This is a genomic window from Methylonatrum kenyense, assembly GCF_023195885.1.
GTDB lineage: Bacteria > Pseudomonadota > Gammaproteobacteria > Nitrococcales > Aquisalimonadaceae > Methylonatrum > Methylonatrum kenyense.
Window position 1 is genome coordinate 115,343 of the sequence record NZ_JALPKO010000002.1, and the last position, 55,606, is coordinate 170,948.

57 protein-coding genes (2 of these 57 cut by a window edge) are annotated in these 55,606 nt (G+C 63.5%); 14 read left to right on the plus strand and 43 right to left on the minus strand.

The annotated features are described in order from the left end of the window. The 21 genes from M0534_RS02675 to rpmH all read right to left on the minus strand — a co-directional run. Nucleotides 1–102, minus strand: the beginning of a protein-coding gene (locus M0534_RS02675) for a universal stress protein (RefSeq protein WP_248566871.1). 735 nt of this gene lie to the left of the window's left edge; 102 of the gene's 837 nt are visible here — the first part of the coding sequence; its start codon is at nt 100–102; its stop codon lies off the left edge, out of view. 156 nt (nt 103–258) lie between these two features. Beyond that, nucleotides 259–1,617 carry a bifunctional UDP-N-acetylglucosamine diphosphorylase/glucosamine-1-phosphate N-acetyltransferase GlmU gene (glmU, locus tag M0534_RS02680; protein ID WP_248566872.1) on the minus strand — a complete coding sequence of 453 codons (1,359 nt, stop codon included), beginning with the start codon at nt 1,615–1,617 and terminating at the stop codon, nt 259–261. Nucleotides 1,618–1,752: 135 nt separating this feature from the next. Beyond that, on the minus strand, nt 1,753–2,184 hold the full coding sequence (locus M0534_RS02685) for a F0F1 ATP synthase subunit epsilon (protein ID WP_248566873.1): 432 nt from the start codon (nt 2,182–2,184) through the stop codon (nt 1,753–1,755). A 24-nt stretch (nt 2,185–2,208) separates the two neighbouring features. Continuing rightward, entirely contained in the window at nt 2,209–3,585 is a 1,377-nt protein-coding gene (gene atpD, locus M0534_RS02690) for a F0F1 ATP synthase subunit beta (protein WP_248566874.1), read from the minus strand. A gap of 61 nt (nt 3,586–3,646) precedes the next feature. Next, a complete protein-coding gene (gene atpG / locus M0534_RS02695; protein WP_248566875.1) occupies nt 3,647–4,516 on the minus strand; it encodes a F0F1 ATP synthase subunit gamma in 870 nt (289 codons plus the stop codon). Between the two features lie 18 nt (nt 4,517–4,534). Beyond that, nucleotides 4,535–6,076: a F0F1 ATP synthase subunit alpha gene (gene atpA / locus M0534_RS02700; RefSeq protein WP_248566876.1), complete on the minus strand. Its 1,542-nt coding sequence runs from the start codon at nt 6,074–6,076 to the stop codon at nt 4,535–4,537. Nucleotides 6,077–6,088: 12 nt separating this feature from the next. Beyond that, nucleotides 6,089–6,625: a F0F1 ATP synthase subunit delta gene (locus M0534_RS02705; RefSeq protein ID WP_248566877.1), complete on the minus strand. Its 537-nt coding sequence runs from the start codon at nt 6,623–6,625 to the stop codon at nt 6,089–6,091. Between the two features lie 11 nt (nt 6,626–6,636). Then, on the minus strand, nt 6,637–7,107 hold the full coding sequence (locus M0534_RS02710; protein WP_248566878.1) for a F0F1 ATP synthase subunit B: 471 nt from the start codon (nt 7,105–7,107) through the stop codon (nt 6,637–6,639). A 43-nt stretch (nt 7,108–7,150) separates the two neighbouring features. After that, a complete protein-coding gene (gene atpE / locus M0534_RS02715; protein ID WP_248566879.1) occupies nt 7,151–7,438 on the minus strand; it encodes a F0F1 ATP synthase subunit C in 288 nt (95 codons plus the stop codon). Nucleotides 7,439–7,505: 67 nt separating this feature from the next. Continuing rightward, on the minus strand, nt 7,506–8,327 hold the full coding sequence (gene atpB / locus M0534_RS02720) for a F0F1 ATP synthase subunit A (RefSeq protein WP_248566880.1): 822 nt from the start codon (nt 8,325–8,327) through the stop codon (nt 7,506–7,508). Next, nucleotides 8,324–8,707, minus strand: coding sequence for an ATP synthase subunit I (locus M0534_RS02725; protein WP_248566881.1), 384 nt, complete (start codon nt 8,705–8,707; stop codon nt 8,324–8,326). The genes atpB and M0534_RS02725 overlap by 4 nt, the downstream gene beginning before the upstream one ends. A 209-nt stretch (nt 8,708–8,916) precedes the next feature. Further along, nucleotides 8,917–9,771 carry a ParB/RepB/Spo0J family partition protein gene (locus M0534_RS02730; protein ID WP_248566882.1) on the minus strand — a complete coding sequence of 285 codons (855 nt, stop codon included), beginning with the start codon at nt 9,769–9,771 and terminating at the stop codon, nt 8,917–8,919. Continuing rightward, entirely contained in the window at nt 9,768–10,550 is a 783-nt protein-coding gene (locus M0534_RS02735) for a ParA family protein (protein ID WP_248566883.1), read from the minus strand. The genes M0534_RS02730 and M0534_RS02735 overlap by 4 nt, the downstream gene beginning before the upstream one ends. A gap of 13 nt (nt 10,551–10,563) precedes the next feature. After that, a complete protein-coding gene (rsmG, locus tag M0534_RS02740; protein WP_248566884.1) occupies nt 10,564–11,211 on the minus strand; it encodes a 16S rRNA (guanine(527)-N(7))-methyltransferase RsmG in 648 nt (215 codons plus the stop codon). Then, nucleotides 11,208–13,106: a tRNA uridine-5-carboxymethylaminomethyl(34) synthesis enzyme MnmG gene (gene mnmG, locus M0534_RS02745; protein ID WP_248566885.1), complete on the minus strand. Its 1,899-nt coding sequence runs from the start codon at nt 13,104–13,106 to the stop codon at nt 11,208–11,210. The genes rsmG and mnmG overlap by 4 nt, the downstream gene beginning before the upstream one ends. A 516-nt stretch (nt 13,107–13,622) precedes the next feature. After that, nucleotides 13,623–14,912 (minus strand): flavohemoglobin expression-modulating QEGLA motif protein, encoded by a 1,290-nt coding sequence (locus M0534_RS02750; RefSeq protein ID WP_248566886.1) that lies wholly within the window; start codon nt 14,910–14,912, stop codon nt 13,623–13,625. 105 nt (nt 14,913–15,017) lie between these two features. Continuing rightward, on the minus strand, nt 15,018–16,367 hold the full coding sequence (mnmE, locus tag M0534_RS02755) for a tRNA uridine-5-carboxymethylaminomethyl(34) synthesis GTPase MnmE (protein ID WP_248566887.1): 1,350 nt from the start codon (nt 16,365–16,367) through the stop codon (nt 15,018–15,020). Between the two features lie 64 nt (nt 16,368–16,431). After that, entirely contained in the window at nt 16,432–18,102 is a 1,671-nt protein-coding gene (gene yidC / locus M0534_RS02760) for a membrane protein insertase YidC (RefSeq protein WP_248566888.1), read from the minus strand. Nucleotides 18,103–18,105: 3 nt separating this feature from the next. Then, complete coding sequence (yidD, locus tag M0534_RS02765) at nt 18,106–18,336, minus strand: membrane protein insertion efficiency factor YidD (protein ID WP_248566889.1); 231 nt, start codon at nt 18,334–18,336, stop codon at nt 18,106–18,108. Then, entirely contained in the window at nt 18,321–18,680 is a 360-nt protein-coding gene (gene rnpA / locus M0534_RS02770) for a ribonuclease P protein component (RefSeq protein WP_248566890.1), read from the minus strand. The genes yidD and rnpA overlap by 16 nt, the downstream gene beginning before the upstream one ends. 19 nt (nt 18,681–18,699) lie before the next feature. Next, entirely contained in the window at nt 18,700–18,834 is a 135-nt protein-coding gene (rpmH, locus tag M0534_RS02775) for a 50S ribosomal protein L34 (protein ID WP_248566891.1), read from the minus strand. Nucleotides 18,835–19,111: 277 nt separating this feature from the next. Between rpmH and dnaA the strand changes: the two genes are divergently transcribed. The 4 genes from dnaA (at nt 19,112) to gyrB (ending at nt 25,387) form a co-directional block, all read left to right on the plus strand. Continuing rightward, nucleotides 19,112–20,455, plus strand: a complete 1,344-nt coding sequence (gene dnaA, locus M0534_RS02780; protein ID WP_248566892.1) for a chromosomal replication initiator protein DnaA — start codon at nt 19,112–19,114, stop codon at nt 20,453–20,455. 237 nt (nt 20,456–20,692) lie between these two features. Next, entirely contained in the window at nt 20,693–21,793 is a 1,101-nt protein-coding gene (dnaN, locus tag M0534_RS02785; RefSeq protein ID WP_248566893.1) for a DNA polymerase III subunit beta, read from the plus strand. An 81-nt stretch (nt 21,794–21,874) separates the two neighbouring features. Then, entirely contained in the window at nt 21,875–22,945 is a 1,071-nt protein-coding gene (gene recF, locus M0534_RS02790; RefSeq protein WP_248566894.1) for a DNA replication/repair protein RecF, read from the plus strand. Nucleotides 22,946–22,969: 24 nt separating this feature from the next. Beyond that, nucleotides 22,970–25,387: a DNA topoisomerase (ATP-hydrolyzing) subunit B gene (gene gyrB / locus M0534_RS02795; protein WP_248566895.1), complete on the plus strand. Its 2,418-nt coding sequence runs from the start codon at nt 22,970–22,972 to the stop codon at nt 25,385–25,387. A gap of 175 nt (nt 25,388–25,562) precedes the next feature. Here the strand turns inward: gyrB and M0534_RS02800 are convergent, their stop codons facing one another. From M0534_RS02800 to glyQ, 4 genes are read right to left on the minus strand one after another with little or no spacing between them, the layout of a single operon-like run. Further along, nucleotides 25,563–26,357 (minus strand): lysophospholipid acyltransferase family protein, encoded by a 795-nt coding sequence (locus M0534_RS02800; protein WP_248566896.1) that lies wholly within the window; start codon nt 26,355–26,357, stop codon nt 25,563–25,565. A gap of 13 nt (nt 26,358–26,370) precedes the next feature. After that, a complete protein-coding gene (gmhB, locus tag M0534_RS02805) occupies nt 26,371–26,946 on the minus strand; it encodes a D-glycero-beta-D-manno-heptose 1,7-bisphosphate 7-phosphatase (protein ID WP_248566897.1) in 576 nt (191 codons plus the stop codon). After that, on the minus strand, nt 26,946–29,063 hold the full coding sequence (gene glyS / locus M0534_RS02810) for a glycine--tRNA ligase subunit beta (RefSeq protein WP_248566898.1): 2,118 nt from the start codon (nt 29,061–29,063) through the stop codon (nt 26,946–26,948). The genes gmhB and glyS overlap by 1 nt, the downstream gene beginning before the upstream one ends. After that, complete coding sequence (gene glyQ, locus M0534_RS02815) at nt 29,056–29,997, minus strand: glycine--tRNA ligase subunit alpha (RefSeq protein WP_248566899.1); 942 nt, start codon at nt 29,995–29,997, stop codon at nt 29,056–29,058. The genes glyS and glyQ overlap by 8 nt, the downstream gene beginning before the upstream one ends. A 262-nt stretch (nt 29,998–30,259) precedes the next feature. Here glyQ and M0534_RS02820 point away from each other — a divergent pair, with 262 nt between their 5' ends. The 5 genes from M0534_RS02820 to glnG all read left to right on the plus strand — a co-directional run bounded on the left by M0534_RS02820 (nt 30,260) and on the right by glnG (nt 35,968). Beyond that, a complete protein-coding gene (locus M0534_RS02820; protein WP_248566900.1) occupies nt 30,260–30,832 on the plus strand; it encodes a hypothetical protein in 573 nt (190 codons plus the stop codon). A 372-nt stretch (nt 30,833–31,204) separates the two neighbouring features. Beyond that, the gene (glnA, locus tag M0534_RS02825) at nt 31,205–32,620 is read left to right on the plus strand and encodes a glutamate--ammonia ligase (RefSeq protein ID WP_248566901.1); all 1,416 of its coding nucleotides are present in this window, start codon (nt 31,205–31,207) and stop codon (nt 32,618–32,620) included. Nucleotides 32,621–32,747: 127 nt separating this feature from the next. Then, nucleotides 32,748–33,320 (plus strand): DUF4124 domain-containing protein, encoded by a 573-nt coding sequence (locus M0534_RS02830; RefSeq protein WP_248566902.1) that lies wholly within the window; start codon nt 32,748–32,750, stop codon nt 33,318–33,320. A gap of 187 nt (nt 33,321–33,507) precedes the next feature. Further along, nucleotides 33,508–34,578 (plus strand): nitrogen regulation protein NR(II), encoded by a 1,071-nt coding sequence (gene glnL / locus M0534_RS02835; RefSeq protein ID WP_248566903.1) that lies wholly within the window; start codon nt 33,508–33,510, stop codon nt 34,576–34,578. Beyond that, nucleotides 34,568–35,968: a nitrogen regulation protein NR(I) gene (gene glnG, locus M0534_RS02840; protein ID WP_248566904.1), complete on the plus strand. Its 1,401-nt coding sequence runs from the start codon at nt 34,568–34,570 to the stop codon at nt 35,966–35,968. Before glnL ends, glnG begins: the two co-directional genes overlap by 11 nt. Nucleotides 35,969–36,041: 73 nt before the next feature. Here glnG and M0534_RS02845 read toward each other — a convergent pair whose 3' ends face one another. Further along, nucleotides 36,042–36,569, minus strand: a complete 528-nt coding sequence (locus M0534_RS02845; protein ID WP_248566905.1) for a hypothetical protein — start codon at nt 36,567–36,569, stop codon at nt 36,042–36,044. An 8-nt stretch (nt 36,570–36,577) separates the two neighbouring features. Then, entirely contained in the window at nt 36,578–37,324 is a 747-nt protein-coding gene (gene fabG, locus M0534_RS02850) for a 3-oxoacyl-[acyl-carrier-protein] reductase (protein WP_248566906.1), read from the minus strand. Between the two features lie 250 nt (nt 37,325–37,574). On the opposite strand from fabG, the gene M0534_RS02855 reads away from it, so the two are divergent. Further along, on the plus strand, nt 37,575–38,042 hold the full coding sequence (locus M0534_RS02855; RefSeq protein WP_248566907.1) for a tRNA (cytidine(34)-2'-O)-methyltransferase: 468 nt from the start codon (nt 37,575–37,577) through the stop codon (nt 38,040–38,042). Between the two features lie 10 nt (nt 38,043–38,052). Here M0534_RS02855 and M0534_RS02860 read toward each other — a convergent pair whose 3' ends face one another. The 3 genes from M0534_RS02860 to M0534_RS02870 are packed head-to-tail and all read right to left on the minus strand — an operon-like array spanning nt 38,053 to nt 40,066. Then, the gene (locus tag M0534_RS02860; protein ID WP_248566908.1) at nt 38,053–39,072 is read right to left on the minus strand and encodes an NAD(P)H-dependent glycerol-3-phosphate dehydrogenase; all 1,020 of its coding nucleotides are present in this window, start codon (nt 39,070–39,072) and stop codon (nt 38,053–38,055) included. 13 nt (nt 39,073–39,085) lie between these two features. After that, complete coding sequence (gene secB / locus M0534_RS02865) at nt 39,086–39,598, minus strand: protein-export chaperone SecB (RefSeq protein ID WP_248566909.1); 513 nt, start codon at nt 39,596–39,598, stop codon at nt 39,086–39,088. A 54-nt stretch (nt 39,599–39,652) separates the two neighbouring features. Next, on the minus strand, nt 39,653–40,066 hold the full coding sequence (locus tag M0534_RS02870) for a rhodanese-like domain-containing protein (RefSeq protein ID WP_248566910.1): 414 nt from the start codon (nt 40,064–40,066) through the stop codon (nt 39,653–39,655). Between the two features lie 251 nt (nt 40,067–40,317). On the opposite strand from M0534_RS02870, the gene M0534_RS02875 reads away from it, so the two are divergent. Genes M0534_RS02875 through M0534_RS02885 form a run of 3 tightly spaced genes read left to right on the plus strand, consistent with a single transcriptional unit; the run spans nt 40,318 to nt 43,059 of the window. Continuing rightward, on the plus strand, nt 40,318–41,475 hold the full coding sequence (locus tag M0534_RS02875) for a murein hydrolase activator EnvC family protein (protein WP_248566911.1): 1,158 nt from the start codon (nt 40,318–40,320) through the stop codon (nt 41,473–41,475). A gap of 31 nt (nt 41,476–41,506) precedes the next feature. After that, complete coding sequence (locus tag M0534_RS02880; RefSeq protein WP_248566912.1) at nt 41,507–42,802, plus strand: S41 family peptidase; 1,296 nt, start codon at nt 41,507–41,509, stop codon at nt 42,800–42,802. 2 nt (nt 42,803–42,804) lie between these two features. Continuing rightward, entirely contained in the window at nt 42,805–43,059 is a 255-nt protein-coding gene (locus M0534_RS02885) for a YcgL domain-containing protein (protein WP_248566913.1), read from the plus strand. Between the two features lie 16 nt (nt 43,060–43,075). On the opposite strand, the gene M0534_RS02890 is transcribed toward M0534_RS02885, so the two are convergent. From M0534_RS02890 to lptM, 12 genes are all read right to left on the minus strand, one after another. Then, nucleotides 43,076–43,963, minus strand: a complete 888-nt coding sequence (locus M0534_RS02890; protein WP_248566914.1) for an acyl-CoA thioesterase — start codon at nt 43,961–43,963, stop codon at nt 43,076–43,078. Between the two features lie 347 nt (nt 43,964–44,310). Beyond that, complete coding sequence (gene ubiB / locus M0534_RS02895) at nt 44,311–45,978, minus strand: ubiquinone biosynthesis regulatory protein kinase UbiB (RefSeq protein WP_248566915.1); 1,668 nt, start codon at nt 45,976–45,978, stop codon at nt 44,311–44,313. Further along, nucleotides 45,975–46,592 carry a ubiquinone biosynthesis accessory factor UbiJ gene (locus M0534_RS02900; protein ID WP_248566916.1) on the minus strand — a complete coding sequence of 206 codons (618 nt, stop codon included), beginning with the start codon at nt 46,590–46,592 and terminating at the stop codon, nt 45,975–45,977. Before M0534_RS02900 ends, ubiB begins: the two co-directional genes overlap by 4 nt. A 15-nt stretch (nt 46,593–46,607) precedes the next feature. Next, nucleotides 46,608–47,354 carry a bifunctional demethylmenaquinone methyltransferase/2-methoxy-6-polyprenyl-1,4-benzoquinol methylase UbiE gene (ubiE, locus tag M0534_RS02905; RefSeq protein WP_248566917.1) on the minus strand — a complete coding sequence of 249 codons (747 nt, stop codon included), beginning with the start codon at nt 47,352–47,354 and terminating at the stop codon, nt 46,608–46,610. Further along, on the minus strand, nt 47,351–47,725 hold the full coding sequence (locus M0534_RS02910) for a gamma-butyrobetaine hydroxylase family protein (protein WP_248566918.1): 375 nt from the start codon (nt 47,723–47,725) through the stop codon (nt 47,351–47,353). The genes ubiE and M0534_RS02910 overlap by 4 nt, the downstream gene beginning before the upstream one ends. 161 nt (nt 47,726–47,886) lie before the next feature. Further along, nucleotides 47,887–49,230: an ATP-dependent protease ATPase subunit HslU gene (gene hslU, locus M0534_RS02915; RefSeq protein WP_248566919.1), complete on the minus strand. Its 1,344-nt coding sequence runs from the start codon at nt 49,228–49,230 to the stop codon at nt 47,887–47,889. Nucleotides 49,231–49,242: 12 nt separating this feature from the next. Continuing rightward, the gene (gene hslV, locus M0534_RS02920; protein WP_248566920.1) at nt 49,243–49,788 is read right to left on the minus strand and encodes an ATP-dependent protease subunit HslV; all 546 of its coding nucleotides are present in this window, start codon (nt 49,786–49,788) and stop codon (nt 49,243–49,245) included. A 162-nt stretch (nt 49,789–49,950) separates the two neighbouring features. Then, complete coding sequence (gene xerC, locus M0534_RS02925) at nt 49,951–50,859, minus strand: tyrosine recombinase XerC (protein ID WP_248566921.1); 909 nt, start codon at nt 50,857–50,859, stop codon at nt 49,951–49,953. Between the two features lie 3 nt (nt 50,860–50,862). Further along, complete coding sequence (locus M0534_RS02930) at nt 50,863–51,558, minus strand: DUF484 family protein (protein ID WP_248566922.1); 696 nt, start codon at nt 51,556–51,558, stop codon at nt 50,863–50,865. Nucleotides 51,559–51,605: 47 nt separating this feature from the next. Next, the gene (gene dapF, locus M0534_RS02935; protein ID WP_248566923.1) at nt 51,606–52,475 is read right to left on the minus strand and encodes a diaminopimelate epimerase; all 870 of its coding nucleotides are present in this window, start codon (nt 52,473–52,475) and stop codon (nt 51,606–51,608) included. After that, on the minus strand, nt 52,472–53,737 hold the full coding sequence (gene lysA / locus M0534_RS02940; protein WP_248566924.1) for a diaminopimelate decarboxylase: 1,266 nt from the start codon (nt 53,735–53,737) through the stop codon (nt 52,472–52,474). The genes dapF and lysA overlap by 4 nt, the downstream gene beginning before the upstream one ends. A 25-nt stretch (nt 53,738–53,762) precedes the next feature. After that, nucleotides 53,763–53,900 carry an LPS translocon maturation chaperone LptM gene (lptM, locus tag M0534_RS02945; protein ID WP_248566925.1) on the minus strand — a complete coding sequence of 46 codons (138 nt, stop codon included), beginning with the start codon at nt 53,898–53,900 and terminating at the stop codon, nt 53,763–53,765. 89 nt (nt 53,901–53,989) lie between these two features. Here lptM and M0534_RS02950 point away from each other — a divergent pair, with 89 nt between their 5' ends. Continuing rightward, the gene (locus tag M0534_RS02950) at nt 53,990–54,661 is read left to right on the plus strand and encodes an alpha/beta hydrolase (protein ID WP_248566926.1); all 672 of its coding nucleotides are present in this window, start codon (nt 53,990–53,992) and stop codon (nt 54,659–54,661) included. 102 nt (nt 54,662–54,763) lie between these two features. Here M0534_RS02950 and argH read toward each other — a convergent pair whose 3' ends face one another. Next, nucleotides 54,764–55,606, minus strand: partial view of an argininosuccinate lyase gene (argH, locus tag M0534_RS02955; protein WP_248566927.1) — the 3' portion only. Its footprint extends 555 nt past the window's final position; the window shows 843 of its 1,398 coding nt (coding positions 556–1,398); the start codon falls outside the window, past its right edge; its stop codon occupies nt 54,764–54,766.

Consider the following 55,606-nt stretch of genomic DNA (forward strand, 5'->3'; position numbering starts at 1 on the left):
CGTGATCTCGCGCATGCCTCGTTGCTTCAATTGCTCGATACTGCGCAGGTTGATCGGATTTGCGGATCCGAAGTGCGCCGCGACTACTACATGCTCGAACATCGACAGCCTCCTTTCTCTCGGTAATCTGTAGACGGCGCTGGCCAAATCCGATCAGCGCAGCCATTGTCACGTGGCGGAGCGGCTTTCGCGGCCCGCGAAACCCATTGCAACTCTCACCGGCCCTGCCTCTTATCATTGAGGCGGCCGTGCTTGCGGTCAACCGCGGCGCCGGCTTCGCCAGCCCGCCACCTCACTCTGCCGTGCCCGGCTCGTTGCAAGACTGTCGGGGGAAACGTCCCGCGTCACCGTGGTGCCGGCGCCGATCACGGCGCCCCGGCCAACCGTGACCGGGGCGATCAGTTGCGTATCCGAACCGATGAATGCGCCGTCCTCGATGACCGTCTGGTGCTTGTTGACCCCGTCATAGTTGCAGGTAATGGTGCCGGCCCCGATGTTGACCCCGGCCCCGACGCTGGCGTCACCGATGTAACTCAGATGATTCGCCTTGCTGCCCTCACCGAGCCGGGCCTTCTTGATTTCGACGAAATTACCCACCTTGCTGTTGTCGGCCAGGTCAGTGCCGGGCCGGAGCCGCGCGAAGGGGCCGACCTGCACGCCGCTACCAATGACTGCCTGCTCGAGGACGCTGTTGGCCTCGACCACGGTATTCGGACCCAAATCACTCTCCCGAACGAGACAGTTCGGCCCGATGCGCACCCCTTCAGCAAGACGGACCCGCCCCTCGAAGACGCAGTTGACGTCGATGAAGACATCGGTGCCACAACTCAGGGCGCCACGGACATCGATGCGCTCGGGATCGGCGACGGTAACACCTGCGCGCATCAGGTCTTCCGCCTGGCGCCGCTGGTAAGCGCGCTCCATGGCCGCGAGTTGCACGCGATCGTTGATCCCGGTTACCTCCGTGGAGTCGCTGGCCACCACCGCCGACACCGGGAGGCCATCGGCGACAGCCAGGCCGATCACGTCGGTCAGGTAGTATTCCCCCTGGGCATTGTCGTTGCTGCAACGTCCCAGGCAGGAGCGGAGGATCCCCGCCGGGCAGGCCAGCAGGCCGCTGTTGGTCTCGCGGATATCCAGCTGTTCCGGGGTCGCATCCTTGTGTTCGACGATGCCGAGCAGTCCGCCATCGGGCGCGCGCAGGATGCGGCCGTAGCCTGAGGGATTCGACAGGAAGACGCTGAGCAAGGCAGGGCCATCGGTGGCGGCCGCCAATAGCAACCGCATCGTCGCGGGGCGAACCAGCGGGACATCACCGTACAGCACCAGGACCGTGGCATCGTCGGGCACCGCAGGCAGCGCCTGCATGACGGCGTGGCCCGTGCCCAGCTGTTCGGGCTGCTCCACCCACTGCAGCCGCTCATCGGCGATCGCATCGCGGACACGGGTGCCACCATAGCCGATCACCACGTGCAGCGCATCCACGCCTGCGTCTCTGGCGCCGTCGAGTACGTGCTGCAGCAGGGGGCGGCCGGCAAGTTCGTGCAGGACCTTTGGCAACCGGGAGCGCATTCGCGTGCCCTGCCCGGCAGCTAGGACAATGGCATGGATCGACATGAAATCCCTCTTCGTTCAGCGTGCCGAAATCAGCATCCGTTCAGCCCGCAGTGTACTGGCTGGGCGCGACAGCCATAAAAAAACCGCCGCTGCCCGAGGGCAGAGACGGTTTCCTGGACGCTGGGCAGATGGCGCTTATTTGCCCATGCCGCGCTTCTTCTTGAGACTCTGGATGGCCCGGATCTGCGCCGCGGCGGCCGCCAGTTCCGTCTGGGCCTTGGCATAGTCCATTTCGCCGGTGCGGTTGCGAATTGCTTCCTCGGCTCGCTTGCGCGCTTCTTCTGCAGCCGCCTCGTCCAGATCCTTGGCCCGCGCCGCCGTGTCGGCGAGCAAGGTCACGGTCTTCGGCTGGACTTCCAGCATGCCGCCGGAGACGTAGAAGAACTGCTCTTCGCCACCGGCCAGGGTAACCCGGACTTCGCCGGGCTGCAGCTTGGCCAGGAATGGCGTGTGACGAGCCATGATACCGACTTCGCCTTCGACGGTGCGCGCAACGATGAACTCAATCTCGCCGGAGAAGATTGCTTCTTCGGCGCTGACCACGTCCAGATGCATTGTCGTTGCCATGGGGAACCCCCTATCTGGTCCGTGTTACAGGTTCTTCGCCTTTTCCACGGCCTCTTCGATGGTGCCGACCATGTAGAAGGCCTGCTCCGGCAGCTCGTCGTACTCGCCGTCGACGATGCCCTTGAAGCCGCGGATGGTGTCCTTCAGCGAGACGTACTTGCCCGGCGCACCGGTGAACACCTCGGCAACGAAGAACGGCTGCGACAGGAAGCGCTGGATCTTGCGCGCCCGGGCCACGGTCCGCTTGTCCTCTTCGGACAGCTCGTCCATACCCAGGATGGCGATGATGTCCTTCAGTTCCTTGTAGCGCTGCAGGGTACCCTGCACGGCGCGGGCCACCTCGTAGTGCTCGTCACCGATGACCAACGGATCAAGCTGGCGGCTGGTGGAGTCCAGTGGATCCACGGCCGGGTAGATACCCAGCGAGGCGATGTCACGGGACAGCACCACGGTGGCGTCCAGGTGGGCAAAGGTGGTTGCCGGGGACGGGTCGGTCAGGTCATCCGCAGGCACGTACACGGCCTGGATCGAGGTGATCGAACCGGTCTTGGTAGAGGTGATGCGTTCCTGCAGCACGCCCATTTCCTCGGCCAGGGTCGGCTGGTAGCCCACCGCCGACGGCATACGGCCGAGCAGCGCGGACACCTCGGTACCGGCCAGGGTGTAACGATAGATGTTGTCGACAAACAGCAGCACGTCCCGGCCTTCGTCGCGGAAGTACTCGGCCATGGTCAGGCCGGTCAGCGCGACGCGCAGGCGGTTGCCCGGCGGTTCGTTCATCTGGCCGTAGACCAGGGCCACCTTGTCGAGCACGTTGGAGTCGGTCATTTCATGGTAGAAGTCGTTCCCTTCACGGGTCCGCTCACCCACGCCGGCAAACACCGAGTAGCCGCTGTGCTCGATGGCGATGTTACGGATCAGTTCCATCATGTTGACGGTCTTGCCGACACCGGCGCCGCCGAACAGGCCGACCTTGCCGCCCTTGGCGAACGGGCAGATCAGGTCGATAACCTTGATACCCGTTTCCAGCAGTTCCTGGCTGGCCGACAGTTCCTCGAAGGTCGGTGCCTTGCGATGGATCTCCCAACTGTCATCGGAGCCGATGTCACCCTTTTCGTCGATCGGCCGACCGAGCACGTCCATGATCCGGCCCAGGGTCTTCTGACCCACCGGCACGGAGATGGCCTTGCCGGTGCCTGCGACTTCCAGGCCGCGGCTGAGACCGTCGGTGGTACCCATGGCGATGCAGCGAACCACGCCGTCACCGATCTGCTGCTGGACCTCCATCGTCAGGTCCTTGTCCTCGATGCGCAGGGCCTCGTAGACATGGGGCACGCTGTCACGCGGGAATTCCACGTCGACCACCGCCCCGATGATCTGAACAATCTTTCCTGAGCTCATACCCAGTTCCTCTCCAAGCAATTCCAGAAAACAGCGTTGTTCCGCTGGGGCAGCGCGCCGGTCATACCGCGGCTGCGCCGGACACGATTTCGGTCAGCTCCGTCGTGATCGCCGCCTGGCGGGCCTTGTTGTAGACCAGATTCAGGTCGTCAATCATGGAGCCGGCGTTATCGGAGGCACTCTTCATGGCCACCATCCGGGCCGCCTGCTCGCTGGCGATGTTATCCACCACCGCCTGGTAGACCAGTGATTCCACGTACCGCTGAAGCAGATCGTCCAGCACCTGTTCGGCACTGGGCTCGTAGATGTAATCCCAGGAGTGCTCCTGGGTTTCACCGTCGCCATCGGCCATGCCGGAGAGCGGCAACAGCGTTTCCAGCCGCGGCTCCTGGGACATGGTGTTGATGAAGCGGTTGTACACCAGCACCAGCTGATCCAACTCGCCGGAGCGATAGGCATCCAGCATGACCTTGATGGTGCCCAGCAGGTCGGCGATGTGCGGGCTGTCACCGAGGTGCGTCGCCTGCGCCACCAGATTGGCCTTCAGGCGCGAGACAAACTGCACACCTTTGTTGCCGACGGCGCAGACGTCCATCTCCAGACCCTGCTTCTCGCACTCGCTGAGCTTCGGCAGCAGCATGCGGAACAGGTTGCTGTTCAGGCCGCCGCAAAGACCACGGTCCGAGGTAATCACGACGAAGCCAATCCGCTTGACCTCACGCTCGGCCATGAACGGGTGCCGGTACTCCGGATCCGCCTTGGCGAGGTTCGCGATCACGCTCCGAATCTTGTCGGAGTAAGGCCGCGCTTCCGCCATCCGCTGCTGTGCCGAACGCATCTTGCTCGCAGCCACCATTTCCATGGCGCTGGTGATCTTCTGCGTGTTCTGCACGCTCTTGATCTTCGTGCGTATTTCTTTGGCGCCGGACATGCCGTTACCTCAGTTCGCTTACCAGGTACCCTGCGACTTGTACTCGTCGAGCAGCTTGCGCAGGCCGGATTCGATCTCGTCGTTCAGGTCACCCGTTTCGTTGATGGTGTCCATGAGATCGCCGTAGTTGGATTTGAAGTGCTGATGCAGGCCGGCTTCAAAGGAACCGATCTTGTCCAGCTCCAGGTCGTCGAGGTAGCCCTCGTTGACCGCGAACAGGGTTGCAGCAGTCTCGGCGACGGACAGCGGCGAATACTGCTTCTGCTTCATCAGTTCGGTAACCCGCTGACCACGTTCGAGCTGCTTCCGCGTGGCTTCGTCCAGGTCGGAAGCGAACTGGGCGAAGGCCGCCAGTTCCCGATACTGGGCAAGCGCCAGCCGGATACCGCCGCCGAGCTTCTTGATGATCTTGGTCTGGGCCGAACCACCCACGCGGGAAACCGAGATACCGGCGTTGATCGCCGGACGGATGCCGCTGTTGAACAGGTCCGATTCCAGGAAGATCTGGCCGTCGGTGATCGAGATCACGTTGGTCGGCACGAAAGCGGACACGTCACCGGCCTGGGTTTCGATAATCGGCAGCGCAGTCAGCGAACCGGTCTTGCCCTTCACCTTGCCGCCGCTGATCTGCTCGACGTGATCGGCATTGATGCGCGAGGCGCGCTCGAGCAGCCGGGAGTGGAGGTAGAAGACATCACCCGGGAAGGCTTCGCGGCCCGGCGGACGACGCAGCAGCAGGGACACCTGGCGGTAAGCCTGGGCCTGCTTGGTCAGATCGTCGAATACGATCAAGGCGTCTTCGCCCTTGTCCATGAAATATTCACCCATGGAGCAACCGGAGTATGGCGCGATGAACTGCATCGCAGCGGAGATCGAGGCCGGGGCTGCGACGACGATGGTGTTCTGCAGCGCGCCGTGCTCTTCCAGCTTGGCCACCACGTTGGCGATACTGGAGGCCTTCTGACCGATAGCCACATAAACGCATTTAATGCCGCTATTCTTCTGGTTGATGATGGCGTCGATGGCGACCGCGGTCTTGCCGGTCTGCCGGTCGCCGATGATCAGCTCGCGCTGACCGCGGCCGATCGGGATCATCGAGTCGATGGACTTGATCCCGGTCTGGACCGGCTGATCGACTGACTGCCGGGCGATAACGCCAGGTGCCACCTTTTCCACCGGCGCGCTGTGGTCGGTTTCCACCGGACCCTTGCCGTCCAGCGGGTTGCCCAGCGAATCGACCACGCGGCCCAGCAGGGCCTCGCCGACCGGCACTTCCAGGATACGACCGGTGCACTTGACCGGATCGCCTTCCGAGATCTGTTCGTAGTCACCCAGCACCACGACACCAACCGAGTCGCGTTCCAGGTTAAGCGCCATGCCATAGACATTGCCGGGGAATTCCAGCATTTCCCCCTGCATGACATCGGCCAGACCGGCAACGCGGACGATGCCGTCCTGAACGGACACGGCCGTGCCCTCGTTGCGGGCTTCGGCCACCGCATCGAATTTCTCGATGCGCTGCTTGATCAGATCGCTTATTTCCGAAGCTTTGAGTTGCATTGGAATCACCCCTTAGCGGTTCAGGTTCGTGGTCAGGCGATTGAGCCGACCCCGCACCGAACCGTCGATAACCAAATCGCCTGCGCGAATCACGGCACCACCGAGCAGCGCTTCATCCACTTCCGGCTGCAGGCTGACCTTGCGCTTGAGGCGCTTGCCCAGTGCCTCCGCGACTGCATCGCGCAACGCGTCGTCAACCGGCTTTGCCGAAATCAGACGGGCCTGCAGCGTGCCTTCCTCGGCCGCGCGCAGGGCTTCGTACTGAGCCGCCACGTCCGGCAGGGCAATCAGCCGCCTGTTCTCGGCGAGCAGGGCGACAAAATTCTTGCCACCCTCGTCCAGATACTCGCCACACAGGTCGAGCATCAGGTCACGCTGCTGATTCGGCGACAGTCGCGGGCTGGCAAGAATGGCTTGCATCTGCACATCCCTGACCACGGCCGCGAGCGCGCCGAGCTGATCAGACCATGCGGCCAGGGCGTTCTTCTCCCTGGCCAACTTGAAGGCAGCCTGCGCGTAAGGACGGGCGATGGTGTTGAAATCCGCCATCGGTTTGTGCCTCAGAGCTGCTTGGCGAGATCACTGAGCAGATCGTTGTGCGCCTTCGCATCAACCTCCCGCTCGAGAACGCGTGTCGCGCCCGTGATCGCCAGAGTGACAACCTGCTCCCGAAGCTCAGTCTTGGCCTGATTGATTTCCTGCTCAATCTGGGCCTGCGCGGCAGCCAGCTGGCGCTCGCCTTCGGCGCGCGCAGTGGACTTGGCTTCCTCGATCACTTCGTTGGAGCGCTTGTTGGCCTTGTCAATGATTTCGCCGGCCTTCTGACGGGCCTCGCGCAGGATCTCATCCGCCTTTTCATTGGCGGTTTCCAGATCCTTGCGGCCCCGTTCAGCGGCGGCCAAGCCGTCGCTGATGTTGTCCTGGCGGGCCTGCATGGCCTTGGACACACTTGGCCAGACGAACTTCATCGTGAACCAGACGAATATGCCAAAGGCAATCATCTGGCCTAAGAGCGTGGCATTGATCTCCATGCCATCACCTCCAGTGCCTGGGTTTGTGGATTTGCGTCAGCGCTTAGGATCCAGCGGCGGCGGTGACGGCACCCACGAACGGGTTGGCGAAGGTGAAGAACAGGGCCAGACCCACACCGATCATGGACACGGCATCGAGCAGACCGGCCAGCAGGAACATACGACCCTGCAGCATCGGAGCAAGCTCCGGCTGACGGGCGATGCTTTCGAGGAATTTGCCACCCATGATGGCAAAACCGAGAGCGGTGCCGATGGCGCCGGAAGCCAGGATGATGGCAACGGCGATGACGGTCATGCCCTGAACACTGGCGATCAGGCTAGCGAGTTCCATTGGTTACCTCCAAGTAGGTCATCAGTCGAAGAAAGAAAACATTCAGTGAATCAATACACTGTCCGGCCTAGTGCGATTCCGCCGCCATGCTCAGATAGACCATGGTCAACATCATGAAGATGAAGGCCTGCAACGGAATCACGAGAATATGGAATATGGCCCAGATCGTTGCCAGGATGATCTGGCCGATCAGCAGGAAGATACCGCCAAGGCTGGTAAACACCTCGAACAGCCCGTAGCTGAGCGTCAGGGTCGCGATCAGGATGAAGATCAGTTCCGCAGCGTACAGGTTGCCGAACAACCGCAGCGACAGCGAGACCGGCTTGGCGAACAACTCGACGAAGTTCAGCGCGAAGTTGAACGGCGCCAGGGACCAGTGATTGAACGGATGGAAGAAGAGCTCGTGCAGGTAACCCTTCGGGCCCTTGTACTTGATGCTGTAGATGATGATCAGCGCGAGCACCGACAGCGACAGGCCGAAGGTGACGTTCATGTTAACGGTCGGCAGGATCTTGAAGTAATCCCAACCCAAAGCCTCCATGGTGCTGGGCGCGAGGTCGATCGGCACCAGGTCCATGAGGTTCATCAGGAAGATCCAGCAGAACAGGGTCAGCGCCAGCGGAGCGGCAAGCGGATTGTGGCCATGGAACGTCTCCTTGGCCAGCTTGTTCATCCCCTCGATCATCATCTCGACGAAATTCTGCAGGCCGCCCGGGACACCCTCGGTGGCCTTGCGCGACGCGGCCCAGAATATCCAGCAGAACAGGGAGCCAAGCAGAATGGAGACGATCAGAGAGTCAGCGTGAATGGTCCAGAAACCCTCACCGATGCTCCAGTGGGTCAGGTGATGGTTAATGTAATACGTGACGCCGCCCGAGTTGTCGCTCATCGCTGTCTCACCGCTGGTTCGGCCGCGCCCACACGGAACGCAACCCAGAAAACAAGAATTGTCAGGATATAAGTCACTATCAGGGGGGCGAAGTGGTCAGCAAACCATTGCAGCGCGACAATGAACAGCACCACGGTCAGACCAAACTTCAGCGCCTCGCCTTTGTAGAACGCACCTATTATCTGTTTCGGCGGCGCATCCGGCCGAACCGAGAAGACTTTCATTGCCAGGTAGGCCCCTGGAATGATCGCAATCAGTCCGCCGACCAGTGCCGCGGCGCCGTGCTCCGGACCTTGCAACAGCAACCAGAGCAGAGCGCATGTGCCCGCCACCACAAGCTGACCGAAAAAAACGAACCTGACCGGCGAACGGGCGGGCATGTTGTCACCCCCCTGGGTCGTCGAACAGGATCATGACACCTGCGCCTGAAACGAATGTGACGGCGGCATTGGTGCGGTCGTGCAACAGGTCTTATTGTGCCCACGCACCGACCATCCGGGCCGGCACGAGCGGCGGAGTATAAAGACTCGCCCCTGGAGGGTCAACGCGGCTGCGGGCCTCATGGGAACGCTGACTGATCCCGGTCTGCCTAGCCGATGTGCTGCAGGATACCGTCCAGCTCGTCCAGGCTGCCGTAATTGATCACCAGTTTGCCCTTGCCCTGGCGTCCCTGCTGGATTGTGACCGTGGCACCCAGGCGCTCGGACAACTCCGTCTGCAGGCGGCGCACGTCAGGGTCCATGCGGCTGTTGCGCGGCGGCCGCTGTTCGCCGGCCAGGGCCTGTTGCACCAGCCGTTCTGTGGCACGCACCGACAGCTCGCGGCGAACCACTTCGGCAGCCACCGCGCTCTGCTGATGACCCTTGAGCCCGAGCAGGGCGCGGGCATGCCCCATCTCGAGTTCTCCCCGGGCGAGGCGCTCCCGCACGTCGTCGTTCAGATCCAGCAGGCGCAGCAGATTGCTGACCGAAACCCGTGACCGGCCAACCGTTTCTGCCGCCTGCTGGTGGGTCAATCCGAATTCCTCCACCAGCCGGGCGATGGCCATGGCCTCTTCCAGCGGGTTCAGGTTCTCGCGCTGGATGTTCTCGATCAGGGCCAGCGCCAGCGCCACCTGGTCGGTGATGCCACGGACAATGGCCGGCACGGTCTCCAGACCCGCCAGCTGGGCCGCACGCCAGCGACGCTCGCCGGCGATGATCTCGAACCGCTGGTCGCTCAGCGGCCGCACCACCAGTGGCTGAACGACGCCCTGGGTCCGGATCGAATCGGACAGCTCCTGCAAGGCGGTTGGATCCATGTCGCGCCGCGGCTGATAGCTGCCGCGCTGCAACCACTCCAAAGGCAGATCGCGCAGGTGCCCACTGTCGTCCGGCTCGGTCCGCGTCGCGCCGAGCAGGACATCGAAACCCTTGCTGCCAAGTCCCCGCTTCTTCGCCGTCATGATGCTGTCGCCGCCTGCATATCGCGTCGAATCACTTCGCTGGCCAGGGCCATGTAGGCCAGCGCCCCCCGTGAGTATCGATCGTACTGGATTGCCGTCCGGCCGTGGCTGGGCGCCTCGGCCAGCCGCACATTGCGCGGTATCTGGGTGCTGTAGACCTGTTTCGGGAAATGCTGCATCAGCTGCGCCGCCACCTGATTGGCAAGATTGTTCCGTGGATCGTACATGGTCCTGAGCAGACCGTTGATACGCAGCTCCGGATTGGCCCGCTCCTGCACTCGCGCGATGGTATTGAGTAACGCGGTCAGTCCTTCCAGCGCATAATATTCGCACTGGATCGGAATCAGCACGCCGCGGGCCGCCACCAGTGCATTCAGGGTCAGGATGTTCAGCGCCGGCGGACAGTCGATCAGGATGTAGTCATAATCATCCTTCAACCGCGCCAGTTGCCGACGCAGTTGCTGTTCGCGGGCCTCGCTTTCCAGCAGCTGGACCTCGGCCGCGGTCAGGTCGGAGTTGCCGGGTACCAGGTCATAGCCGGCATCCGGCAGCTCGATGATTGCCTCGCGTACGCTGACCTGCTGCATCAGCACGTCATAGCCGGTGTGCTCCGGACTGTCCTTGTCCACGCCGGAGCCCACCGTGGCATTGCCCTGCGGATCCAGGTCCACCAGCAGGACACGGCGGCGATTCATGGCAAGGGCCGCCGCCAGGTTGACGCTGGTGGTGGTCTTGCCGACTCCGCCTTTCTGGTTTGCGACAGCTATGGTGTGCGCCATGGCATCTCCGGTGTCAGTCGTCGGCGCGGCGCAGACGCACCACGGTGCGCTGGGCGTCCAGCCCGGGAACCGAGAGCGGCAGGATGTCGGTCTGCCAACCGCGGTCCAGCTCGCGCAACTCCTCGCCGGCATCGAAACGCGCCTTCATCGCCAGCATGACGCCGCCCGGGGCGAGATGCGCGGCGGCGGCCTTGACGAACGTGTCGGTGCGGGCAAAGGCGCGGGAACAAATCGTGGCGAACGGCGCCGCGGGCCGGAAGGCCTCGACGCGCTGATGCACCACGGCAAGCCCGGTCAGCCCGAGCTGCAGTCGCACCTGCTGCATGAAGCGGGTCTTCTTGCCGTTGCTGTCCAGCACGGTCACCGCCATCTGCGGCCGGCAGATGGCCAGCGGAATCCCCGGCAGGCCGGCACCACTGCCCACATCAAGCAGTGAAGGCTGTTCAAGATAGGGAAGCAGACTCAGGCTGTCCAGCAGATGCAGCGGCACCATGTCCAGCGGATCGCGTACCGCCGACAGGTTGAAGGCGCGGTTCCAGCGATGCAGCAGCTCCAGGTAATCGAGCAGCGGCTCGACCGGCACCGTGCCGCCCTCCGGCAGCACGGCGAGACCGTCCTGCAACCGCTGCCGAACCGGTTGCCGCGGGAACGGCTCGGTCATGCGCTGTGGCGGGTAGCCGCCTGCTCGCTGCCGCGGCGCAGATGCACCAGCAGCAGCGACACCGCCGCTGGCGTGACGCCGGCAATCCGCCCGGCCTGGGCCACGGTCGCCGGCCGATGCTGCTGCAGCAACTGCCGCACCTCGTTGGACAGACCCCGCACCTCGGCATAATCCAGCGCGTCCGGAATCTGCAGATGCTCCAGCCGGCGGCCGCGGGCCACCTCATCCTGCTGGCGTTCCAGATAGCCCGAATAGCGGGCCTGGATTTCCACCTGTTCGGCCACCTGCGGATCATCCACACCGGGGCCGGCCGCCGGCACGGACATCAGGTCCGGGTAGCTGACCTGTGGCCGACGCAGCAGTTGGTCCAGATGCTGTTCGCGCTTCAGCGGCCCACCGAAAACCCGCTGCGCCGTGGCCGGGTCGAGATCCGACGGCCGCAGCAGGGTGTCCTGCAGTCGCTGCTGTTCACGGGCGATGGCCTCGCGCTTGCGCTCGAAGGCCTGCCACTGGTCATCGTCCAGCAGCCCCAATTCGTGCGCCACCGGGGTCAGGCGCAGGTCGGCATTGTCCTCGCGCAGCATCAGGCGGTATTCGGCCCGGCTGGTGAACATGCGATAGGGTTCGCGGGTGCCGCGGGTAATCAGGTCGTCAATCAGCACCCCGATATAGGCCTCGTCCCGGCGCGGCGTCCAGGCCTCCTCGTCGCGCACCTGGCGGGCGGCGTTAATGCCCGCCACCAGGCCCTGGGCGGCGGCCTCCTCGTAGCCGGTGGTGCCATTGATCTGGCCGGCGAAGAACAGACCCCGAATGCATCGCGTCTCCAGGCTCGGCCGCAGATCCCGGGGATCGAAGTAATCGTATTCGATGGCATAGCCGGGCCGGGTGACATGCGCCTGCTCAAGGCCGACGCAGGACCGCACCAGCTCGATCTGCACATCGAACGGCAGGCTGGTGGAGATGCCGTTCGGGTAGACCTCGTGAGTCTCCAGGCCTTCGGGTTCGATGAAGATCTGGTGCGCGTCCTTGTCGGCAAAGCGGACCACCTTGTCTTCCACCGACGGGCAGTAACGCGGGCCGACCCCCTCGATTTCGCCGGCATACATCGGCGAGCGATCCAGCGAGCCGCGGATGATGTCATGGGTACGGCTGTTGGTATGGCTGATCCAGCAGCTCACCTGGCGCGGATGCATGCCGCGGTCGCCGCGCAGGCTGAATACCGGCTCGGGTGAATCACCGGGCTGTTCCTGCAGGCGGGAGAAATCGATCGTGCGGCCATCGATGCGCGGCGGCGTGCCGGTTTTCAGGCGACCGACGCGGAACGGGCGCTCGCGCAAGGTCCGCGCCAGCGCGTTGGACGGCTGGTCGCCGGCGCGCCCGCCCTGGTAGTTGTCCATGCCGATATGGATGCGGCCGCCGAGAAACGTGCCCACGGTGAGCACCACGCTGGGCGCACGGAAGCGCAGGCCCATCTGGGTGACCACGCCGGCGACCTGATCCTGTTCGATCAGCAGATCGTCCACCGCCTGCTGGAACACGAACAGGTTCGGCTGGTTCTCCACCGCCTGCCGCACCGCGGCCTTGTACAACACGCGGTCGGCCTGGGCCCGGGTGGCGCGCACCGCCGGCCCCTTGCGACTGTTCAGGGTACGAAACTGGATGCCGCCGCGATCCGCGGCCAGCGCCATCAGGCCCCCCATGGCATCGACCTCGCGCACCAGATGGCCCTTGCCGATGCCACCGATGGCCGGATTGCAGCTCATCTGGCCGATGGTCTCGACATTGTGCGTCAGCAGCAGTGTCCGGCGGCCCATGCGCGCAGCGGCCAGCGCGGCCTCGGTGCCGGCATGGCCGCCACCCACCACGATAACCTCGAACGATTCACGGTAATCCATCGGAACACCCCGGGAAATTCAACAGGAGCGGTAGTTTAGGGAAATTGTGCGGCGCATTCCATGTTCCTGGTTGCACGCCTTATCGGTTGAGCCTGCCCGCGGGGACGAGAGGAGACCAACTGCGCCGCGGGACGACGGCCGCATGGACGCGGCCGTCGAGCACCGGAGGGCACCATGGACATAATTTCACATCTGCGCCCGAGACCGGTTTTGGTCATCTGGCAAGGCGCGGTGCCGGTTCGGTAGCCGTAGCTACCGGGCCGGTGACGCAACACAGCCAGGGGCCAAAACCGGCCGGGCCCTTCGGGTTGGGCCGCATTTTTCCCGATTGCTGTGTTGCGCTGCTTGACCGCAGAATGACTGCGGCGCTGCGCAGCGCGCCTTGCCTCGGAAAAAATGCGACTCCAAGGCAGATGCGAAATTATGTCCATGGTGCCCTACCAGGGTTTACAGCGTTCCCGCGGCGCAGTTGGTCTCCTCTCGCCTGTGCCGGATTTGGCATTTAGCGCAGCTAGCTCAGACGAGGTGCGCGTAATCCGCCTCGATGCGATCCAGGCTCAAGCGGTTGAGGAAGCCGGAGTAGGCCATCCAGGCAGCCAGTGCGCTCAGATCACTGAATTGCGGTGGCAGGAAGCGCGGCGGGTTGACCAGGCCTTCCTCGACCAGGTGCGCCAGCACCGGGATATCCTCCAGCGTGACCTTGCCGCAAAACAGCAGCGGCACCCGATCCAGACGGCCATGGCGAACCGCCAGCTGGATGAAGTTGTAGACCATGATGAAGCCCTTGCTGTAGCTCAGGTCCTTGGTGAACGGTCCGTAGGTCGGCCCACTGCCGCGGAACACGCGGGAGGCGTGGTTGAAGGACTCGTCGTCGCTCAGACCCTGCTCACGGAAAAAGCCGAACACATCGAGGAAGGTGGCGCCCTGCTCGGCCATGGAGACCGCCCGGATCCGGTTGCCGAGCTTGCGCAGTCGCTCCGGGTAGGACGTAAAGGCGATGATCTCCATCAGGATGGCCAGGCCCTCCTGGGTCACCGTGGCCGATGGCGGCCCCTTGCTGAGGAAGGTACAGACCGGCTGGTCCTGACCGTTCAGCGTCGTGCCCAGATGAACCCAACCCTCATGCACCTCCAGCATGCGGATGTCGCGGTTACGAAAGCGCGCGTCGTCACGGATCTTCAGGTAGTCGGCACCGGCGGCCGCATCGGCCACGATGCCGTCGTCGAGAAACACACGCACCGAGGAATCCGCCTCGGCGAAGGCCGCGGACAGGCGTTGCTGCAGCATCCGCACCGCCTCCTCGGCGGGGATCTCCCGCGGTTCCGCGGACAGGTCACTCTCCCGGTCGATATTGCCCAGCGTCTCGGCCAGCATCGCGCCAAGGTCGGCGATCGACGGATCGCCGGCATGGAAGGCATCCGAGGCGGCGCCGTAGAGCTGTTGCGACAGGTCGCTGAACGCCGGCGTGCCGCGGGCCTGTAGCATGCGGATCGCCATCTGATACTCGCGGCACATGCGGCCCATCATCTTGCCAACCGGATTGAACTGGCCGAGCTGGCGGACGATGTCGCGCTCGATGGCGTGCAACTCGTGGCCGAGTTCCTCGACATCGAAGCCCAGAGGACGATCACGGTAGTAAGCGGCATCGACCGCCGGCTGCTGACGACAGCCGCTGGCGAAGAACGCCTGCTTGACCGAGGCATCCCACTTGATCGCATCGAGGATACGGATCGGCTTCTGCGCCGCGACAATGCGGTCAGACAGGTTCCGAACGGTGTCGCGGTAGGCGTCGTTGTTATCGGCCAAGGGTCGCTCAGGCTCCCGTTTTATGTTTAACGTTTGACGTTTTAAGCAAACATCAACCTAAAACGTGAAACATTAAACCTTAAACGCGGCCGCAACGGCGGCCGCCTATTTCCCAATACAAAAACTGGAGAAGATCTCGCCGAGCAGATCCTCGCTGCTGAAGGCGCCGGTGATCGCGCCCAGGTGCTGTTGCGCCTGGCGCAGTTCCTCAGCCATCAGTTCGCCGGCCGCCGCTGCGTGCAGTTGTTCATGGGCCGCGCTCAGGTGTTCGGCGGTGCGGCGCAGGGCATCGAGGTGTCGGCGGCGGGCAATGAAACCGTCCTCGCCGCCACTGAATCCGATGGCCTGCTTTAGATGCTGGCGCAGCAGGTCGACGCCGGCGCCGGTCAGGGCACTGAGCCGAATCTCCGGCTTTCCGGCCACTTCCTCGACGCCCGGAACCCGGCCACTGAGGTCGATCTTGTTGCGAACCACCGTCACCGGCAGGTCCTCGGGCAGATCAGCCAGGCTGGCCTGTTCCACCAGTCCGACACCGACCGCGTCCTCCACCACCAGCAGAATACGATCCGCGGACTGCATGGCCTGCCGCGCCCGGCGCACGCCTTCCTGTTCCACCGGATCGTCGGAATCACGCAGGCCGGCGGTGTCGATGATATGCAGCGGCATGCCGTCAATCTGGATCTGTTCCCGCAGCACATCCCGGGTGGTGCCGGCGATCGCCGTGACGATGGCGCTGTCACTGCCGGCGAGCTGGTTCAGCAGACTGGACTTGCCGGCATTGGGCGGGCCGGCGATGACCACGGTCATGCCATCACGCAGGATCTGTCCCTGGCGCGCGGTGGCCAGCACCACATCCAGTTCGGTGCGAACCGCGCGCAGCTTGGCGGCAACCTCGCCGTCGGCGAGGAAATCGATCTCCTCCTCGGGGAAATCAATGGCCGCCTCCACATGCACGCGCAGTTCGGTCAATGCCTGCAGCAGGGCCGTGACACGGCGGGAGAACTCCCCGGACATGGAACGCATGGCTGCGCGCGCGCCCTGTTCGGAGCCGGCTGCAATCAGGTCGGCAATGGCTTCGGCCTGGGCCAGGTCCAGTCGACCGTTAAGGAAGGCACGTTCGGAGAATTCGCCGGGACGGGCCGGGCGGGCGCCCAGTTCGGTCAGGCGCCGCATCAGCCGGTCAAGCACCACCGGCCCACCGTGGCCGTGGAATTCGACCACATCCTCGCCGGTAAAACTGCCCGGGCCCGGCAACCAGAGCAACAGGCCCTGGTCCAGGCTCTGGCCCCCGGCATCAGTAAATTGCCGGAAAACCGCGCGCCGCGGTTCGGGAAGTCGGCCAGCCACCCGACTGGCGTAGCGGCCGGCTTCCGGCCCGGACAGGCGGACCACACCGATGCCGCCACGTCCCGGTGGCGTGGCAATCGCGCAGATGGTGTCGGGCAAGGGCTGCACGAACACACCTCCCTGGGAGCGCCGAACCCGGACCGGCCGCATGACCGGATCGCCTCGGCCGATGCTACTTCTCTTCGCCCTTTTCGATCCGTCGCGTGATGAACCACTGCTGGGCAATGGACAGCACGTTGTTGACCACCCAGTAGAGCACCAGCCCAGCCGGGAAGAAGGCAAAGAAGATCGTGAACACGAATGGCAGCGCCATCATGATCCGCTGCTGAATCGGGTCCAGCGGCGCCGGGTTCAGCTTCTGCTGCACGAACATGCTGACACCCATCAGCAGCGGCAACACGAAGAACGGATCCGGCGACGACAGGTCATTGATCCAGAGCATGAAGTCCGCATGACGCAGTTCCACGCTCTCCAGTAGCACCCAGTACAGGGCAATGAACACCGGGATCTGCACCAGGATTGGCAGACAGCCACCCAGCGGATTGATCTTCTCTTCCTTGTACAGCTTCATCATCGCCTGGTTCATGGCCTGGCGATCGTCGCCGTAGCGCTCCTTGATCGCTTTCATCCGCGGATGCACCTTGCGCATCCTTGCCATGGACCGGAAGCTGGTTTCGGAAAGCTTGTAGAACACCAGCTTGATCAGCAGCGTGACGATGATAATCGCCACGCCCCAGTTGCCGACGATGGAGTGAATCCATTCCAGGACGATGAACAGCGGCCGCGAGATGATCGTCAGCCAGCCATAGTCGACGGTCAGGTCGAGGGCATCGGCGGCGGCGGCCAGTCGCCGGTATTCCTTCGGGCCGACGTAGAGCTGGGTGGAGAATTCGCCGATCTCACCGTCCGCTACGCCACGCCAGAAGGTGTTCATGCCAAGGTCGTAGACGTTGTTGTCCCGTTCCTGGCTCCAGTAGCGACGCTCCTCGCCTTCGGGAGGTATCCAGGCACCGATGAAGTAGTGCTGAATCATCGCCAGCCAGCCGTCGCGGACGTTCTCGTCCAGGCGGTCGGAGCCACCCATGTCGGAGAACGAGAGCTTGGTGTAGCGATCGTCCGGCGTGTGCAACACGCCGCCGGTGAAGGTGTAGATGAACCAGGAGGTACCGTCACCGTGGTCGGCACTGCGCCGCAGGTAGGTCTGCTGCGAGGCGCGCACCTCGTCACCGGTGGCGTTCTCCACCTCGTGTTCGACGTCGATCAGATAGCTGTCGCGGTGGAAGGTGTAGCGCTTGGTGACACGCAGACCATCCGCACCTTCCCAGACCAGCGGGACGGTCAGGCTGTCGGCATCATCCTCAAGGCTGAAGCTGTCCTGATCGACCTTGTAGATGCCCCGGCTGCCCGGACCCTGGGCGGCATTCTGGGTCACGATCCCGGCGCGCGCGATGAACAGGCGGCTCGGCTCGTCACTCATCAAACGCAGCGGGGTCTGGTCGTCGGTCGAAACCGGGTAGTCCAGCAGATCCACGCGCCGCAGTTCCCCGCCGCGGGTGCTGATCACCACGTCCAGCAGATCGGTGGTGATGCGGACGTCGCGCACCTCGGTGTCCTCGTCGGCCGCATCCGGCCGAACACCGTCCTCTTTGGTGGTGGTGTCGCGGTCGGGCCCCTCGGCATCCAGATCGTCCGGCACGAACTGCTCGTCACCGGTTTCATCCTGCTCCTCGGCGACTTCCTCTTCGGTGGGCGGCGGAGCGCGGTGTTCGCGTTCCCAGGCTCCCCAGATCAGAAGCAGCAGGAGGCCGAGGGCAAAGAACTGGATCAGGCGTTGCGTTTCCATGAATTACCGCTGGTCAGTACGTGAAGGTGGGACCGGATCGACGCCGCCCGGGTGCCAGGGGTGGCAGCGTAACACGCGTTTCAGGCTCAGCCAGGAACCTCGCAGGGCCCCGTGCTGCTGGATCGCTTCGCAGGCATATGCAGAACAACTGGGGTAGAACCGGCAACACGGACCGATCAACGGGCTGATAAGATACTGGTAGCCGCGTAAGAGCAGTATCAGCAGTCGCCGCATCGCTTGATCAACCTTTGCCAGAGGGCGTCCAGCTTGCGCCGGAGCTGCGCCCGGTCCAGGCGCCGCGCCGGTGACCGCGCCAGCAGGATCACGTCCCGTGCCGGCAATGCCATCCGTTGCTGGCGGAACGCTTCCCGACTAATCCGCTTGATGCGATTGCGATCCACGGCCCGCGGCACATGACGCTTGGAGATTGCCATACCCAGGCGCGGCTGCTCGTGCTCACCGCCCTTCGCGAGTAACGTGAACGCGTCATCCGAGACGCGACAGGGTCCACTCGAAAAAACCCGCCGGAATTGGCTGGGCCGGAGAAGCCTTGCGTCGCGCGGGAATCTGTTACGCACCGAATGTCAGGGCAACACCTCAGGGCGCCAGGCGGGCACGCCCCTTCGCACGACGCGCCTTGATCACGCGGCGGCCACTCTTGGTCGCCATCCGGGCCCGAAAGCCGTGGGTCCGCTTGCACTTGATGACGCTGGGTTGAAATGTCCGCTTCATGACTGAGCTCGCTCGATTCGTCGACTGGGTAAGGGGCTGACCGGAGCCCGCACAAAATAAGCCCGCGAATGTACCGCCGCGGCTGCTCGACTGTCAACGCTGACGGCATCTTACCGCCTGTGGATAACACCGACTTTGGGGTATAGACTCGGCGGTCCACCGATCAAACCAGAGAAGCCTTGGCGACCGGTCAGAAGCAATGACCGGAACTCGCATGCCTGGCCCGGTCCGGTCGCGTCGTTCGATTTGTAGCTATTGCCTAATCTGGGGGTTCCGCTTGGACAGCTCCGTCTGGAAACATTGCCTGAATCGCCTTGAGGCCGAGATCCCCGAGCAGCAGCTCAATACCTGGATCCGTCCGCTGCAGGCGGTGGAAGGCGACCAGCGGTTGCGGCTATTGGCGCCGAACCGTTTTGTTCTGGATTGGGTCAAGGAACATTTTTTCGATCGTATCCAGGAACTCGCCGAGCAGCACCGCGACCGGCCCAATGTGGTACTGGAAATCGGCAGCAGCCTGCCGCCGGAGCCAGGCAGCGCACAGCCGCCGGCACAAACCGGACGGCCGGAACAGCGAACACGCCACGAGGCCCGTGCCTCCGGCGGAAGTAACATCAATCCCCGGTTCACCTTTGACAGCTTCGTCGAGGGCAAATCCAACCAGTTGGCACGCGCGGCCTGCACCCAGGTGGCGGAGAATTCCGGTGGCGCCTACAACCCGCTTTTCCTGTATGGCGGCGTCGGCCTGGGCAAAACCCACCTGATGCACGCGATCGGTAATCTCATGCTGCGCAATAACCCGCGCGCCAAGGTGCTATATCTTCATTCGGAACGTTTTGTCGGCGATATGGTGAAAGCGCTGCAACATAATGCGATCAACGAGTTCAAGCGGCATTACCGGACGGCGGATGCGCTGCTGATCGACGATATCCAGTTCTTTGCCGGCAAGGAACGATCACAGGAAGAGTTTTTCCACACCTTCAATGCCTTGCTCGAAGGACAGCAGCAGGTAGTCCTGACCTGTGACCGCTATCCCAAGGAAGTCGATGGCCTGGAGGAACGCCTGAAATCACGATTCGGCTGGGGGCTGACCGTGGCCATTGAGCCACCGGAACTGGAGACTCGGGTCGCAATCCTGATGAGCAAGGCATCGCAGGAGGGGATCGACCTGCCTCACGAGGTGGCTTTCTTCATCGCCAAGCGGATCTGGTCGAATATCCGGGAACTGGAAGGCGCCCTGCGCCGCGTGTTCGCCAACGCGCAATTCACTGGAAGTCCAATCACCGTCGATTTCACCAAGGAGGCGTTGAAGGATCTTCTCGCGCTGCAGGACAAGCTGGTGACCATCGAGAACATCCAGAAGACGGTGGCCGACTATTACAAGATCCGGGTGGCAGACCTGCATTCCAAACGTCGCAGCCGCTCGATTACCCGACCGCGACAGATGGCCATGGCATTGGCGAAGGAACTGACCAGCCACAGCCTGCCGGAAATTGGCGATGCCTTCGGGGGTCGGGACCACACCACGGTACTGCACGCCTGTCGAAAAGTGGTGGAGCTACGCGAGGCGGATGCCAGGTTGGCCGAAGACTATGCCAATCTGTTGAGAACGCTGACCACATGATGTGCGGAAGCTGTGGACAAAATGGCGGGTCCAACACGTCCACGATTTGTCCACAGCTTCTCCTCGGTACATACCGGAAAGGTACCGCTGCTTTCACACAGGGAAAAATTCAAATAGATAGCTGTTTTTAAAGGATAAATAAAAGATTTCCACAGCTGATCTGGAAGTCAGTAATAACCACAAGTCTTTTAAAAGATAAAACACTAGTAATTAAGGAAGCGCTCAAAAGGCAGGCTTATGAAGATTGAAATCAAGCGGGAGACGCTGCTTCGGCCACTGCAGTCCATCATTGGGGTCGTCGAACGGCGGCAAACGCTGCCGGTGCTCGCGAATGTTCTGCTGGTGGCAGATGACCAGGGGCTTGGACTGACGGCTACGGACCTGGAAGTCGAGATTGCGGCACGGGTGGATGTACCGATAGCAGAGGCCGGGCAGATAACGGTACCGGCTCGAAAAATGATGGATATCGTGCGCAATCTGCCCGAGGGCAGCGACATTACGGTGGCCGTGGATCAGGATCGTGCCCTGGTCACTTCGGAGCGCAGCCGTTTCACGCTGACGACGCTGCCGGCCACCGAATTCCCGACCGTCGAAGACATCGGCGAGAGCCAGCCGCTGTTGCTGTCGCAGGGAAGCCTGCGTCGGTTGATCGAGAAAACGCAATTCTCCATGGCCTTGCAGGATGTCCGGTATTACCTCAACGGTCTGTTGCTGGAGCTTGATCCGGATCGACTTCGGGCGGTGGCCACCGATGGTCATCGGCTTGCTTTGGGCGAAGTCCCCGGTGCCGTGGATGTGTCAGAGAGCAAGCAGGTCATTGTGCCGCGCAAGGGCGTGCAGGAATTGCTGCGTCTTCTCGGTGACGACGACAGCGAAGTTCGCGTGGAATTGGGCAGCAATCACCTTCGGGTGACCCTGACCGACTTGCGGTTTACCTCCAAGCTGATCGACGGTCGATTCCCCGAGTACCAGCGCGTGATTCCTGCGGTGGATGAGCGAATCCTGCTGGCGGATCGGGACGCCTTGCGGCAGGCCCTGGTACGGGCATCGATCCTGTCGAACGAGAAATACCGGGGTGTCCGCTTCATGGTGGATCAGGGCAGTTTGCGGATTCAATCCAACAACCCGGAACAGGAAGAGGCGGTCGAGGAGCTGACCGTCGACTATCAGGGAACCCCGCTTGAGATTGGTTTCAACGCGAGTTACCTGCTTGACGCGATCGGCGCCATCGAGACGGATCAGGTGTCCATTGGCCTGGTGGATGCCAATAGTTCCTGTCTGGTTACCGCGGCCGGCGATGCTAGCCATCAATATGTGGTCATGCCGATGCGGCTCTGAGCAGGCATTTCCAGGCGAATATGCTCGCCTTTACCATGACGTTGCCGGCTTGCGAAACCGTCTTTGTTAGCGGGGGCGCCAATGGCGCTTGAGCGATTGACGATAGGGGGGTTTCGTAATCTGAGGGATGGCCTGTTGCCGGTGTTCGGCCGGGTTAACGCGATTATTGGTCCGAACGCCTCGGGCAAGACCAGCTTGCTTGAAGCCATTCATGTTCTCGCTCGGGCGCGAAGTTTTCGCGCGGCGCGCCTCGATTCCGTGACCTGTCAATCCCGCGATGGGTTTCGTCTGGTCGCCGAGGTGGCGGCCGGTGGAAGCCGGCACCGGCTTGGGTTGGAGCGGGACCGGCGGCGATTGCGGGTCCGGGTTGATGGTCAGGATGTGCGGGTACTGTCCGAGTTGGCGCGTCATCTGCCTGTCCAGGTCGTCAACACCGAGAGCCAGCGCTTGTTGCAGGATGGACCGGGGCTGAGGCGACAGTTCCTGAACTGGACCACGTTCCACGTGGAACACCGATACCGAGAGGCATGGAAGCGTTTTGAACGGGTTCTGCGTCAACGCAACGCTGCGATTCGTGGGGGCGAACGCCGCCTTGCCCTGGCATGGAATGGCGAGCTGATCAATGCCGGCGAGCAGGTGACGGCGATGCGAAGTCGGTTGCTACAAGACCTGGAGCCGCTCCTGGAGCCCTTTCTTAAGGACTGGTTGGGTGGCGTTACCGTCGCGCTGCGCTACCGGCGGGGCTGGGCGAAGGATGTCAGCTATGGGGAGGCGTTGAGGCGGAGCCAGGAAACCGAAATGGAGCGCGGTTTCACACTGGTCGGGCCTCACCGCGCAGATCTGGCGATCAAGGCTAATGGGGTGCCTGCACAGGAATGGCTGTCCCGCGGCCAGCAGAAGATCCTCGTAATCGGCTTGATGCTTGCTGTGACAAACCGGCTGCAGCAGCTGGGTGGTGGCGATCCGATCCTGCTGGTCGACGATCTGGCCTCCGAGCTCGATGCGGAACGCCGGCTGCAGGTCGTAGAGGCCTTGCTTTCGACTGGCGCGCAGGTGTTTTTGACTGCGGCGGCGCAGGAAGAACTGCCCCTGGGAGCCGATGCGCGGTGGTTCCACGTGGAACATGGCGAGCTCCGCGAAATGGTACAATAGCCGCCTTTCACCGGGGGGACAGCGATGAGTGCAACGCCAAGCTACGACTCAGGAAGTATCAAGGTTCTGAAAGGGCTGGATGCCGTCCGGAAAAGACCTGGTATGTATATCGGCGATACCGATGACGGAACAGGTCTCCACCACATGGTATTCGAGGTGGTGGACAATTCCATCGACGAGGCGCTGGCGGGGCACTGTTCAAAAATCGAAGTGGTGATCCATGAAGATAACTCTATTTCGGTGACTGACGATGGTCGCGGCGTGCCAGTGGATGTGCATGCCGAAGAGGGCCGGTCCGCGGCGGAGGTCATCATGACCGTGCTGCATGCCGGCGGGAAATTCGATAACAACTCCTACAAGGTTTCCGGTGGCCTGCATGGGGTCGGCGTTTCGGTGGTCAACGCCCTGTCCGAAGAACTGCAGCTCACGGTGCGCAAGAACGGGAAGATCCATCATGTCGAGTTCCGCATGGGTGAACCGGTCGCGCCACTGCATGTGATCGGTGAAAGTGACGAAACCGGCACAAAGATCACGTTCCGTCCAAGCCCGGAGATATTCACCAATATCGACTTTCACTACGATTTGCTGGCCCGCCGGTTCCGCGAGTTGTCCTTCCTCAACCCCGGCGTTTGTATCAGTCTCAAGGACGAGCGCACCGACAAGGCGGACCTGTTCGAATATGCCGGCGGAATCAAGGCCTTTGTCGAACATTTGAACCGCAACAAGACCCCGTTGAACAAGGAAGTCCTGTATATCTCATCCTGGCGTAATGACATCGGTGTGGATGTGGCGATGCAGTGGAATGATTCCTATCAGGAGAATATCTTCTGCTTCACCAACAATATCCCGCAGCGAGACGGTGGCACCCATATGGCGGGCTTTCGTGGCGCCCTGACGCGGACCGTCAATACCTTCATGGAAAAGGAAGGCCTGACCAAGAAACTGAAGGTCTCACTCTCCGGCGAGGATGTTCGGGAGGGCCTGACGGCGGTCCTGTCCGTGAAGGTCCCTGATCCGAAGTTTTCTTCCCAGACCAAGGACAAGCTGGTTTCCTCCGAGGTCAAGACAGCGGTCGAACAGGTGCTGGCGGAAAAGCTGCAGGAATTCCTGTACGAGCACCCGACCGATGCCAGGGCAATTGTCGAAAAGACCGTGGATGCCGCGCGCGCGCGCGAGGCGGCCCGCAAGGCGCGCGAGATGACGCGGCGCAAGGGCGCCCTGGATATCGCCGGTCTACCCGGTAAGTTGGCGGATTGCCAGGAGCGCGATCCGGCACTTTCCGAACTGTATCTCGTCGAGGGTGATTCCGCGGGCGGCTCGGCCAAACAGGGGCGGGACCGGCGGACGCAGGCGATCCTGCCCTTGAAGGGAAAGATCCTGAACGTCGAGAAGGCCCGGTTCGACAAGATGCTGTCATCGGCCGAGGTCGGCACGCTGATCACGGCCCTGGGTTGTGGAATCGGCCGGGAGGACTTCGACCCGGAGAAACTGCGTTACCACCGGATCATTATCATGACCGATGCGGATGTGGACGGCTCGCACATCCGTACTTTGCTCCTGACATTCTTCTACCGGCAGATGCTGACCCTGGTAGAGCGCGGACACGTCTATATTGCGCAGCCGCCGCTCTACAAGATCAAGCGGGGAAAGCAGGAGCATTACGTCAAGGACGAGCGGGAGCTGACCGAGTATTTGTTGCAGCTCGCCATTCAGGGTGCGGTCCTGCGCTCCGATTCGGATGCGGGCGACATCGAAGGTGAGCAACTCGAGGCGCTGGCCAGCCAGTATCTGCGGGTCATGGATATCATCGATCACATGAGCCGGCAGATGGACCATGACGTGTTGGTCACGTTGCTCCACGTGCCGGTGCTTACCGAAGGGTCGTTTGATGATGTCGGTTATCTGAAGGAGTGGTTCCAGCAGATCGTCGACCGGCTCAATCCCGTCCAGCCCCAAGGCACCCAATATCAGGCGATGGTGTCGACCGGCACAGATGGCCAATTCCAGGAAGCAGTGATTTCAAAGCGCATGCACGGCATTCGCCACGATTACCGGTTCACGCCGGAGTTCTTCCTGACGCCGGAGTATCGTCGCATCAGTTCCCTGACGGCAGCGCTTGACGGTCTGTTGGGGGCTCGAGCGTCGATCCACCGCGGAGAGCGCCAGCAGCCGGTAGAGGCCTTGGGTGATGCCGTTACCTGGATGCTTGAGGATGCGAAACGCGGACAGTATATCCAGCGCTACAAGGGGCTGGGGGAGATGAATCCGGATCAGTTGTGGGAAACGACAATGAATCCCGAAACCCGACGCTTGCTTCAGGTGCGTATCGAGGACGCGGTGGCCGCTGATGAGGTCTTCACGACCTTGATGGGTGATCATGTCGAACCCCGGCGGGATTTCATCGAGCGTAACGCCCTGGCGGCATCGAACCTGGACGTCTAGGGAAACACGGATCTATTCCCGCGTCTGCGCCCGAGCCCTGCGGGTGATCACCGGATTCACTGCTCGGCGGCATTGTGGCGCGTGACGAGGGAAACACCCTCGCGCAGCCAAACGCATTGTCAGGCTTTGACGGCTGCCGGATCCTGACCGTGTTCCACGTGGAACACGGTCAGTCCTATTTCCCCTGCTTGCCAGCCGTCCGGTCCTCGTAGGCCTGAGCGACCTCCCGGCTGTTCCGTTCGATCCAGTCCCGCGCTTCGGCCAGCAGGGATTCCTGTGTTTTGCCTTTTGATTCAATGACCTGGCTTATCCTGACTCGAATCGTGCCCGGATATTTCAGGAACGAATTCTTTGGCCAACATTCACCGGCGTTGTGCGCAACCAGCACCACCGGATATCCGGTTTCCACGGCCAGCACGGCGCCGCCTCGCTGGTATCGGCCACTGCGTCCAGGCGGCACCCGGGTTCCTTCCGGGTAGATGACCACCCAGACGCCCTCGTCCAGTCGAGCCCGGCCCTGCTCCAGCATCTGTTGCATGGCCTCCTTGCGGGCGGACCTGTCGATGGCGATGGGCTTCAACATGCGGATCGCCCAGCCGATGAACGGAATACGGGTGAGCTCACGTTTCAGCACCCAGGTCTGGGGCTGGAACAGGTCCATCAGGGCCAGGGTTTCCCAGGCTGACTGGTGTTTCGCCAGGACGATGCACGGTGTGTCTGGCCGATTCTCCAGGCCTTCAACCTCGAAGCGCACACCGGCCGCCACCGCGGCCCACCAGATCAGAAACCGGCTCCACAGGTTGAACAGCCGATAGCGCATCCGGTAGGGGCTCAGAGCCGCGAGCAGGATTCCCAACGTGCCAAAAACCAGCGTCGCGGCGAGTGTACCGGCCGCCCAGAGGATCGAGCCGAGGATGATTCGAGTGCTTCGGATCACCGGTTGGCCCGGGTTGCTTGGCGAATCTGCCATGGTTCCGGCAACCTCATTGCGTGATTGAATGACCCTGGTCCGACATGCCGCCGGCCAGCAGCCACTCTGCGAAATCCTTCAGGGTGTCGAATACCGGCACGTCCGGCATGGTGCCCGCGTCAAGGGTCTCCTCCCCCTTGCCGGTGCAAACCAGAACGGGCCGGGTCCCAGCCGCGATGCCGGCCTCGAGATCGCGGGCTGCATCGCCGACCATGAAACTGTTGCCGAGGTCCAGATCCAGTTCCTCCGCGGCCTGAAGGAGCATCCCCGGTCGGGGTTTACGGCAGGCACAACCGGCTTCCGGAAGGTGGGGACAGGCATAGATGCCGTCGAGCGCCGTGCCCTGCTCCGCCAACAGGCCCCGAAGATGCGCATGGATGCTGTCCAGCGTGGCCAGGCTATAGAGTCCGCGGCCGACGCCGGACTGGTTGGTACAAACCACCACGGCCCAGCCGGCCTGTTTCAGCCGGCGGATGGCGTCCAGGCTTCCCGGCAGCGGCTGGAACTCCTCGACCGAGCGGATGAAAAGCTCTGAGTCCCGATTGATGACTCCGTCACGGTCCAGAAATACCGCTGAACGTGCGGCCATCAGGCCGGTGCCTGTTCGGGAGTCAGACGGGCGATATCGGCCACCGAACTCAGGATGCCAGCCAACTGACCGAGCAGGTGCAGCCGGTTCCGGCGTATCGCCGGATCGTCAGCCATGACCATCACCGAATCGAAGAACGCATCCACGGGTTCCCGCAGTTGCGCCATGGTGCTGAGCGAATCCTGGTAGCGGCGCGCCTGATTGAGGGCCTGTATCTCGGTTTTCACACGCTGCAGGTTCTGATAAAGAAGCTTTTCCTCTTCCGCATCGAAATGTGCGGGATCCGGTTCGGGCGCTGGAAGGGACTGTTCCGCCTTGCGCAGGATGTTTTGCACGCGCTTGTTCGCCGCCGCCAGGCTGGCAGCCGCCTCGGTTTTCCGGAAGTGGGCGCAGGCCTCAAGCCGAAATGCGAGATCCACAGGATCGTCCACCGCCGCGCCATCGTCCTCCATGGCCCGGGCGGCCGAGGCCGCATCGAATACGTCGCTGCTGACACCGCGATCAAGCATGTAGCCCCGCAGCCGTTCGAGGCAGAAGGCGACCAGATCGTCGATAACGGCAGGATCATGCAGATCTTGCGGCAGGTGATCATGGGCCTGCCTGAACAGTCGCCGCAGCGACAGCGAATGTTTGCATTCCACGAGGATGCGCATCAGCCCCAGGGCCGCGCGACGCAGCGCGAAGGGGTCTTTGTCGCCGGAGGGGATTTGGCCGAGGGCGAAAATGCCGACCAGCGTGTCCGCGCGCTCGGCCACGGCCAGCGCCTGGGCCAAGGCCGTCTCGGGAAGCCTGTCGCCGGCATAGCGTGGCAGGTAATGCTGCTCCAGGCTGCCGGCCAGTTCACCGTCCAGGCCGTCATGTAGCGCGTAGTAGCGCCCCATCGTACCCTGCAGTTCGGGAAATTCTCCGACCATTTCGGTCAGCAGGTCGCACTTCGCCAGCATGGCCGCCTGTTCTACACGATCGGCATCGGAACCGAAGGCCGGCGCCAGCAGGCGGGCCAGTGCGGCAACCCGCACCGCCTTGTCGTGCAGACTGCCGAGGCGTTTCTGGAAAATGATTTCCCGCAATGCCGGAACCCGCTCGGCCAGCGGCTTCCGCCGGTCCTGGTTCCAGAAGAACTCGGCATCGGCAAGCCGCGGCCGAATCACACGTTCATTGCCCAGCACGACCTGTTCAGGATCGCGGCTTTCGAGATTGGCAACGGTGATGAACGCGGGCATCAGCCGCCCGCCGGCGTCACGTAGCGGGAAATACTTCTGGTGTCCCTGCATACTCGAGACCAGTGCCTCGCTTGGTACGTCCAGGAAACGGGCGTCGAAACGACCGGTAATCGCCACTGGCCATTCCACCAGGGCGGTAACCTCGTCCAGTAGGGAATCCTCGATCACGGCCCTGCCGCCGACCCGTTCGGCCTCGGCCTCGACCTGCTCCCTCACACGTTGGCGACGGCGCTCGAACCCGGCAAGCACGAAGCCTTTCTGCTCCAGCACGGCCTCATAGTCTGTCGCCTGCTGCAGAGGAATCGGCTCGGCGGTGTGGAAGCGATGTCCGCGTGTCAGCCGATCACTGGCGATCCCGAACAGCCGTATCGGCACCACCGTGTCGCCAAACAGCGCACAGATCCAGTGCACCGGGCGCACGAAAGCCGCATCGCTGTCGCCCCAGCGCATGCGCCGCGGGATGGGTAGGCGGTTCAGCGCATGCTGCACGATTTCCGGCACCAGTGCGCTGGTGTCCTGTCCGGGCTGTTCCGCCTGATAGCTCAGCCAGGCGCCTTTCTCGGTACGCTCCTCGCCAAGGTCCGCCACGTTGACACCGCAGGAACGGGCGAAACCCAGTGCCGCCTTGGTGGGCTCGCCGCTGTCATCAAACGCGGCCTGCAGTGCCGGCCCGCGTCGGTTGACCACGCGGTCCGGCTGTTTCACCGGCAGCCCGCGTAACAGCACGGCCAGCCGGCGTGGTGCGGCAAACGCCTGATGCTGCTCGGGCTTCAGATCCTGGCGCTCCAGTCCGGCCAGCACCTCCCGATGAAAGGATTCGATCAGTCGTGGCAACGCCGTCGGCGGCAATTCCTCGGTACCAATCTCCACCAACAGTTCACGGGTTTCAGCCATTAGCGGCCTCATTCACGGTTTTCAAAAGCGGGAAACCGCGAGCTTCGCGGCTTGCGTAGTAAAGTTCCGCGACACCCCGCGCGAGGGTTCGCACACGCAGGATGTAGCGTTGCCGTTCGGTCACTGAGATTGCGTGCCGGGCATCCAGCAAGTTGAACGTATGCGACGCCTTGAGGCACTGTTCGTAGGCCGGCAGCGGCAGCTCCAGGTCAATCAGCGCCTGGCTCTCGCGTTCGCACTGATCGAACTGGCGGAACAGCGCCTCGACGTTGGCGTGCTCGAAATTGTAGGCGGACTGCTCGACCTCGTTCTGGTGATACACGTCGCCGTAAGTCACCGGACCGTCCGGACCGTTGGTCCAGACCAGGTCATAAACGCTCTCTACACCCTGCAGGTACATGGCGATCCGTTCGAGTCCGTAGGTGATCTCGCCCATCACCGGCTGGCAGTCGATACCGCCAACCTGCTGGAAGTAGGTGAACTGGGTGATCTCCATGCCGTTCAGCCAGACTTCCCAGCCCAGGCCCCAGGCCCCGAGGGTCGGCGATTCCCAGTTGTCCTCGACGAAGCGGACGTCATGCACCCGCGTATCCAGACCCAGGTCGCGCAGCGAGCCCAGGTAAAGGTCCTGGATCGCCATCGGCGACGGCTTCATGACCACCTGGAACTGGTAGTAATGCTGCAGGCGGTTGGGGTTGTCACCGTAGCGGCCATCGGTGGGTCGCCGCGAAGGCTGCACGTAGGCGGCGTTCCACGGTTCCGGGCCCACTGCCCGCAGAAAGGTGGCGGGGTGGAAGGTGCCGGCACCGACTTCCATGTCCAGTGGCTGCAGGACGACGCAGCCTTGGCGCGCCCAATAGGCCTGCAGTGCGAGGATCAGACCCTGAAACGTGGTGACATCCGGCCCTGTGGTATCTGAAGACGTCTTGCTCATCGACGAAAATCCCTGAATCCGGCGGATAAATGGCCTGGTAGCAGGTCAAACCGGGCAGTATACCTGTATCGCCCGGCACCCACGAAGCCCCGGGCCGGGATGGCCAGCGGCCCGGATCTGCCAAACGGTCCACGGTTTCGAAGCGGAGGTTGGCGCATCGTCAACGTGTGGACCGACGATCCGTCCCGCAACTGCAAAGCTCGGCTGATTTGCGGGATGCCTGTCCCCTTGCGGATGGACCAGCGGTGGAGGTGAGTACGGCATGGCGGAACTGATTCTCGAGCCAGGCGCCACGGCCCAGTGGCAACAACTCGTTCGCGACGCGGAGAACCGTTGTGGCGCGCGGCTGGATGAGGATGCCCAGAGCTACCTGGTCTTCCTCCTGATGCGTTATCTGCGTCGGTCTGATCTGATACGCAGACTGCTGGCAATTGCCTATCTGCAGGCGATGGCCAGCCAGGGCCGTGCGCGCGCGGACCGACTACGTGATGTCGGCGACGAATGCCTGTTGCTCGGGGGCCTGTTTCCGGGCCAGATAAGGCGCCGGCGCGTGACACTTGATTACGTCATCGATCTCGGTCAGGGAGCCTATGGTGAACTCGGCGCCAGTGACGGCTCCGCCCTGGCCAGCCTGTTCGGCAAGCTGGCACAGGATTTCCCGTTGTTACTGGACGTACTCGGAGAACTTCGGCGGAATCCGGACACCGACTCGCTGGACAGGATGGCCCTGGCTGCCCATCGCTTTCTTGAGTCGGGCAGCCCCGCAGCGCGTCGCGAGCTGGAAAGAGCACACGGTCGTCTGATCGGAGCGCCGGGGGCTGATCTCCTGCATTAAGGAAACACTGATTTATTCCCGCGTCTGCGCCCGAGACCGGTTTTGGCCATCTGACAAGGCGCGGTGCCGGCCCGGTAGCCAGAACTACCGGGCCGGTGACGCAACACAGCCAGGGGCCAAAACCGGCCGGGCCACTGGCAAGCATGCGAATAAATCAGTGTTTCCTTAAGAAGACACGGACCAGCGTTTACGCACTGATTTGGTGCATGCTGCAACGATTTGCGCCTTATTAGTGCGTATTGCCGCGAGTCCTGCCATGCTCTGCACTATTAAAACGCGATGCCGCGCCATGTATTGGTGCTGGCACGGTTACTGCTTTACTTCGCATCGACCGCGCCTGGCGCGACTATTTTTCATGACCGGGAGGTAAGCATGGCTCGCACCGCAGCTGACATTCTGAAGTACATCAAGGAAGAGAAGATCAAGTATGTCGATCTTCGCTTCACCGACACCAAGGGCAAGGAACAGCATGTCACCCTGCCGACCTCCGGCATCGAGGAAGACACTTTCGAAGAAGGCAAGATGTTCGATGGCTCCTCCATTGCCGGCTGGAAGGGGATCAACGATTCCGACATGATCCTGATGCCGGATCCGGACAGCGCCGTGCTCGACCCCTTCTTCGACGAACCGACGCTGAACATGACCTGCGACATCATCGAGCCGAACACCATGCAGGGCTACGAGCGTGATCCGCGCTCCATCGCCAAGCGCGCCGAGGCTTACCTGCAGTCCACCGGTCTGGGCGACACCGCGTTTTTTGGCCCGGAGAACGAATTCTTCGTGTTCGACGACGTGCGCTGGGGCGCGGATATCGGCGGCAGCTTCTACAAGATCGATTCGGAAGAGGCCGGCTGGAACTCGGAGCGGGTCTATGCCGACGGCAATATGGGACACCGTCCGGGCGTCAAGGGGGGGTATTTCCCGGTTCCGCCTGTCGACTCGCTGCATGACCTGCGCGCCGCCATGTGCGAAGCGATGGAAGAACTTGGCCTCAAGGTTGAGGTGCACCACCACGAGGTGGCTACCGCCGGTCAGTGCGAAATCGGGGTCGAATTCAACACCCTGGTGAAGAAGGCCGACGAGGTGCAGAAGCTGAAGTACGCGGTGCACAATGTGGCCGCCGCCTACGGCAAGACCGCCACCTTCATGCCCAAGCCTCTGGTCGGCGACAACGGTTCCGGCATGCATGTGCACCAGTCCATTTCCAAGGGCGGCGAGAACCAGTTCACCGGCGACCAGTACGGCGGTTTGAGCGAGACGGCGCTGTACTACATCGGCGGCATCATCAAGCACGCACGGGCAATCAACGCCTTCGCCAATGCCTCCACCAACAGCTACAAGCGGCTGGTGCCAGGCTTCGAGGCGCCGGTGCTGCTGGCCTATTCGGCCCGTAACCGTTCCGCCTCGATCCGGATTCCGTGGATCTCCAACCCGAAGGCGCGGCGCATCGAAGTGCGCTTCCCGGATTCCACCGCGAACCCGTACTTCGCCTTCGCCTCGATGCTGATGGCGGGTCTCGACGGCATCCAGAACAAGATCCATCCGGGCGATGCGATGGACAAGGATCTGTACGACCTGCCGCCGGAGGAGGAGAAGGACATTCCGAAGGTTGCCTTCGATCTGGAGGAGGCACTCCAGGCGCTGGACCAGGACCGCGAGTTCCTCAAGGCAGGCGGCGTGTTCACCGACGACGTGATCGATGCCTACATCGAACTGAAGATGGAAGAGGTCACACGCCTGCGGATGACCACCCATCCGGTGGAATTCGATTTGTACTACAGCGCCTGATCGGGTCTGCAGTCAGTGTGAATCCGAAAGGGGCCTGCGGGGCCCCTTTCTTGTTGGCGCCGCCGGGCACGCCGGCAGGCGTTACCCGGCGTTGTGAACCGTGGCCGCCGGCGCTAGTCTCAGGGACATGAGAATCCTGCTCTCCATCCTCGCATTGAGCCTTGCCGTAACCTTGTCGACGGGGGCCACGATTTATCGCTATGTGGATCAGGACGGCAACGTCAGCTTTAGTGACCAGCCTTCCGAGGGTGCGGAGCGGATCGAGATCGAGGGTTCTTCCACCTACACGTCTCCGCCACGGTCGCCGCGTCGCGAGCGGCCGGAACAGCCGATCGAGGAGGAAGCCGCTCCCGGCTATGAGCTGGTGCAGATACTGAGTCCGGCGGACCAGGGCACGGTGCGCGACAACGAGGGTCGTGTGACCGTCCGTGCCGAAACCCGACCACCGCTGCGCGATGGTCACACGCTGGCGTTGTTACTGAACGGTGATGCCCACGGTGAACCCCAACGTGGCTACAGTTTCGAACTCACCGATATCCACCGCGGCGAACATACGGTGCAGCTGGTTGTGGTCGATGCCGACGGTCAAGCGGTGGCCGAATCGACTCCACATGTGTTCTACATGCACCAGGCATCGCAGCTATTCCCGCAGCGCCAGGGTCCAGCCGGCACCGGCATCACCCCGGGCCCGGCGCAGTAAGCGGGCCGCGCGCGCACCATAATGGTGCGATGTTGAATCACGCTGTATCCTCCAGGGTGCCTGCGGGACATGCCGGCGCACCATGTTGATCCCTGCCGGTTCCCGGCGCAGCGTGCCATGACCCCACGATAGCCGGCTTGGCGCCGGCGTCCCGCAAGCATGGTGCATTTCTTGCTAGACCCACTGCATGATGACCATTGCCGATGACCCGGGCCTGAACAGCCGCTTGCTGGAAAACATGCAAACCGCATTGATACTCCTTGACCAGGAGTCGCGGGTTCGCTTCATCAATCCGGCAGCGCAGGCCTTGTTCGCGGTCAGCGCGCGCCAGGTTCAGGGACACCGGCTTTATCCCGCCTCACCGGGAGGGCGGGTCCTCGAACGCTTGGCTGAGGAAGCCATGCACCATGGTGAGGCATTCACCCAGCGGGAAGTCCGTGTCGAGGTTTCGGGTAGCCATCACATCACGGTCGATGTCGCCGCGATTCCGATCTCGGAATGCGAGCTCCTGCTGGAGCTTTCCCAACTGGACCGGCGCCTGCGGATTACCCGGGAACAATCCCTGATCAACCAGAACCAGGCGACTCGTCATCTATTGCGTGGGCTGGCCCATGAGATCAAGAACCCGCTGGGTGGATTGCGCGGTGCGGCCCAGTTGCTGGAGCGGGAACTGAAGGCACCGGATCTGCGGGAATACACCCAGGTCATCATCGAAGAGGCGGATCGGCTGCGTACGCTTGTCAATGGCCTGCTGGGACCGAATTCGCCGCCGAACAAGCGCGAAGTCAACGTCCACGAGGTGCTGGAACGGGTTCGGCAGCTGGTTGACGCCGAGGCACCCGAGGGCGTCGGCCTGGTTCGCGATTACGATCCGTCCATCCCGAGTCTGATCGGCGAACCCAACCAATTGATTCAGGCGGTGCTGAATATCGTGCGCAACGCGCTGCAGGCGGTGGGCGAGGTTGGCCGCATCACCTTGCGAACCCGTTCCCAGCGTCAATTCACGATTGCCGATGTCCCGCACAAGCTGGTGGCCCGGATTGACATCGAGGACACCGGGCCGGGCATTCCACCCGAGATGATGGAACGCATTTTCTATCCGATGGTGACGTCGCGTGCCAAGGGTAGTGGCCTGGGCCTGTCCATCGCGCAAACCCTGATACACCAGCATGGCGGCCTGATTGAATGCTGGAGCGAACCCGGCCAGACCCTGTTCACGATCTGGCTGCCTCTGGAGAGCACGACCAATGGTGAATAAGGAAGAAATCTGGGTCGTCGATGACGACCGCTCGATTCGCTGGGTCCTGGAAAAGGCGATTGAACAGGAAGGGCTGTCGGTGCGGACCTTTGAATCCGGCGATGCGGCCCTGTCCGCTATGCCCCGGCGCCAGCCCGCGGTACTCATCACCGATATCCGGATGCCGGGTATCGATGGCCTGGAACTGCTGTCGCAGATCCACGAGCGCTGGCCGGACCTGCCGGTGATCGTGATCACCGCGCATTCGGATCTGGATGCAGCGGTTTCCGCTTACCAGGGTGGTGCCTTTGAGTACCTGCCCAAGCCGTTCGACGTCGATGATGCCGTCGGATTGGTGCGGCGGGCACTGGAGACGCGCAACTGGGATCAGGTTGTCGAACCGCAGGATGACGAGAAGGTGCCGGAGATCATCGGTGAGGCACCCGCCATGCAGGAGGTCTTCCGTGCCATTGGCCGCCTGTCCAGCTCCAATATCAATGTGCTCATCAACGGCGAATCCGGTAGCGGCAAGGAACTGGTGGCGCGCGCCCTGCATCGCCACAGCCCCCGTCGGGAGAAGCCGTTCATCGCCCTGAACATGGCCGCGATACCGCGCGACCTGATGGAATCGGAGCTGTTCGGCCACGAAAAGGGCGCCTTCACTGGTGCCCAGCAAAGCCGTCAGGGCCGGTTCGAACAGGCCAACGGCGGTACCTTGTTCCTGGACGAGATCGGCGACATGCCCCCCGAATTGCAAACCCGTCTCCTGCGGGTCCTTGCCGAGGGACAGTTCTATCGCGTCGGCGGCCACACCGCGGTTACCGTGGACGTGCGCATCATTGCCGCCACCCACCAGGACCTGGAACGCCGCGTTGCCGAGGGCCATTTCCGCGAGGACCTGTTCCATCGCCTGAACGTGATCCGCATTCACTTGCCGGCACTCAGGGAGCGGCGCGAGGACATTCCGCGCCTTGCGCGCTACTTTCTGGCCCAGGCCGCCGAGGAACTCGGCGGCGAACCAAAGCAGCTCCGCGAGGAAGTGGGCCGATACCTGATGGGTTTGAGCTGGCCCGGCAACGTGCGCCAGCTCGAGAACACCTGCCGCTGGCTCACCGTGATGGCCAACGGCAAGGAAATTCACATAAGCGACCTGCCGGCGGAATTGCGGCAGGACGGGCAGTCGGCGTCCAGCGGCGAAGACTGGGAAGACGCCCTCGCGGTCTGGGCGGAACGCGCCCTGGCGCGGGGTGAGCACGGCCTGCTCGAGACCGCCCTGCCGGGTTTCGAGCGGATCATGATCAAGGTCGCGATTCGCGCCACCGGAGGCCGGCGACAGGATGCCGCCCGCCTGCTTGGCTGGGGCCGCAATACCCTGACCCGCAAGATCAAGGAGCTGAACCTCGATTGTTAGGCGAGCGCCGCATGTTCAGGGTGCCGCGGTCCCGGGCCGGCCCGGGACAACGGGAATGTCCGCGCGACCCGGCTCAGAACGACAGGCTGAGCCCCGTCTCAAACAGCGGTATGTAGTCCCGCCTCACCCGGGTATCGTCATCCGCAGTGTATGGCTCCAGATAGGCAGCACCAAGCCCGATGTGCGTACGCAGGCGCCCGCTGATGAACTGATAGCCGAGCGTGCCGCCGAAGCCGAGCCGCTGGTAGGCTTTGCGATCGCCATCCTCGCGGCGCGTGTCGACCTCCAACGTGCCGATCACGCCGCCCGCATACCAGCTGCTTTCCAGACCGCCGCCGCCGGAGAAAAGCCGGAAACCGCCGACAAAGCCGGTCTGCCGGCCGCGCTCGAAGCTGGCGCTGCCGGGCACGTCCAGGTGGTAGCCCACCATCACCCAGATGCTGCCAACCGGATTGGCCAGCTCCAGCTGGGCGCCGAGCACGTCATTGACCACGCCGACCCCGGCGTAACCGCGTTCCGGGTACGGTCCGCGTTCAAATCCGTGCGCGGCGCCGGACGCCAGTGCCGCTGCCAGCACCAGCGTCAGTCCCCAGCGCGGCATCGGACCTCCTACATGTAGACGCCACCGTTGACGTTGATCTGCTGGCCGGTGATGTAGTCGCCATCGGCCGCCAGGAAAACCACCGCCCGGGCGATTTCCTCGGGCTGGCCAAACCGACGCATCGGGATCTTGTCGAGGATTTTCTGCTGGATCTCGTCGGGCACCTTGGCCAGCATTTCGGTCAGCGTGAAACCGGGAGCAATGGCATTGACCGTGACGTTGTAACGGGCCACTTCCTGGGCAGCGCTCTTGGTGAAGGCGATGATGCCACCCTTGCTGGCGGAGTAGTTGGTCTGGCCGAAGTTGCCCGCTTGGCCGACAAAGGAACTGATGTTGATAATGCGACCGAACTTCCGTTCCATCATGCCGGGCATGGCCGCACTGACCGTGTAATAGACGCTGTTGAGATTGGTGTTGATCACGTCTTCCCAGTCGTCATCGGTCAGTTTTTTCAGCGTGCGGTCCCGGGTGATGCCGGCGTTGTTCACCAGAACGTCCACCTGGCCCCACTGGTCCTCAACCTGCTTTACCAGCCCGCGGGCCTCGTCCTTTTTGCTGATGTCGGCCTGCACGGCCATGGCATCCGTTCCAAGTGCCTTGAGTTCCTCCACGACCTTGTCGGCTTCGTTGCTGCCACTGCGGTAGTTGATGGCGACCCGGGCGCCAAGCCGCGCCAACTCCAGGGCAATGGCACGTCCGATACCACGGGAGCCACCGGTGACGATGGCGGTCTTGTTATCCAGGCGTTCAGTCATTGACGTTCCTCCTTGTGGGCTTGCGAGGGTCACAACCCGTCTGTGCCGTCGTCTTGGTTATCCCGGAACCGATGCCGGTGCTTACAAGCTTAGATCAGTGTTTCCCTAGCGGAATCCGATCAGCTTCTCCATACACTGAACAGCCGATGCCGACGACGCAAGCTGCGCTGCCGCATGGCGGGCTGGACCCGGCCGGGTCGACACCGCAAAATGCCGGGCCGCCCGAAGCCAAGCCGGAGCATCGACGCACGTGCTGCATGTGCTGCTGTATCAGCCGGAGATTCCACCCAATACCGGCAATGTGATTCGACTCTGTGCCAACAGTGGGGCGAGTCTGCACCTGATCGAGCCACTGGGCTTCACGATGGAGGATCGCCAGTTGCGGCGGGCGGGGCTGGATTACCACGAATGGGCCCGGGTCAGGCGGCATCCGGATCTGGCAACGGCGCTGGATGCGGTGCGTCCCGGCCGGGTCTTTGCCATGTCCACGCGGGGCAGGAAAAATGTGTTCTCGGGCCGGTTTGCGGTCGGCGATGCGCTGCTGTTCGGTCCCGAAACCCGGGGTTTGCCGGAGACGGTGCTCAACGCCCTGCCGGCGGCCCAGGTCCTGCGTCTGCCAATGCGGCCGGGCAATCGGAGCCTGAATCTGTCGAATGCGGTGGCGGTCTGTGTTTACGAGGCCTGGCGGCAATTGGACTTCGTCGGCGCCGCCGAGTAAGTGCTGAAAATCAGCCTGGGGCTAGCGGGCTTTCGCCGCGGGGTGCTCGCTGCATCAGGGCACGCACCGCCTCTGCTGGCTGCAAGCCCTGCACCATGATCCGGTAGACCTGGTCACAGATCGGCATTTCCACGTCATGCCGCTGCGCCAACTTGCGAACCTCGCGGGCCGTGTACATGCCTTCAACCGTCTGGCCGATCTCGGCGACCGCCCGCTCCAGTGTTTGTCCCCGCCCCATGGCCAGGCCCACGCGTCGATTGCGCGACTGGTTGTCCGTGCAGGTGAGGATCAGGTCGCCCATGCCGGACAGTCCCATGAAGGTCAGGGGATCTGCGTTCAGGCTGTCTCCGAGACGCGCCAGCTCGGTCAGCCCCCGCGTGATCAGTCCGGCGCGGGTGTTGGCACCAAGTTCCATCCCGTCGGCGATGCCGGTGGCAATCGCAAGCACGTTCTTTACCGCGCCGCCCAGCTCGACACCGATCATGTCGGAGCTGGAGTAAGGCCGGAAATCCTCGCTGTAGAAGCGCTCCACCATGTCGTCGGCAAAGTCCGGGTCCGTGGAGGCGATGGTCACGGCCGTGGGCTTGCGTGCCGCCACCTCGGCCGCAAAGCTGGGCCCGGACAGGACCGCCATCGGGTGGCCGGGGGCGTTTTCTTGCACCACGTCGTGCAGCAGTCCACCGCTGTCCGCATCCAGGCCCTTGGTCGCCCAGATCAGCCGCGCATCCGGCATCAGTATGGGCTGCAGCTGCTGCAGGATGTCGCGGAACGCCAGGCTCGGGACCACGATCAGGATATCGCGAACGCCGTTAATCGCCTGGCGTAGATCGTCGGTGGGCTCCAGCGTGTCGGGAAAGCGGACGCCGGGCAGGTAACGCCGGTTCTCCTGATCGCGTGCCAGCGTGTCCATATGCGACGGCACGTGCCCCCAAAGCCGCACGGCGTTGCCGTTGCGCGCAAGCACCAGGGCGAGTGCCGTACCCCAGGATCCGGCGCCGAGCACTGCGATTGGCTGCTGCGTGGCGGTCATGCGCTGAGGCCGCTCAGGACGGCTTGGCCTCGCTGTTGTCGGCGGCGGCCGATTCGGCCTGCTGCTGTTCGCGTCGCTTCTGCATATACAGCGCCTCGAAATTCACAGGCCCCAGCAGCATTTGCGGGAAGCCACCCTTGGCCACCAGGTCAGCTACCGCCTCGCGGGCAAACGGGAACAGGTTGGTCGGGCAGTAGCTGGCCAGCACCGCCTCCAGTGTCTTGTCGTCGAAGCCGGAGACACCGAACACCCCGGCCTGATGCACCTCACAGAGGTATGCTGTCTTGTCCTCGACCTTGGCGGTCACGGTAACGCGCAGCACACACTCGTAGGTGTCGTCGGCCAGCCGCTTGGCTTCGGTTCCAAGATCCACATTGACCTGCGGTTTCCACTCGCCGCGGAAGATATCCGGCGCATTGGGTGCTTCCAGCGAGGCATCCCGCAGGTAGATCTTGTGGATGGCGAACTGCTGCTTGTTTTCTTCCTGGGCACCTGCTGCGGCACCGTTGCTCTGCTTTTCAGCCATGCTGACTCCTTCGTCGCGGTGCGTCGTCGGCGTTTGCCGATCTGACGGACCAGTCTATTTACGTTCGGTGGGAAAGCCCGCTCCGGTCCAGCCGTCATAGCCGCCCTTGAGCTGCATGACCTGCTCGAAGCCTTCCTGTTTCAGGGCCTTGCCTGCCTTGCCGGCGACCATCCCGTTGCCGCAGTAGACGATCACCGGTTTCTGCTTCTGCTTGTGCAGGCGCTTGTGTCGGGGTTCGAACTTGCCCTCCGGCATACTCACCGCGCCGGGCAGATGACCCTTGTTGAACTCGGCCTCCGGCCGGACATCCACGAAAACGCCGTCCTGCTTGTTGTAGAGTCGGGTAGCCTCGGTGGCGTCCACCTGCCTGACGCCCTGGGCCACGCGTCCCAGTTCACTCATCATGATCCAGCCGATCACGGCGGCCAGTGCGGCGAACAGGATCCAGTTATTGGCAATGAATTCCATCAGTCGATCCAAGTGGTGTGCAAAAATTGCGCGGAGGTCGCTGCCGCATGGCGGTCGCGATGGCGATATCGGCACCGGAAGCAGCGCCGCGTGGCCCCGGCCGGGGGCCTGTGACAGCGGCATCGAAACCCCGGACGCCGATCCAGGCGAACTCGGCATTATACAGGGCGGTCACAATGAGTGAATGCCTGGCTTCAGGTGTCTTGCGCTACTTGGCGGATGCCGCGATCAGACGACCCGGGAGACCGCATTTGCGGGCGATTCGCCGGCTGCTGCTGTGCGGCCTGTTGCTGGCAAGTCCGGTGGTTCCAGCGGATACGGCCGATATTAAAGAGCGGGAGCAGCAGCTTGAGCAGCTGCGTGGCGAGATCGAGCGTATCGAACGCGATCTGGACGCCCAGCGCGCGGAGCGTGATGCGGTTGCCGAGGAGCAACGCAGGCTTGAGCAGTCCGTCAGCCGGTCCGTGCGGCGCGGCCGGGAATTGCAGGCGGAAGCGGAACAGGTCGGCACCCGCATCTCCGAACTGGAACAACAGCAGGCCGAGCAGGAAGAAAATGCCGAGGCCCAGCGGGAGCAGTTGGCCGAGGAGATCCGTGCGGTCCATCGACTCGGCGCCCAGCCCGCGCTGAAGCTGCTGCTCAATCAGGAGGATCCGGCGGAACTGGGACGCATGCTGGTGTATCTGGAGCGTCTCGGTGCCCAGCGTGAGCAGCGCGTTCAGGAGGCGGTCGCGATGGTGGCGGAGCTGCGGGCCAGCCAGGAAGAGTTGGCCGGCCAGCGGCAGCAACTCGATCAGTTGCGGCAGGAACAGGATGAAGAGGCCGAGCGCCTGGCGCGGCGCCGAGACGAACGGGCCGAACTGCAGGCGCGCCTGGACGCCGAGATTGCCAGTGAAGATGCGCGTCTGGCGCGCATGGCCGAAGACGAGCAGGAGTTGCAGGCCCTGCTCGACGAATTGCATCAGGCGCTGGCGGAGATCCCGCAGCAGGATCGCGCCATGCAGCCATTCGATGAGCAACGGGGTGGTTTGCGCTGGCCGTTGCAGGGCGAGGTCATGGCCCGCTATGGCAGCAGCCGCGGGCGCAGCGGTGATCGTTGGCGGGGGCTCCTGCTGGCGGCGGACCGGGGAACGCCGGTGACGGCCGTGGCCAACGGTCAGGTGGTGTTCGCCAACTGGTTGCGTGGTCAGGGGTTATTGATGATCATCGATCACGGTGATGGACACATGACGTTGTACGGCAACAATGACAGTCTGTACCGGGACGTCGGCGAATGGGTCGAGGCCGGCGATGTCATTGCCAGTTCAGGCGATACCGGTGCCGGCGGCCGATCCGCCCTGTATTTCGAATTGCGCGTCGGTGGTGAGCCGCGTGACCCGATGACCTGGCTGCGTGCGGCCGAGGATTAGTGCAGCGCGGATCGTTCTGGTGGAGAAAGACATGCGATATCCCGTAGTGCCCGGCCCGTTGATGGCCCTTGGCGTTGCAGTGGCGTGGTTACTGGCAATGCCTTCCGCGCTGGCGGATGAGCAGCCCGGGGCCCGGGATCTGCCGCTGGAGGAGTTGCGCACGCTGAGCGAGGTGTTTTCCCGGGTCAAGGGCGATTATGTCGAGGACGTGTCTGACAAGGAGCTGCTGGAAAACGCGATCCGCGGCATGCTTCAAGGTCTGGACCCGCATTCCGCCTACCTGTCCGCCGACGATTTTGCCGAGCTGCAGGAGGGAACTAGCGGTGAGTTCGGCGGGCTCGGCCTGGAAGTCGATGTGGATGACGGTTTCATCCGTGTGGTCGCGCCAATTGACGACACACCGGCGGCCCGCGCAGGTATCCGCGCCGGTGACCTGATCATCCGGCTTGATGATCGCAGCACCCGGGGCATGAACCTGAACGAGGCAGTCTCGCTGATGCGCGGCGAACCCGGTACGGACATCACCCTGACGATCACCCGCGAGGGCCAGGATGAACCGCTGGAAGTGACCCTGACCCGCGACGTGGTGCAGGTGGTCAGCGTACGCAGCCGTATGCTGGAGGATGGCTACGGTTACCTGCGCATCAGCCAGTTCCAGAATCGCACCGCTGCCAATCTCAAGGATCAATTGGCCGCCTTGAATGAGGCCGCGGACGGATCGCTGGATGGCCTGGTGCTCGACCTGCGGAACAACCCCGGTGGCGTACTGCAGGCGGCGGTGGCGGTGGCTGATGCCTTCCTCGAGGAAGGGCGGATCGTCTACACCGAAGGCCGCCTGGATCAGGCGCAGATGGAATTCGACGCCTCCGGAGAAGACCTGGCACACGGGGCGCCGATCGTGGTGTTGATCAACGAGGGCTCGGCCTCGGGGTCGGAGATTGTTGCCGGCGCCCTGCAGGATCATCGGCGCGCCGTGGTCATGGGCACCCGCAGTTTCGGCAAGGGCTCGGTGCAGAGCGTGCTGCCGCTGAACAGCGGGGCGGCGATCAAACTGACCACGGCCCGCTATTACACCCCCGATGGACGCTCGATTCAGGCTGAGGGCATCGAACCGGACGTGATTCTGGATCGGGTGCAGGTCCGTCTGCGCGAGGATTCCGAGCCGCGGCGCCTGACCGAACGGGATCTGCAGCGCCATCTGGATGGCGACCAGCTGCCGCGCCTGGAGGACGCTGACGAGCAGCGGGCGCGGGCGGTGGACGACTATGCCGTGTTCGAGGCGCTGAACCTGCTCAAGGGGCTGCGCATCCTCGGCCAGAGGCGCTGAGCGTGCACTGTTCCGTGTTCAAGGGCTCGCGCACGCCCGATACCTACCTCTTCCTGCCCGCCCGGCAACCGACCGATGCGGTGCCGCAACTCGTGTTGCAGCGCTTCGGCCAGCTGCAACACGTGATGGACCTGGTGTTGACGCCGGATCGCCAGCTGGCCCGGGTCGACGCACCGGTGTTACTGCGCGCATTGCTCACCCAGGGATGCTACATCCAGCTGCCACCGCAGGAAGAGCAACAGGGCGGACACGCCTGAGCGGCCGGCGATGGTTTCAGTCGCTGTCCAGCGGCCGCATCAGTCCTTCCTGGGTCACCGAGGCCACGTGCCGGCCGCCGGCGTCGAACAGGCTGCCGCGGCAGAATCCGCGCGCCTCGGCCGTGGTCGGCGTTTCCAGGTGATACAGCAGCCAGTCGTCGATGCGAAACGGACGGTGAAACCACATGGCGTGGTCCAGACTCGCCAGCTGCGTGCGGCCCTGAAAAATGGTGCGCCCATGGGGCAGCAGCGCCGTGCTCAGCAAGTGATAGTCCGAGGCATAGGCCAACAGCGCCCGATGCATCAGCGGATCGTCCGGCAGGGCTGCCGGCGCCCGCAGCCACAGATCCCGATGACTGTCCTGCCGGTCCGGATTCAACGGGTGCTGGGGTCGTACCGGCCGGACATCGATCGGTCGCGGCCGGTCGGCCAGTCGCCGATAGGGCTCCGTCAGCAGCTCACGATGCCGTCGCAGCAGCGTCCATTCGCTGTCGAGTCCATCGGCCGGCGGCACCTCGGGTGCCGGCAACTGGTGTTCATGTCCCTGTTCGGGCACATGGAACGAGGCGGACAGATTGAAGATCGGCCGACCGTGCTGAATGGCCACGACCCGCCGGGAAGAAAAGCTGCCACCGTCGCGGGCCCGTTCGACCTGAAAGATGATCGGCGCACCGGCATCCCCGGCGCGCAGGAAATAGGCATGCAGCGAATGCACCGGCCGCCCAGCATCGACGGTACGACCGGCGGCAACCAGGGCCTGGCCCAGGACCTGGCCGCCGAATACACGGCGGCCGACGATGTTGCGGCTCTCGCCGCGGAACAGATTATCCTCCAGCCGCTCGACGTCCAGAAGGGCGCAGAGCTGCCGCAGCAGGCCGCTAGCCTGGTCCTTGTCATTGGTCATAATGAGATCCTGTATCTGGCGCAGACGCTGGGGAAACGCTGACTTATTCGCACGCCTGCGTTGGAGTCCGCATTTTCTCCGAGGCAAGACACAAGGGTGCATTAAGCGCAGCGAATGCACGCGGTGTGATTCGTTACCATGATGCCAACCCGCGCTCGGTCACCGCCGCCGCCAATACCTTTCCCGGCCCTGGTTTGTTCGAACAACTTTGTTGTCCCGCCAACAGATCACACTGCGTGGGTCCGCTTCGCTTGACCCACCCTACGCCTCTACCGAACCGGCACCGCGGCTTGCCAGATGACCAAAACCGGTCTCAGGCGCAGACGCGGAAATAGATCAGCGTTTCCCTAACGTCGGACCAGCGACACCACCAGGCCGATACCGGCCAGGCCGAGCAGGGACAGGCTCCAGCCTGCGGCATCGCCGGGCAGCAGTGCGCTGGCGCGCTGATCCAGCAGGCTGACCACCAGCGCTGCCAGCGCCAGCACTCCGGTGGTGTAAAGGCCCAGGCGGAGTCGGTTGCCGCGTTGCTGGGCATCGCGCAACTCCTGCACCGCGGTCGCCTGCCGGCGCACGTCGTCGCGCAGGCGATCCAGGTCATCCACCGCCTGCATCAGCTTGCCGGGCAGGTCCGGCAGTTGTTCACCCCAGGCCGGCAGTTGCTGGCGAATGCGGCGTAGCAGCGCGCGACCGCCCAGTTGTTCGCGCATCCAGCGCTGCATGTATGGCTTGGCCGTCTGCCAGAGGTCCAGGTCCGGGTACAGATCACGGCCCAGGCCCTCGATGTTGAGCAGGGTCTTCTGCAGCAGCACCAGCTGCGGCTGCACCACCATGTCGAAGCGCCGTCCGGTCTCGAACAGGCGCAGCAGGACAGCGCCAAACGAGATGTCCCGCAACGGCCGTTCGAAGATCGGTTCGCAAACCGTGCGGATGGCGCCCTCGAATTCATCCACCCGGGTATCCGGAGGTACCCAGCCGGATTCCACATGCAGTTCCGCAACCCGGCGGTAGTCACGGTCAAAGAAGGCCAGGAAGTTTTCGGCCAGATAGCGGTGGTCGGTCGGGTTCAGGGTACCGACGATGCCGAAATCCACCGCGATATAGCGGGGATCCGCGGGATCCGTGGTGTCGACGAAGATATTGCCCGGGTGCATGTCGGCATGGAAGAAGCTGTCGCGGAACACCTGGGTGAAGAAGATCTCCACGCCCTTTTCCGCCAGCACCTTGAGATCCACGCCGCGGGCCCGCAGGGCCTCGATGTGGCCGATGGGCGTGCCGCTGACGCGTTCCATGACCATGACCGTGCGCCGGCTGTGCTCGAACATCACGTCCGGTACATACAGCTTGTCGGAATCCAGGAAGTTGCGCCGCAGCTGCGACGCATTGGCCGCCTCGCGCAGCAGGTCCAGTTCGTCGATCAGGTTGCGTTCGAATTCCTCCACCACTTCCCGCGGCCGCAGGCGGCGGCCCAGATCGGAGTAGCGTTGCAACACATCGGCGAAACTGTGCATGAGCTCCAGGTCACGCCGGATCACGCGGAAGATGCCCGGCCGCACCACCTTGACCACCACCTCGCGGCCATCCAGCAGCCGCGCGGAATGCACCTGGGCAATGGAGGCCGAGGCCAGCGGCACATCGTCGAAGCGCGCAAACACTGCATCCGGCGGGCAACCATAGGCCCGGGTGATGATGTCGCGGGCATCTGCCGCCGGGAACGGCGGCACCCGATCCTGCAGGTAGGACAACTGGTCGGCGATATCCGGCGGCAGCAGATCCCGTCGGGTCGACAGGATCTGACCGAACTTGACGAAGATCGGCCCCAGATCCTCCAGTGCCCGGCGAATGCGTTCACCGCGACTGTCCGGGTTGCGCCGGAACCAGGTCCAGGGTAGCAGCCAGCTCAGCCAGCGGACCGGCCGGAACAGCCGGGTGGCCAAGACCACCTCGTCCAGGCCGTGGCGGATCAGCACCAGGTTGATGCGAATCAGGTGGAGCATCTGCCGTGGCCGGATCATTCGGGTCTCCGGCGGCGTTCCAGACGACGCAGGCGTGCCTCCAGGCGATCCGCATCCGCCCGCAACCGGTCCACATCGTCGAGGAAATCCTCCACCTGCCACCGACTCGGCAGCAGCGCCTGCTCTTCGGTCAGATAGTCGGTCAGCGCTCCGGCATACTGGGAGCGCGCCTGGCGGAGCCAGCGGCGAGCCGCGCGGCCGGTCTCGCCCAGGCGATGCGCCGGCAGATCTCCGAGCATCCGCGCCAGTTGTTCCTCCCAGTCGATCTCGGTTCCGGCAAGCAGACTCCGCAGATCGCGGATCACGCCTAGGTCGCCGCTGAAACGCACCGCGTTGCCGCCTGCCTCGGGATCCCGGGCCAGCGCCAGCAGGGCCAGCGCATTGCCGCTGATTACCGCATCGGGCACTCGGGTCGCGTCGTCGCTGGCGCCGGCGGCAAGTTGCAGTGTCGCGTCCTCGACTGTCAGGTGCAGGCTCAGTGTCGGCGCACTCAGATGAATGGCAATCCAGCGGTCGTTCAGCCGCTCCAGCCGCTGCCGGCTTTCGGAATCAATGGCCAGCAGCCGGTTCAGGCTGCTGGCCAGGGTGTCGAGTGGGCGGTCCAACCAGTGCATAGCGCGCGTCCGCCCTCAGTAAACCCGGCCACGATGAACGGCCACGATGCCGCCGCTCATGTTGGTGTAATCGCAATCCTCCAGACCGGCGGCCTGCATCATGTCCCGCAACGTCTCCTGGTCCGGGTGCATGCGAATCGACTCCGCCAGATAGCGGTAGCTTTCGGCATCATCGGCAATCAGCTTGCCGAGGCGCGGCAGGATGCGAAAGGAATAGGCCTCGTAGAATGGCTCCAGCGGCGCGAGCCGCAGGCGCGAGAACTCGAGGATCAGCACCATGCCGCCCGGTTTCAGCACCCGTCGCATCTCCTCCAGCGCCGCTTCCTTGCGGGTCACATTGCGCAGGCCGAATGCCATGGTGATGCGGTCCATGCTGGCGTCGGCGAACGGCAGGTGCTCGGCATCGGCGAGCACGAAGTCCATGTCCGTCGCCAGGCCGCAATCGAGCATCCGGTCGCGGCCGCGGCACAGCATGGACTCGTTGATATCGGACATGATCACCCGGCCGGCATCACCCACCCGGGGCGCCATCAGCCGGGCCAGATCACCGGTGCCGGAGGCCAGGTCCAGCACCTGGTAGCCCGGGCGCAGGCCGGCCATGGCGACGGCCTGGCGTTTCCACAGCCTGTGCAGGCCGCCTGACATCAGGTCGTTCATCAGGTCATAGCGCCCTGCCACCGAGCGAAACACCTCGCCAACCCGGCGGGCCTTGTCGTCGGCCGGCACCCGCTGGAAGCCGAAGTCGGTGTCGTCGCCGCTCATTGACGGCCTCCGGCGGCGCCCTCGCGGCGCTGGTAGCCGGCGGCCTCCAGGCGCTCCAGGTAACGCTGCCAGAATTCCGCGTAATTGCTTCCGAGTTCGTAGAGGTAGTCCCAGCTGTAGAGTCCGGTGTGGTGGCCGTCGTCAAAATGCAGCCGCACCGCGTACTGGCCCACCGGTTCGATCTGCGTGATGTTGACGTCTTCCTTGTTGACCTGCAGCACTTCCTGCCCGGGCCCGTGGCCCTTGACGTCCGCCGACGGTGAGTGCACCCGCAAGTACTCGCAGCTCATGCTGAAGCTCTGGCCATCGTCGAAGGTCACGTCGAGGATGCGCGATTCCTGGTGCAGCTTGATTTCCGTTGGCGTGGGCATGACTGGAATGACTCCGAGTTTGGACGGGCGGAAGCCTGGACTGCGCCCATGATAAGGAACGAGGGGTATCGGGCGCCACGTCGTGACCAACGCGGCACCCTGCCTAGCCAGATGACCAAAGCCGGTCTCGGGCGCAGGCGCGGGAATAAGTCAGTGCTTCCCTAAAGAATATAGCGACTGAGATCCCGGTTCTGCGCCAGGTCGGAGAGGTGCTGGTCGACGTAGGCCGCATCCACGGTCACGGCCTGGCCGCCCTGATCCGAGGCCTCGTAGGAAATCGTCTCCAGCAGCCGTTCCATCACGGTATGCAACCGTCGGGCACCGATGTTCTCGGTGCCCTCGTTGACCTCCCAGGCCACCTGGGCGATGCGCGCGATGCCGTCCTCGGTGAAGCTCAGTTCACAGCCTTCGGTGCCAATCAGTGCCGTGTACTGCTCGGTGAGCGAGGCGTTGGGCTCGGTCAGTATGCGAACGAAGTCCTCCACCGACAGGGCATCCAGTTCGACCCGGATCGGCAGCCTGCCCTGCAGCTCGGGAATCAGGTCCGAGGGTTTGGACAGGTGGAAGGCGCCGGAGGCGATGAACAGGATGTGGTCGGTGCGCACCGAACCGTGCCGGGTGGAGACCGTGCTGCCCTCCACAAGCGGCAGCAGATCCCGCTGCACGCCCTCGCGGGAGACGTCGGCTCCGCCACTGCCGCCACCATCACTGCGCCGGGCAACCTTGTCGAGTTCGTCGAGGAAGACGATGCCGTGCTGTTCCACCCGCTCTACCGCGGCCAGCCGGATTTCCTCATCGTTGACCAGCTTGGCGGCCTCTTCCTCGCGCAGCACCTTGCGCGCGTCGCGAATCTTCATGCGCCGCTTGCGGGTGCGCTGGCCGCCCAGGTTCTGGAACATGTTCTGCAGCTGGCTGGTCATCTCCTCCATGCCGGGCGGTGCCATGATTTCCACACCAGGCTGCGAGGCGGAGACCTCCACCTCCACCTCGCGATCATCCAGGTCGCCGAAACGCAGTTTGTTACGGAACTTGGTCCGGGTCGCCGAATCGGCGGGCTCAGCCTCGCCGTCGTCCCACTGGGAGACCGTCGGCCGTGGCAGCAGGATGTCCAGCAGCCGTTCCTCGGCTGCCTCCTCGGCCCGGTAGCGGACCTGGTCCATGGCCTCTTCCCGAGTCAGCTTGATCGCCGAATCCACCAGGTCGCGGACGATGGATTCCACATCGCGGCCGACGTAACCCACCTCGGTGAACTTGGTGGCCTCGATCTTGATGAACGGCGCCCGCGCCAAACGTGCCAGCCGGCGAGCGATCTCGGTCTTGCCGACGCCGGTCGGCCCGATCATCAGGATGTTTTTCGGCGTGATTTCGCGTCGCAGATCCTCGTCCAGCTGGCTTCGCCGCCAGCGGTTCCGCAGCGCGATGGCGACGGCCCGTTTGGCGTTGCCCTGGCCGATGATGTAGCGGTCCAGTTCCTGGACGATTTCGCGTGGTGTCATTTCCGACATGAATGCGATCCCTCAGGCCTCGGGGCCCAGCTCTTCAATGGTGAGATGGTGGTTGGTGTAGATGCAGATGTCGGCGGCAATGTTCAGCCCGTTCTCGACGATTTTCCTGGCCGGCAGCGAGGTATGGTCCATCAGCGCGGTCGCCGCGGCCTGGGCGAACGGGCCGCCGGAGCCGATCGCGATCAGCTCGCGTTCCGGTTCGATCACGTCGCCGTTGCCGGAGATCATCAGGGTGCCGCTCTGGTCGGCGACCAGCAGCAGGGCTTCCAGGCGGCGCAGGGCGCGGTCCGAGCGCCAGTCCTTGGCCAGTTCCACTGCTGCACGCTGAAGGTTGCCGCGGTGTTTTTCCAGTTGCCCCTCGAAGCGCTCGAACAGCGTAAAGGCGTCCGCGGTGCCGCCGGCGAAGCCCGCCAGTACGCGATCGTGAAACAGTCGCCGGACCTTGCGCGCATTGCCTTTCATGACCGTATTGCCGAGCGAAACCTGGCCGTCGCCACCGATCACGACCTGGCCGTCCCGCCGCGCGGAGAGAATGGTGGTGCCTCTGAACTGATCCATGGACGCTCCGTTGGGAAGGGTTTACCGGGAACTGTGGGGTATGGGGGGTATCGGCACGCCCTTCAAGGATCAGGGGCGGAATTGGCCCGGGGTCGAACGCCCGCTATCCCCGCGCCCGCTTCGCCATCCAGGCACGATCCCGGCTTGGCGCCTGATACCTGCTTATTTTTTCCGCGCCCGCGGGTGGGCCTGATCATACACCTGTGCCAGGTGCTGGAAGTCCAGATGGGTGTAGATCTGGGTCGTGCCGATGTCGGCGTGGCCAAGCAATTCCTGGATTGCACGCAGGTCACCACTGGATTCCAGCAGGTGGCTGGCGAAGGCATGGCGCAGCATGTGCGGATGCACGTGGCGGTCCAGGCCGGTACTAGCCGCCAGTCGTTGCAGGCGGCTCTGGATGCTGCGGTGGGACAGCCGCTTGCCCTGTCGGCTGACGAACAGTGCGGCTTGCTGCTGCCCGGCGAATCGCGGCCGCAGTTCCAGCCAGGCGGCGAGCCTCCGGCGGGCCATGCCGCCCACCGGCAGGATGCGGGCGCGTGAACCCTTGCCGGTGACGTGCAGCATATCGCTGTCGGCGTCCACATCGCCCCGGTTCAGGGCCGCCACCTCTGCCAGTCTTAAACCGCAGGAGTAGATCAGCTCGAAGATCGCCACGTCCCGTTGTTGCAGTGGGTCGGTGGTGTCGGCGCCCTGATCCAGCAGCCGTGCGGTCTGGTCCGGGTCCAGCGTGGCCGGCAAGCGGCGTGGGCTCTTCGGTGCCCGGATATCCTGTGCCGGGTTGTTCTGGCAGAGGCCTTCCCGAATCAGAAAACGATAGAAACCGCGGATTGCCGACAACAACCGTTGCAGCGAACGGCCGCCGAGTCCGCGGCGGTGCTCACCGGCGACGAAGGCGCGGATATGGTGACTGTCGAGTTCGGTCCAGTGCTCCAGCCCGCTGGAATCGGCCCAGTCCGCCAGCCGGTCCAGGTCACGCCGGTAGTGTTTGCGGCTTAGTGGGGACAGGCGACGTTCGCTGGCCAGATGGCGGTCATGGCGATCAAGCCAGGCCAGCGCATCGTCGTTCTGCATGTTCTAGTGACTCAGGTGTGGTCGCAGCGCGCGCCCGGCCAGTTGTCCCAGTTGACGCAGGAACACGGTGCCCTGACTGGCGTGGAAGCGATCGGCCTGATAGCTGCCGATGGCCAGCAGGCCCATGGCGCTGCGGTCCGAGACCGGGATCAGTGCGGCGGATGCAACCTTGGCGGCGCTGTCGCCGAACAGGAAGGCAATCTGCTCGCTGGCGAGCCTGCCGCAGACCGGTTTCTCGTCCTGCAGGAAGCGCCGGAAGTGGGACAAGCTGCTGTCTTCCGGGGCGATGAAATCCTGATGTTTGGCTTGCAGCTTGCTGCTGTCGAACAGCCGCACGGCCACCATGTCGGCGGAAAAATGCTCCCGCAGGCCATCCTTGAGTGCGTGGAGCACGGCATCCAGGTCACTGCTGTCGAGCAGATCCAGGGTCAGCCGATGCAGGCGTTCGGAGAGACGGTCATTGTCCCGTGCAACCCGCACCAGCTCATCCAGGCGCCGGGCGGACTTGCGGTTCTGCTCGCGCAACACCTGCACCTGGTGCGAGATCAGCGACACTGCCTCACCGCATTCGTGAGGAATGCGCAACTGGGTCACCAGATCCGGGTGGCGGACGAAGAAGTCGGGGTTTTGCTCCAGGTACCTGGCAACCCCGTCTTCCGGCGGATCTTGCTCAAGCTCGGTTTCGTGCTGGGTGCTCATCCGCGTCTCCGGTCATGGGTCCGGTTCGGCACCGGCTTTTCCTCAGTCTATCCGTCATTCGCATTGTCGTCATCGGGCAGCAGTACCTGACCCTCGAATACGGTCTGCGCCGGACCGGTCATCCAGACGGGATTATCGCCACCCTGCCATTCGATGTGCAGGCGGCCGCCGGGAAGGTCCACCCGTACCGCCGGGCCCAGCACGCCCTGAATCTGGCCAACCACCGCCGCAGCGCAGGCACCGGTGCCGCAGGCCAGCGTCTCGCCGACGCCGCGCTCGAAAACCCGCAGTCGGATGTGGTCCGGGGCGAGCACCTGCATGAACCCAACATTGACGCGTTTCGGGAAACGGGGGTGGGCCTCGATCAGCGGCCCGAGTCGTTCTACCGGCGTGGTATCGAGTTCGTCGACCTGCAGCACGGCATGCGGGTTGCCCATGGAGACTGCGCCGATCTGCAACGTGCGACCATCCACCTCCAGCGCATACCGGCTGTCCTGAGTGGCGGCCTCGAACGGGATCGATGGCGGCGCCAGCCGCGGCGGTCCCATGTCCACGCGGATCTGGCTGTCCGCCAGACGCTGGATACGGGTCGGTCCACCCAGGGTCTGGATCACCAGCTCATCCGCCGTACTCAGGCCCTGTTCGGCCAGGAAGACGGCGAGGCAGCGCACACCATTGCCGCACTGTTCTACTTCGCCGCCGTCGGCGTTGAAGATCCGGTAGCGGAAATCGGCGCCGTCCTCGGTGGCGGGTGCGGCGAACAGGATCTGATCGCAGCCGATGCCGAAATGCCGGTCCGCCAGGAACCGCAGCTGCGCAGGGCTCAACTGGACCGGCTGACGGATGGCATCGATCACGACGAAATCGTTGCCGATGCCCTGCATCTTGCTGAACTGCAGCCGCCGCGTGGTATTCATGTTGCGGCACCGCTGTCATCGGGGAGCAGCCGCTCGCCCGCCAGCAGTTCCTCCACGGTCTCGCGCCGGCGGACCAGGTGAACCGTGTCGCCGTCCACCAGCAGTTCTGGCGGCCGCGGCCGCGTGTTGTAGTTCGAGGCCATGACGAAACCGTAGGCGCCGGAACTCATTACCGCCAGCAGATCACCGGTTTGCAGGCACAGGCTGCGGTCCTTGCCCAGAAAGTCGCCGGTCTCGCAGACCGGGCCGACCACATCGTAGTCGCGGCTTGCGCCATCCCGGGGTTGAGCCGGAAGGATGTCCTGCCATGCGGCATAAAGGGCCGGTCGCAACAGGTCATTCATCGCCGCATCGACCACGGCGAAGTTGTGGTGATCGGTGTGCTTCAGCACCTGCACACGGGTCAGCAGCACGCCAGCATTGGCAACGATGCTGCGGCCCGGCTCAATCAGCACCGTGAGGCCGCGATCCCGCAGCAGTGGCAGCACCGCTTCCGCATAGGCCGCCGGGCTCGGCGGCTGCTCGTCACGGTAGCGCACGCCGAGGCCGCCACCGATATCGATATGGCGGAGCCGCAGGCCGTCTTCGGCCAGGCGGTCGACCATCGCCAGCACACGATTCAGTGCATCGTGGAAGGGCGCCACCTGGGTCAGTTGGGAACCGATATGAAAGTCGACACCGACGAAATCCAGATTCGGATAGCGCGCGCGGTCCCGGTACAGGGCTTCCGCCTGATCCAGCGCGATGCCGAACTTGTTCTCCTTCAGCCCGGTGGCAATGTAGGGGTGGGTCTGCGCGTCCACATCCGGATTGACCCGCAGCGAAACCGGCGCCGTCGTGTCCAGGTGCTCCGCCACGGTCTGCAACTGGCCCAGCTCGGCCGCCGATTCGACATTGAAGCAGGCAATACCGGCCTGCAGCGCTCGCGCCATCTCGTACCGTGTCTTGCCGACCCCGGAGAACACCACGCTGGCAGGGTCGCCGCCGGCGCGCAGCACCCGTTCCAGTTCGCCGCCGGAAACGATATCGAAGCCCGAGCCCAGTCGCGCCAGCAGGCCCAGCACGGCCAGGTTGGAGTTGGCCTTGACCGCGTAACAGATGCGGTGGTCCACGCTGGAGAAGGCCGCGGCAAATTCCTGCCAGGCGGCGGTGATCGCGGCGCGCGAATAGACGTAGGCCGGTGTGCCGTGTTCCTCGGCGATGGCGTTCAGGGAAACCTGTTCGGCAAAGAGCCGCCCGTCCCGGTAGGCAAAGGGATGCATGCAAACTCCGTGGGCTGAGACCGTGTCAGGTGATGCGCTGGTCCTGCGCGGCCGGGGCGATGCTCTGCTCCTCGTCCTCGTCGGGCAGGAACAGCGGACCCTTCTGGCCACAGGCCGTGATCAGCAGGCAGCTCAGCAACATCAGCAGCAAACAGCGGCGCATGGTGGCCTCCGATCCGGCAAAGCAGGCAGTATACCGCCCGTGTCCAGTCAACGCAGGCTGCGCTGCAGACGTGGAAATGGAGAAGGTGCATGACGGAGAAACTGTTGGATGCCGTGGAGATCGGTGACGACGCGGCCCGCGCCTCGGTGATCTGGCTGCATGGCCTCGGCGCCGACGGCAATGATTTTCGACCCATCGTGCCGGAACTTCGGTTGCCGGCCTCGTCCGGGGTGCGGTTCATTTTCCCGCATGCGCCGGAACAGCCGGTGACACTCAACGGCGGCATGGTGATGCGGGCCTGGTACGACCTGATCTCGCTGGATCGGAGCGGTCGCCAGGACGAGGCCGGGATCAGGGCGGCGGCGGACCGGGTGCAAGCCCTGATTGAGCGGGAGAACAAGCGTGGCGTGCCGGATGAACGGATTATTCTCGCCGGGTTTTCCCAGGGCGGTGCGGTCGCACTGCACCTGGGCTTGCGTCATCCGCGCCGTCTGGCCGGCATCCTGGCGCTGTCCACCTACCTGCCGCTGCCGGAGACGGTCGCCGCCGAGCGCAGTGCCGCCAATGCGGAGACACCGATTTTCATGGCCCACGGAGCAATGGATCCGGTGCTGGAGCTGCGTCTCGGCGAACAGTCCCGCCAGGAACTGGCGTCACTGGGTTATGCAGTGGAATGGCACACCTATCCGATGGCGCATGCCGTTTGTATGGAAGAAATCATTGCCGTCGGGGAATGGATAACGGCGACGTTTAAGGTTTAATGTTTAAAGTTTTACGTTCAAAATCAGTAACCTAAAACCTAAAACCTAAAACCTAAAACCTAAAACCTAAAACCTAAAACCTAAAATGTCTAACGTCTAACGTTAAACCGCGCCTTCCAGGCGCTGCCTGGCCTCGGCGATGCGTTGCCGGACCTGGTTCGGTGCGGTGCCGCCGAAATGATCGCGGGCGGCGACCGAGCCCTCCAGCGTCAGGATCTTGTAGACATCCTCATCGATGGTCTCGGAGAAGCCGCGCAGGGTGGGCAGGTCCATATCTGCCAGGTCCATGTCCTGTTCGACCCCATGGCGTACCGCGGCACCGACGATGGCGTGGGCGTCGCGGAAGGGCACGCCCTTGCGTACCAGGTAGTCGGCCAGGTCGGTGGCGGTGGCGAAACCCTTTTTCGCTGCCGCATACATCGTGTCCTTCTTCACCTGCATGGCCGGCACCATGTCGGCAAAGGCGTGCAGACTGTCGCGTACCGTGTCGACGGTGTCGAACAGCGGCTCCTTGTCTTCCTGGTTGTCCCGGTTGTAGGCCAGCGGCTGCGATTTCATCAGCGTCAGCAGCGCCATCAGGTGCCCGTTCACGCGTGCGGTCTTGCCGCGCACGATCTCCGCCACATCCGGATTCTTCTTCTGCGGCATGATGCTGGAGCCCGTGCAGTAGCGGTCCGGCAGGTCGATGAAATCGACCAGCGGTGAGGCCCAGATGATCATCTCCTCGGCCATCCGCGAGGTGTGGGTCAGCAGGATCGAGGCGGCGGCGGTGAATTCCAGCGCGAAATCCCGATCCGAAACCGCGTCCAGGGAATTGCGGCTGGGGCGATCGAACTCCAGTTCGGCGCAGGTCATGTCGCGATCAATGGGAAAACTGGTGCCGGCCAGCGCCGCCGAGCCCAGCGGCATCACGTTCATCCGCTTGCGGCAGTCCTCGAAGCGCTC

What these genes read in the sequence shown, in the direction of transcription:
- glmU (WP_248566872.1), bottom strand. Translation starts at nt 1,617, where the DNA reads ATGTCGATCCATGCCATTGTCCTAGCTGCCGGGCAGGGCACGCGAATG.
- M0534_RS02685 (WP_248566873.1), bottom strand. Translation starts at nt 2,184, where the DNA reads ATGGCAACGACAATGCATCTGGACGTGGTCAGCGCCGAAGAAGCAATC.
- atpD (WP_248566874.1), bottom strand. Translation starts at nt 3,585, where the DNA reads ATGAGCTCAGGAAAGATTGTTCAGATCATCGGGGCGGTGGTCGACGTG.
- atpG (WP_248566875.1), bottom strand. Translation starts at nt 4,516, where the DNA reads ATGTCCGGCGCCAAAGAAATACGCACGAAGATCAAGAGCGTGCAGAAC.
- atpA (WP_248566876.1), bottom strand. Translation starts at nt 6,076, where the DNA reads ATGCAACTCAAAGCTTCGGAAATAAGCGATCTGATCAAGCAGCGCATC.
- M0534_RS02705 (WP_248566877.1), bottom strand. Translation starts at nt 6,625, where the DNA reads ATGGCGGATTTCAACACCATCGCCCGTCCTTACGCGCAGGCTGCCTTC.
- M0534_RS02710 (WP_248566878.1), bottom strand. Translation starts at nt 7,107, where the DNA reads ATGGAGATCAATGCCACGCTCTTAGGCCAGATGATTGCCTTTGGCATA.
- atpE (WP_248566879.1), bottom strand. Translation starts at nt 7,438, where the DNA reads ATGGAACTCGCTAGCCTGATCGCCAGTGTTCAGGGCATGACCGTCATC.
- atpB (WP_248566880.1), bottom strand. Translation starts at nt 8,327, where the DNA reads ATGAGCGACAACTCGGGCGGCGTCACGTATTACATTAACCATCACCTG.
- M0534_RS02725 (WP_248566881.1), bottom strand. Translation starts at nt 8,707, where the DNA reads ATGCCCGCCCGTTCGCCGGTCAGGTTCGTTTTTTTCGGTCAGCTTGTG.
- M0534_RS02730 (WP_248566882.1), bottom strand. Translation starts at nt 9,771, where the DNA reads ATGACGGCGAAGAAGCGGGGACTTGGCAGCAAGGGTTTCGATGTCCTG.
- M0534_RS02735 (WP_248566883.1), bottom strand. Translation starts at nt 10,550, where the DNA reads ATGGCGCACACCATAGCTGTCGCAAACCAGAAAGGCGGAGTCGGCAAG.
- rsmG (WP_248566884.1), bottom strand. Translation starts at nt 11,211, where the DNA reads ATGACCGAGCCGTTCCCGCGGCAACCGGTTCGGCAGCGGTTGCAGGAC.
- mnmG (WP_248566885.1), bottom strand. Translation starts at nt 13,106, where the DNA reads ATGGATTACCGTGAATCGTTCGAGGTTATCGTGGTGGGTGGCGGCCAT.
- yidC (WP_248566888.1), bottom strand. Translation starts at nt 18,102, where the DNA reads ATGGAAACGCAACGCCTGATCCAGTTCTTTGCCCTCGGCCTCCTGCTG.
- yidD (WP_248566889.1), bottom strand. Translation starts at nt 18,336, where the DNA reads ATGCGGCGACTGCTGATACTGCTCTTACGCGGCTACCAGTATCTTATC.
- rpmH (WP_248566891.1), bottom strand. Translation starts at nt 18,834, where the DNA reads ATGAAGCGGACATTTCAACCCAGCGTCATCAAGTGCAAGCGGACCCAC.
- dnaN (WP_248566893.1), top strand. Translation starts at nt 20,693, where the DNA reads ATGAAGATTGAAATCAAGCGGGAGACGCTGCTTCGGCCACTGCAGTCC.
- recF (WP_248566894.1), top strand. Translation starts at nt 21,875, where the DNA reads ATGGCGCTTGAGCGATTGACGATAGGGGGGTTTCGTAATCTGAGGGAT.
- gyrB (WP_248566895.1), top strand. Translation starts at nt 22,970, where the DNA reads ATGAGTGCAACGCCAAGCTACGACTCAGGAAGTATCAAGGTTCTGAAA.
- M0534_RS02800 (WP_248566896.1), bottom strand. Translation starts at nt 26,357, where the DNA reads ATGGCAGATTCGCCAAGCAACCCGGGCCAACCGGTGATCCGAAGCACT.
- gmhB (WP_248566897.1), bottom strand. Translation starts at nt 26,946, where the DNA reads ATGGCCGCACGTTCAGCGGTATTTCTGGACCGTGACGGAGTCATCAAT.
- glyS (WP_248566898.1), bottom strand. Translation starts at nt 29,063, where the DNA reads ATGGCTGAAACCCGTGAACTGTTGGTGGAGATTGGTACCGAGGAATTG.
- glyQ (WP_248566899.1), bottom strand. Translation starts at nt 29,997, where the DNA reads ATGAGCAAGACGTCTTCAGATACCACAGGGCCGGATGTCACCACGTTT.
- M0534_RS02820 (WP_248566900.1), top strand. Translation starts at nt 30,260, where the DNA reads ATGGCGGAACTGATTCTCGAGCCAGGCGCCACGGCCCAGTGGCAACAA.
- glnA (WP_248566901.1), top strand. Translation starts at nt 31,205, where the DNA reads ATGGCTCGCACCGCAGCTGACATTCTGAAGTACATCAAGGAAGAGAAG.
- M0534_RS02830 (WP_248566902.1), top strand. Translation starts at nt 32,748, where the DNA reads ATGAGAATCCTGCTCTCCATCCTCGCATTGAGCCTTGCCGTAACCTTG.
- glnL (WP_248566903.1), top strand. Translation starts at nt 33,508, where the DNA reads ATGATGACCATTGCCGATGACCCGGGCCTGAACAGCCGCTTGCTGGAA.
- glnG (WP_248566904.1), top strand. Translation starts at nt 34,568, where the DNA reads ATGGTGAATAAGGAAGAAATCTGGGTCGTCGATGACGACCGCTCGATT.
- M0534_RS02845 (WP_248566905.1), bottom strand. Translation starts at nt 36,569, where the DNA reads ATGCCGCGCTGGGGACTGACGCTGGTGCTGGCAGCGGCACTGGCGTCC.
- fabG (WP_248566906.1), bottom strand. Translation starts at nt 37,324, where the DNA reads ATGACTGAACGCCTGGATAACAAGACCGCCATCGTCACCGGTGGCTCC.
- M0534_RS02860 (WP_248566908.1), bottom strand. Translation starts at nt 39,072, where the DNA reads ATGACCGCCACGCAGCAGCCAATCGCAGTGCTCGGCGCCGGATCCTGG.
- secB (WP_248566909.1), bottom strand. Translation starts at nt 39,598, where the DNA reads ATGGCTGAAAAGCAGAGCAACGGTGCCGCAGCAGGTGCCCAGGAAGAA.
- M0534_RS02870 (WP_248566910.1), bottom strand. Translation starts at nt 40,066, where the DNA reads ATGGAATTCATTGCCAATAACTGGATCCTGTTCGCCGCACTGGCCGCC.
- M0534_RS02880 (WP_248566912.1), top strand. Translation starts at nt 41,507, where the DNA reads ATGCGATATCCCGTAGTGCCCGGCCCGTTGATGGCCCTTGGCGTTGCA.
- M0534_RS02890 (WP_248566914.1), bottom strand. Translation starts at nt 43,963, where the DNA reads ATGACCAATGACAAGGACCAGGCTAGCGGCCTGCTGCGGCAGCTCTGC.
- ubiB (WP_248566915.1), bottom strand. Translation starts at nt 45,978, where the DNA reads ATGATCCGGCCACGGCAGATGCTCCACCTGATTCGCATCAACCTGGTG.
- M0534_RS02900 (WP_248566916.1), bottom strand. Translation starts at nt 46,592, where the DNA reads ATGCACTGGTTGGACCGCCCACTCGACACCCTGGCCAGCAGCCTGAAC.
- ubiE (WP_248566917.1), bottom strand. Translation starts at nt 47,354, where the DNA reads ATGAGCGGCGACGACACCGACTTCGGCTTCCAGCGGGTGCCGGCCGAC.
- M0534_RS02910 (WP_248566918.1), bottom strand. Translation starts at nt 47,725, where the DNA reads ATGCCCACGCCAACGGAAATCAAGCTGCACCAGGAATCGCGCATCCTC.
- hslU (WP_248566919.1), bottom strand. Translation starts at nt 49,230, where the DNA reads ATGTCGGAAATGACACCACGCGAAATCGTCCAGGAACTGGACCGCTAC.
- hslV (WP_248566920.1), bottom strand. Translation starts at nt 49,788, where the DNA reads ATGGATCAGTTCAGAGGCACCACCATTCTCTCCGCGCGGCGGGACGGC.
- xerC (WP_248566921.1), bottom strand. Translation starts at nt 50,859, where the DNA reads ATGCAGAACGACGATGCGCTGGCCTGGCTTGATCGCCATGACCGCCAT.
- M0534_RS02930 (WP_248566922.1), bottom strand. Translation starts at nt 51,558, where the DNA reads ATGAGCACCCAGCACGAAACCGAGCTTGAGCAAGATCCGCCGGAAGAC.
- dapF (WP_248566923.1), bottom strand. Translation starts at nt 52,475, where the DNA reads ATGAATACCACGCGGCGGCTGCAGTTCAGCAAGATGCAGGGCATCGGC.
- lysA (WP_248566924.1), bottom strand. Translation starts at nt 53,737, where the DNA reads ATGCATCCCTTTGCCTACCGGGACGGGCGGCTCTTTGCCGAACAGGTT.
- lptM (WP_248566925.1), bottom strand. Translation starts at nt 53,900, where the DNA reads ATGCGCCGCTGTTTGCTGCTGATGTTGCTGAGCTGCCTGCTGATCACG.
- M0534_RS02950 (WP_248566926.1), top strand. Translation starts at nt 53,990, where the DNA reads ATGACGGAGAAACTGTTGGATGCCGTGGAGATCGGTGACGACGCGGCC.